The following is a 55,532-nucleotide window of genomic DNA, read 5'->3' as shown; positions in this document are numbered from 1 at the left end:
CCCACGGGTGGGGAGATCACAAGCTGCACGATCCCCGCTCCCTCAAAGACATTGTACAGAGGGAGACCTCAGGTCTGAAGTGGTGAGCAGGCGCCCAGCCAATCTCCCCACCCGAGGGGGAGATGCCCGGCAGGGCAGAGGGGGGCTGGCGGTCACCAGCGTTCAATGCTGGCCGACAACAACCGACAGCCAACGGTGTCGCCAAGGATGACCGCACCCACCCACACCATTGACGCCTTTCACCGCGGCCGCTTTCACGTCATGCAGCCGAAGGGCGGCGGGCATCGCTCGGGCGTCGATGCCATGCTGCTCGCCTCGCTGGTCGCCTCCGACAGGCCGGTGAGCGTCGCCGATCTCGGCTCGGGCGCCGGTGCGGCGGGCCTTGCGGTCGCCTCGCGGCTGGAGCGGGCAAAGGTCCTGCTGATCGAGAAATCGCCGCTGATGGCGGACTATGCCCGCAAAACGCTGGAGCTTCCCGAAAACGCCTTCATGGCCGGTCGCGTCGAGGTGCTGGAGGCCGACGTGACGCTGACCGGCAAGCCCCGGCAAGCCGCCGGTCTCGTCGACGAGATCCACGACCACGTGATCATGAACCCGCCGTTCAACGATGCCAACGACCGCAAGACGCCCGATGCCCTGAAGGCCGAGGCGCACGCGATGACGGAAGACTTGTTCGAGGCCTGGATCCGCACTGCAGGTGCGATCATGAAGCCCGGCGGGCAGTTGTCGCTGATCGCCCGGCCGCAATCGATCGCCGAGATCATCGAGGCCTGCGGCAGGCGTTTCGGCGGGCTGGAAATCACCGCCCTCCATCCCCGCCCGGACGAAAGCGCCACGCGCATCCTCGTCACCGCCGTCAAGGGTTCGCGCGCCCGGCTGACATTCCGGGCGCCGCTTTTCGTGCATGGCGCGGATGGCCATGCCTTCTCGGCGTTCGTGGACGACCTGAACAATGGCCGGGCCGCGTATGCCCGCCTCAGCCCGAAACGAAATCGATCAGCAGCTTGACGTTGAGGCCGGCAATGACGACGGCGATCAGCCAGGCGATGCCGGAGAGCCAGATCGGCGCCACGAGCTCGCCCATCTTGGCCTTGCTGGCGGTGAACATGACGAGCGGAAAGACCGCGAAGGAAAGCTGAAGGCTGAGCACGACCTGGGTGAGGATCAGCAGTTCCGCCGTGCCCGCATCGCCGTACCATATGGTCACGAACGCGGCCGGAATGATGGCGATCCCGCGGGTGATCAGGCGGCGGACCCATGGCGGCAGCTTCATCTTGAGGAAGCCCTCCATGACGATCTGACCGGCGAGCGTCGCCGTCACCGTCGAGTTCAGGCCGCAGCAGAGCAGAGCGATCCCGAAAAGCGTCGGTGCGATGGCAAGGCCGAGAAGCGGCGCCAGCAGCGAATGCGCTTCGCCGAGCTCGGCTACCTCGGTCCGCCCGGTACTGTTGAAGGCCGCTGCCGCAAGGATCAGGATCGAGGCGTTGATCAGCAGCGCGAAGCAGAGCGCGACGGTGGAGTCGATCGTCGCATAGGTCAGCGCTTCTTTCTTTTCCGGCAGGGTGTGGCCATAGTTGCGGGTCTGCACGATGCCGGAATGCAGGTAGAGGTTATGCGGCATGACGGTCGCGCCGAGAATGCCGAGCGCCAGATAGAGCATCTCCGGATTGGTGACGATCTCGGTCGTCGGGAAGAAACCGCGGATGACGCCGCCCCATTGCGGATCGGCAAGGAAGATCTGGATTGCGAAGCAGACGGCGATGACGCCGAGCAGGGTGATGATGAAGGCTTCGACCCAGCGGAAGCCCATCTTCTGCAGGTAAAGGATGATGAAGACGTCGAGAGCCGTGATCAGCACGCCGAGCTCCAGGGGGATGCCGAAGATCAGGTTGAGACCGATCGCGGTGCCGATTACTTCGGCGATATCCGTGGCGATGATGGCGATTTCGGCAAGCGCCCAGAGCGGGATGGAAACCCATTTCGGGAACGCGTCGCGGCAAGCCTGCGCCAGGTCTCTGCCCGATGCGATGGCAAGACGCGCGCAGAGCGACTGCAGGACGATCGCCATCAGGTTGGACAGCAGTGCGACCGCGAGCAGCGCGTAACCGAATTTCGAGCCGCCGGCGAGCGAGGTCGCCCAGTTGCCGGGATCCATGTAGCCGACCGCGACCAGGTAACCCGGGCCCGCGAATGCGGCGAGCCGTCGCCATCGCGATCCGGAGTGCGAGATGTTGATGCTGCGATGGACGTCGGAGAGCGATGCCTCTCCGCGCTTGTTCCGCCAGCCGCTGTCCTGCTTCGAACCCAAAACGTCCATCTTTACCTATCTCCGTTCGCGAGAGCGATAATGCCTAGCTGGAATGATAATGCAAGTCATTCGCAACTGGAAAATGAAAACCCTGCTTTAAGTGGGGCAGCCATTGCGTTTGAAAATCCGTCACATACATGCTTTGGCAGAGCCGAACGCGACAGAAGGAAAAGAAATGGCTGGGTTTTTGCAGAGGTTGACGCCGAAAAGGTTCCGTAAGAAGGGGCTGACGATACCCGTCGTCCGGCTTCACGGTGCGATCATGGCCGGCGGCAGCCAGTTCAAGCCGAGCCTCAACCTCGCCGGCGTTGCGCCGATGCTCGAAAAGGCTTTCTCGAAGAAGGACGCGCCGGTCGTTGCTATCTCGCTCAATTCGCCGGGTGGCTCCCCTGTCCAGTCGCGCCTGATCTTCCAGCGCATCCGTTCGCTGGCGGAAGAAAAGGACAAGAAAGTCCTGGTCTTCGTCGAGGATGTCGCGGCCTCGGGCGGTTACATGATCGCGCTCGCCGGCGACGAGATCTTTGCCGACCCGACCTCGATCGTCGGGTCGATCGGCGTCGTTTCCGGTGGTTTCGGCTTCCCGGAACTGCTGCGCAAGATCGGCGTCGAGCGCCGCGTCTATACCGCCGGTGAAAACAAGGTGATCCTCGATCCCTTCCAGCCGGAAAAGGAAGGCGACATCGAATACCTGAAGGCCCTGCAGCTTGAAATCCACAATGTGTTCATCGAGATGGTCAAGATGCGCCGCGGCGAGCGGCTGGCCGATGACGCGACCATCTTTTCAGGCCTGTTCTGGAGCGGGTTGCGCGGCCTCGATCTCGGCCTGATCGACAGTCTTGGCGACATGCGCGAAGTCCTCAAGCGCCGTTATGGCAAGGATACGAAGCTGGAACTGATCGGCAGCGCCCGCACCCTGTTCGGCCGCCGCGTACCCGGCGTCGTTTTCGGTGAGGGGAAGGCCGGAGAAATCGCCGCAGGCGCGGTCACGGGACTTGCCGCGAGCCTGGAAGAAAAGGCAATGTGGAGCCGCTACGGCCTGTGAGGTCGCAAGAATAGCGCGAGAGGGGAAATGGCGCAGCTTATATTTCTGATCATCGTCATCGGCGGCGGCTGGATGCTCTACAAGAAGTTCATCAAGGACGCCCAACGACTGTCATCGCGCACCCGCCGGGAGGAAAAGGAGCGCCAGACCGGCGCAATCGGCACGCTGGAACGGGACCCGGCGACCGGGGAATACCGGGTGAAGCGGGACGAGGAGTAGAACTCATGCCCGATGAGAAGACGTCTGCCGTCGGGGAGGCCGATGCCGACGAAAGACGTGCGGCACTGGAAAGGATTCGCGCTTTCACGTGGGATTTGCCGGAAGGCTGGAAATTCGATCGCGAGGAAGCCAATAGCCGTGAGACGAATAGCGATTAAACCCGTTCCTTCACCCGCGATGCCCAATCGGAGCCCGCATAGCTTACGCAGAGAATGGAGACGGTCAGGTTTTGATCGTTCACGGTGAAGCAGACGACGGCTTTTTCTGAGGCCGGGATGGCGCGTAGACCGGGTAGAATGTCATCCCGGATGGTCCCGATTTTGGGGAAGTCTGTAAGGCGGGAGATGAACAGCGTGATCTCGTCTACCTTGGATTTGCCAATGGCAGTGCCGGCATAGGACGAAATGAAATCGGTAATGTCAAAGATATCGAGTTCGACGAGCGGGTGCTTGATGATCGTGTAGCTCATCAGCGGTTCTTATATTTCTCGTCCAGCCTTGCCTTGATGCGGTTAGCCATTTCGTCCCCATCCCAGGGCAACCACTGATCCCGCGGCAGTTCAGCGCGGCGGCGGATCTCGTCCTTCATGCCGATCAGCGGGTCGTCATGAGCGGAACTCTCCTCGTCCCGCAACAAACTATCGATGCCAGCCTCCAGCACCTTCTCGACGGACGGAAACTGGCCGTCCTCGACGAGCTTTTCGGCAAGCCGCAGGGAGCGCTCGGACAGGGTGAAGCTGTTCTTGACGTTCATGGTCTTTCTCCGGAAGAACGGACGAACCTTAACATGGATCCCGCCCTGCGCGCATAGCCGTAAGTTCTGCGAACGCATAAATCCTTGACCCGCGCCCCTGATGCGTGGCACTCGTCCGCATCCTCGAACCGACACAGATATGGCCATGACCGAGCTGCCCGACCACATGTCTCCGACCCGCTCCTTCCAGGGGCTGATCCTCGCGCTCCAGAATTACTGGGCCGACAAGGGTTGCGCGATCCTGCAGCCCTACGACATGGAAGTCGGTGCCGGTACCTTCCATCCGGCGACAACCCTGCGTGCGCTCGGCCCCAAGCCGTGGAAGGCCGCCTATGTGCAGCCGTCGCGTCGTCCGTCCGACGGTCGTTATGGTGAAAACCCCAACCGCCTGCAGCATTATTACCAGTTCCAGGTGATCCTGAAGCCGAACCCGCCGAACCTGCAGGAACTCTATCTCGGTTCGCTTGCGGCGATCGGCCTTGACCCGCTGCTGCACGACGTACGTTTCGTTGAGGACGACTGGGAAAGCCCGACGCTCGGCGCCTGGGGCCTCGGCTGGGAATGCTGGTGCGACGGCATGGAAGTCTCGCAGTTCACCTATTTCCAGCAGGTTTGCGGCATCGAATGCTCGCCGGTCGCCGGCGAGCTGACCTATGGTCTCGAACGCCTCGCCACCTATCTGCAGGGCGTCGACAGCATCTACGAGCTCAATTTCAACGGCCGCGAGGGCGAGGAAAAGATCTCCTATGGCGACGTCTTCCTGCAGGCCGAGCAGGAATATTCCCGCCACAACTTCGAATTCGCCGATACCGCCATGCTGCACCGGCACTTCATCGATGCGGAAAAGGAATGCCAGTCGCTGCTCGCAGCCGGCGCTCCGGGTGCGAACGCCAACCAGATGCTGCACAAATGCGTCTTCCCGGCCTATGACCAGTGCATCAAGGCGTCCCACGTCTTCAACCTGCTGGATGCCCGCGGGGTGATCTCGGTCACCGAACGCCAGAGCTACATCCTGCGTGTGCGCACGCTTGCAAAGGCCTGCGGCGAAGCCTTCTTGATGACCGATGCCGGTGGTGTGAATTTCGGCAAAGCCGCCTGATTTCGGACCTTGCCGCCTGCGGCGAACCGTTCAAACGGCTCCCGTCCATTGCGTGCCCAACTGCCAGACGGGCTTGAGGGTGGGATAGGCCCCGGTCGGAAGCTGCCCTGCATAGATCTGCAGAAACCGGCGTGTGCCGGCCGGTTCCGGCGGCTTCATCATCACGCCGTACTGAAAAAACAGCACGGCAAACGCCAGCACATTGGCGGTTCGCACCAAGGACGCCATGGCAATTCCATCCAGATTGTTTTGGGGTGGGGCCGAATCTTCGGAATCGCCCCTATTCTGCAAGAGAATCTAAGGTATCCACGCGGTCGAAACTTTGCTGTAAATCAAAACTGTTACCGCGAAAAATAATCGATGACTTCAACCACTTTTTTATACCAGGCCTCTACTGTCCCATCGCAACGGCAAGTCGGGAGACTCAGATGTACATTTTGATCGGCATAATTGTTCTCGCTGCACTCTACGTCGTCATGATCTACAACGGCCTCGTCAAAGCCCGGCAGATGGCGGAGGAGGCGTGGTCCGGCATCGACGTTCAGCTGAAGCGCCGCGCCGATCTGATCCCGAACCTCATCGAGACGGTGAAGGGATACGCCGCCCACGAAAAGGACACGTTCGAGGAAGTCGTCAAGCTGCGCAACCAGGCGCAAGCTGTGCCGGCAGGCGATGTCGCCGGTCGTGCCCAGGCGGAAGGCCTGCTCGGCCAGGCGCTCGGAAAGATCATCGCGCTTGCCGAGGCCTATCCGGACCTCAAGGCGAACCAGAACTTTTCCGAACTGCAGGAATCGCTCGAAACCATCGAAAGCGAGATCCAGATGTCGCGGCGGTACTACAACGGCGCTGCGCGCGACCTGAACGTCAAGGTCGAAAGCTTCCCGAACAACCTGGTCGCCGGCCAGTTCGGTTTCTCGAAGCGCGAGTATTTCGAGATCGAGAATGCGGCGGACCGGGCGGTCCCCACCGTCAAGTTCTGAAATCCGTCATTGGACCTTCGTGCCGCAACGGTTTAAGAGCGCGGTCGGCCGCCTTATTGCGGCATTCCATTTGGCGTTAAGAGACGAATATCATGGGCAGAGCCAAACTCACCATCCTGCCGCCGGGCAAGCCGCTTTCCGGACGCGCCATGCCGCCGGGTTCCAAGTCGATCACCAACCGCGCGCTGCTTCTGGCGGGCCTTGCCGAGGGCACCAGCCGGCTAACCGGCGCGCTGAGAAGCGACGATACGCGCTACATGGCCGACGCATTGCGGGCGATGGGCGTGGCGGTCGAACAACCGGACGAGACGACCTTCGTCGTGACGGGCAACGGCAGGCTTCTGCCCCCCTCCGCGCCGCTGTTCCTCGGCAATGCCGGCACCGCGACCCGATTCCTCACCGCCGCTGTCGCTTCTGTCGATGGCACCGTCGTCGTCGATGGTGACGAACACATGCGCAAGCGGCCGATCGGCCCGCTCGTGACTGCCCTGAAGTCACTCGGCATCGATGCCGAGGCGCCGACCGGCTGCCCGCCGGTCACCGTGCGCGGCAACGGCCATTTCGCATCGGGCCGCGTAGAAATCGACGCCGGTCTTTCCAGCCAATACGTCTCTGCGCTGCTGATGGCGGGGCCGCTTGTCAGCCGAGGCGCCAACGCCCCGTTGACGGTTGCGCTGGCCGGCGCGGAAATCGGCGCCCGCGGTTATGTGGACCTGACGCTCGCCGCCATGCAGGCCTTCGGCGCCAAGGTCGAGCAGATCGACGCCGCGACCTGGAAGGTCGAACCGACCGGTTACAAGGCCGCAGATTTTGTGATCGAGCCGGATGCCTCTGCTGCCACCTATCTCTGGGCTGCCGAAGTACTGACCGGCGGTGCCATCGATCTCGGCGTGCCTGCCACAGCCTTCACCCAGCCGGATGCCAAGGCCTACGAAGTGATCGCGCAGTTCCCGCACCTGCCGGCCGAAATCGATGGCTCGCAGATGCAGGATGCGGTGCCGACGCTCGCGGTGCTCGCCGCCTTCAACGAAACGCCGGTGCGTTTCACCGGCATCGCCAACCTGCGTGTTAAGGAATGCGACCGGGTGAGGGCACTCTCGCTCGGCCTCAATGCCATTCGCGAAGGCCTTGCGACCGAAGAGGGCGACGACCTGATCGTCGCCTCCGACCCGTCGCTTGCCGGCCAGACCTTATCCGCCGAAATCAACACGTTTGCCGACCACCGCATCGCCATGAGCTTCGCGCTGGCGGGGCTGATGATCGGCGGCATCACCATTCTCGATCCGGATTGCGTCGCCAAGACCTTCCCCAGCTACTGGGACGTCTTGGCCTCGCTCGGGGTTGAATACACGGACATAGTTTAAACGGAAAACCCGGATCGGCCCGTGCCGAAGAGGAGAAATGTCGTGATGCGGTGGTTCTCCGGCTTTGGTCTGGCTCTGCTTCTCTGCTTGTCGGCGGCGCTGCCCGCCGCGGCAGAGGAATATATCCGCTCCTATCATTCCGACATCCAGGTCGCCGACAACGGCGACCTGACGGTGACAGAGACGATCATTGCCAATGCGGAAGGCGACAAGATCAAGCGCGGCCTGTTTCGCGATTTCCCGCTGACGATGCAGGACGTCAACGGCCGCACCGTGCGCGTCGGTTTCGAGGTCGTTTCCGTCACCCGCGACGGCCAGGCCGAGCCCTTCCACACGGAAAGCGTCACCGGCGGCATCCGTATCTATTCCGGCGACAAGGACGTGTTTCTCCGGGATGGCGAGCACACTTTCGTCTTTACCTACAGGACCGACCGGCAGATCCGCTATTTCGGAGACCATGACGAACTCTACTGGAACGTCACCGGCAATGGCTGGGAATTCCGCATCGCCCAGGCCTCGGCGCGGGTGACCTTGCCGGGTGCTGCGCGGATAACCCAGACCGCCGCCTATACCGGCCCGCTCGGATCCACCGCCCGCAATGCCCGCATGCAGGCAAATGGCAATCAGGCGGCCTTTTCGACCACCCAGCCGCTCGGCATGCAGGAAGGCCTGACGATCGTCGCCGGCTTTCCCAAGGGGATCGTCGCTCCCCCTTCGAAAGAACAGGAAAGCGCCTGGTGGTGGCGCGACAATATCGGGACGATCATCTCGATCGTCGGCCTCGTCCTCGTCGTCGGTTATTATGCGCTTTTCTGGGGCCGCGTCGGCCGCGATCCGGATCGCGGCGTCGTCGTGCCGCGCTGGGATGCGCCGGAGGGCCTGTCGCCGGCCCTCGTCAACTACATCGACAACAAGGGCTTTTCCGGCGGCGGCTGGACGGCTTTCGCCGCAAGCGCGCTCGATCTGGCGGTCAAGGGTTACGTAACGCTGGAGGACCTCGCGGAGAAGATCGTCATCCGGCGCACGGACAAATCCGTGCCGCGGGACGTGCCGATCGGCCAGGCCTCGATCCTCGGTTCCATCGGTGCCAAGGGGCAGGCACTGGTGATCGACGAGGCACACGGCACCACTGTCCAGTCGATCGGAGCGAGCTTCCGCCAGGCGATCGAGAAGGAACATCGCGGCAAATATTACAACGGCAACAAGGGCTATGTGATCGGCGGCGTCGTCCTGAGCGTGCTGTCCATCGTGGCTCTGCTGGTGTTCGGCAATCTCGAACCGGACATGATCGCCATGCTGATCATCCCCGCGTTTTTCTCCGTGGTCTTCGGTTTCCTCGCTGTTGGTTTCGGTAAGGGCTTTCGCCGCGGCTCGTCGCTGATTTCGAAAATCGTCTCGGTCGTGATCCTTGGTTTTATCGGCCTGGTGGCCCTGTCGATCGGCTCGGCGGTGCTGGTGGCGATCATGTCGGAAATGACCGGCAACGAGCATTGGCCGATCCTGGTCTCGGTCGGCGGCATCGTGCTCGCCAACGTCATCTTCTTCTTCCTGATAGGTGCGCCCACACCGCTCGGCCGCAAGCTGATGGACGGCATCGAGGGCCTGCGCATCTACCTGACGCTTGCCGAAAAGGACCGCATGAACACGGCCGGCGCCCCCACCATGTCGCCGCAGCATTTCGAAAAGCTGCTGCCCTATGCGGTGGCGCTCGGCGTCGAGAAGCCGTGGAGCAACACATTCGAGACCTGGCTTGCGAGTGCCGTGGCAGGCGCTGCCGCCGGCGCCTATGCGCCCGGCTGGTATAGCGGCAATTACGGCTCCAATTTCGGCGATCGCATCGGCGGCTTCTCCTCCTCGATGGCCTCCACCATCGCCTCGACCATCCCCGCGCCAAAATCCTCCTCGTCCTCCTCGGGCTTCTCCGGCGGCTCGTCCGGTGGCGGGGGAGGTGGCGGCGGCGGAGGCGGCTGGTAAACACTTTCGCCAATCCGGCTGGTGACTTTTGGCGGCGGGCTTGCTAAGGCCACGCCCTGTTGAACAATCATCAAAAAGTTGATTATCGATGCCCGATCTGCTTCTCGAACTCCGCTCGGAGGAAATTCCCGCCCGCATGCAGCGCAAGGCGGCGGGAGACCTGAAAAAGCTCGTCACCGACGCGCTGGTGGAAGCGGGTCTGACCTATGAGGGTGCGCGCGAATACTGGACGCCGCGTCGCCTGACGCTCGATATCCGCGGCCTGACGGCCCGCTCGGCCGACCAGCGCGAGGAGCGCAAGGGCCCGCGCACCGATGCGCCGGAAGGCGCCATCGCCGGCTTTCTGCGCGGCGCAGGTCTGTCGTCGATCTCGGAAGCACAGGTTGTCAACGATCCGAAGAAGGGCGATTTCTACGTCGCCGTCATCTCCAAGCCCGGCCGTCCGGCGGAAGAGATCATTGCCGAGGTGATGCCCGGCATCATCCGCAATTTCCCCTGGCCGAAATCGATGCGCTGGGGTGCCGCTTCCATGCCGAAGGGTGCCCGTTTCGCCGGCATCGACGGCAAGGGCCCGGAAAGCCTGCGCTGGGTGCGCCCGCTGCAGTCGATCGTCTGCGTCTTCGGCCCGGAACATGACGAAACCCAGGTCATCCCCTTCGAGATCGACGGGCTGGTGGCCAGCAACATCACCTACGGCCACCGTTTTCACGCGCCCGACGCCATCACCGTCCGCCGCTTCGACGACTATGTGACCAGCCTTGAAAAGGCAAAGGTCATGCTCGATGCCGACCGCCGCAAGGACGTCATCCTGCACGACGCCCGCGACCTCGCCTTCGCCAACGGCCTCGATCTGGTCGAGGATGAAGGCCTGCTGGAAGAGGTCTCCGGCCTCGTCGAATGGCCGCACGTGCTGATGGGCGAGTTCGAGGAGGATTACCTCGAGATCCCCTCCGAAATCATCCGGCTGACCATCAAGACGAACCAGAAATGTTTCGTCACCCGCCCGCAGACCGGCGGCGAGGGCCTTTCCAATCGTTTCATCCTGATCTCGAACATCGAGGCCAAGGACGGCGGCAAGGAGATCATGCACGGCAACGGCAAGGTCGTGCGCGCCCGCCTCTCCGACGCCAAGCATTTCTGGACCCGCGACCAAGGCGACATGCCCGATCTGGATACGCTGAAGGATTCTGCTGCGAAGTTCGGCCTCGATCTGAAAAAGCCGCTCGACCAGCGCATGGCGAAGCTCGATGCGCTGAACGTGACGTTCCATGCCAAGCTCGGCACGCAGGGTGAGCGCGTCGCACGCATCCGCGCGTTGGCGAAGGAACTGGCAAAGGTCACTGGTGCTGATCCGGCCCTGGTCGATCGCGCTGCGGTGCTGGCCAAGGCGGACCTGCGCACCGAAGCTGTCGGCGAATTCCCGGAACTGCAGGGCCTGATGGGCCGCAAATATGCGATTCTGCAGGGTGAGGATGCCTCCGTTGCCGCTGCGATCGAGGATCACTGGAAGCCGAACGGCCCATCGGATCGATTGCCTGAGGAAAAGGTCGGGCTGACGGTCGCGCTTGCGGATAAGCTCGATACGCTGGTTGGCTTCTGGGCGATCGACGAAAAGCCGACGGGTTCGAAGGATCCGTTCGCGCTGCGCCGGGCTGCGCTCGGCGTTGTGCGTATCCTTCTGGAACGCAAGGTCAGGCTGCCACTCACCCAGGCTTTTATGTGGGCCTATTCTCCGAGCATCTACGGTACTGCTGCGAAAAGTCTCGATGAAGTAGCAGAACGAGCTTATAGCCCCGACCTCCTCTCCTTCTTCCACGACCGTCTCAAAGTCTATCTCCGCGACCAGGGCGCCCGCCACGACCTGATCGACGCCGTCCTCACGCCGGACGCCGACGACCTCCTGCTGATCGCCCGCCGCGTCGAGGCGCTGACGGCGTTCATCACCTCCGAAGACGGCAAGAACCTGCTCGCCGGCACCAAGCGTGCCGTGCAACTCCTTGCCGCCGAGGAGAAGAAGGGCACCGTCGTCGCCGATGGCGTTTCGGAAGAACTGCTGAAGCTCGATGCCGAAAAGGCGCTCTGGGCAGCCATCGTGGTCGCCTCGAAGGAAGCGTCCGACGCGGTGGCCAAGGAAGATTTCCGCTCGGCCATGGAAGCCCTGTCGAAGCTGCGCGCACCCGTCGACAAATTCTTCGAGGACGTGCTGGTCAACGACGAGGACACGGCGATCCGCGCCAACCGCCTGGCACTCCTGAAGGCCATCCGCGAAGCGACCGCGACGGTTGCGGATTTCTCCAAGATCAGCGGCTGACCTGAACAAAAAAACCGCCGGATCTTTCGACCCGGCGGTTCCCCGTCCCCCGACTAACTTTTGACTAGCTCGCGCGGCGCATCTTCTGGGCAACGCGGTTGAGGCTGCCGGCACCGGTATTGTGACCGCTATTCTGGCCTGCACTGATGCGGAAGCTGCTGATCAGGCTCAGCAATTCGTCCGTGTCGGCGGCAAGCGCTTCGGCCGAGGCGGTCGTTTCTTCCGCCATCGCCGCATTGTGCTGGGTGGCCGCGTCGAGCTGGTTCAGCGACGACGAGATCGAGCGCAGCGTCGTGTCCTGTTCTGAGGCCGAATGGGCGATCTTGCCGACGATGTCGCTCGCGGCCTTTACCTGGTTGGAAATCCGCTTCAGGGCTTCGCCCGCCTCGCCGACGAGGCGCACGCCGTTCTGCACCTGCCCGGAAGAACGCGAGATCTGATCCTTGATCTCCTTGGCGGCAGCGGCGGAGCGCTGGGCGAGTTCGCGGACTTCCTGGGCGACGACCGCGAAACCCTTGCCGGATTCACCGGCGCGGGCCGCCTCGACGCCGGCGTTCAGGGCCAGCAGGTTGGTCTGGAAGGCGATGTCGTCGATGACTCCGATGATCTTGGAGATCTCTTCCGACGAATGCTCGATGCCGCCCATCGCGTCGATCGCCTGGGCGACGATCTGGTCGGAACGGTTGGCCTCGGCGCTGACAGAGGTAACGCGCTGGGCGGCCTCATGGGCGCCTTCTGCGGTCTGCCGGACGGCGACGGTGAGTTCGTCGAGAGCCGCGGACGTCTCTTCGAGGTTTGCGGCCTGGCGTTCGGTACGCTGCGACAGTTCGCTGGAGGCGCGGCGGATCTCTTCCTTGGAGCCGCCGATGTCGATGCCCTTGGCATTGACCTTGCTCATCGCGGCTTCGAGATGAGCGAGCGCTTCGTTGAAGTTGTGGCGGAGCGTCTCGTAACGCGGTCCGAGATCGTTGCAGCGGATGGTGAGGTCGCCCTGGGCAAGCGCTTCGAGCGCTTCGCCGATGGTGGACACCACGCGGCTCTGCAGCGCGGCTTCCTTCTGCTGCATATCGAGGTTCTGCTGGCGCTCGCGGTCGAGTTCCGCCTTCTGTTTTTCCTCGCGATCGGCCATGGCGTGGCGTTCGCGGATCTTTTCCTGCAGCGCCTGGGTGGCTTGCGCCATCATGCCCACTTCGTTCGACATTTCCGTATGCGGGATCGCCGCTGTGACGTTTTCGTCGGCGACGGCCTGCAGGGCCGTGTGCACGGCGGCAAGCGGTTTGGTGATGTTGCGGATGACGAGGAAGGCGATGCCGAGTGCAAACAGGAAGGCGATCAAGCCGATGCCGAGCACTTCCAGGATCGTCTTGTTGATCTTGGCGTCGAGGTCGTCGGTGTAAACGCCCGTGCCGACAATGATCTGCCAAGGCTCGAAAGCGCGGGAATAGGCGGCCTTTTCAAAGACCTTGTCGGCCGGCATGCCGGGCTTTTCCCAGTAATAGATGGTGACGCCGCCGCCGGCACGGCCCTTGGCGACCATCTCTTCGCGGAACAGGTTGCCCATCTTGTCCGGCTGACCCTTCTGGTTCACGCCGATCAGTTTGGAATTATAATGGAACTGCGTCACGGTGTCGTAGTTCAGGCCGAAGAGGTAACCGGCCGGCTCGTATTTTATCCCTGCCACGGTTGCGTAAGCCAGTTTCTGGGCGTCCTCGCGCTTCAGCTCACCCGACTTTTCCCGGTCGTAGTAGGATTGCAGGATGGAAATGCCCGATTCCACCTGGGTGCGCAGCATTTCGTAGCGCTCAGCATAGATGGAGGCGATCGATGTGCGGATCTGATAGTAGGTGACGGCGCTAAAAGCCACCATGAGCACTGCCACCATGGCCAATAACTGGTGGGAAATCTTGAGATTCTTCATGTTTCGACTCACTTTCAGGCAGCCGAACTCTCCCGGAGGAGCCGGAGCGGGGCGAAGTTTTGGGGGGAGCGCGTCCTGCGCCGGTCACGTGCTTACATCGCACTATGACGGGAGAGTGATCTCGAACATTTGAATAAAAATTTAATTATCGGGGCCTTGACAGCCCCAAAAGCAAATATTTTGGGCAGTCTGGATTTGATGATGCGCAATTTGCGCGCATTCCGTGAAGGCGTGTTCCAAAAGCACTTTCTGCTATGTAAATATAATGATTTTCTAAAACTAGAACAGGTTGGTGCGCAGCTGGAACATGTCGAGGGCAAGCGGCTGCGGCGCGAGGGATGCTTCGGCAATTCCGACCGATGCCTCGCCGATTGTCTTCACGGCACTGGTCATGGCGTCGGTATCGATGCCGTCAGCCGGTGCTTCCGCGGCGACGATCTGCGTCTGGGTCGAGCCGTTGGTCGTCGGGTGAAGCTCGGCGATCGCCTTTTCCTCGGCCATCCATTTCGGCAGCTTGCTGAGATGGATCACCGGCGAGCCGCCGAGCCAGGCTTCGGTGCGCGCCAGCTTCTTCTCACCGTTGATCTCGATGATTTCCGTCTTCTGGGTGCCTACCGGCAGATCGGGGACCTTGTAGGCCGCTTCGTCCGATTCCGGTGCCACGGCGACCGGGCAGCCTGCGCAGGTCTTGGTGACGATACTGACGCCTGGCTGATGTGTGCCGTTGATCACCGTGATCGACGACGCGAAAGCGGAACCGCTTGCAAACACCAGAGCTGTAGCCAGAACGAGACGCATGACCGGGAATCCTTCTTGAGGTCCCGCATGATTACCGCCGCTTCGTTTCCATCCCGTCTGGATAATCGGTAAATTTTGAATGAACCGGCGTTTCCGGCACTCAGTTCTTTTCGCGCGCGACCGCCTGCCAGCCGATATCGCGGCGGCAGAAGCCGTTTTCCCATTCGACCTGGCCCACGAGTTCATAGGCGCGCGCCTGCGCATCCGCGACGCTCCCGGCGGTTGCCGTAACGTTCAGCACGCGGCCGCCGGTCGCGACGAGTTGGCCGTCCTTGAGAGCCGTCCCGGCGTGGAAGATCTTCCCGCCGACAGCATCCTCCGGCAGGTGGGCGATCGGGGTACCCTTGTCGTAGGCGCCCGGATAACCCTTGGAGGCCATCACCACGGTCAGCGCCACGTCGTCGCTCCACTCAGTGGAGACCTGGTCGAGGGTCTCGGTCGCTGCCGCATGCAGCAGGTCGAGCAGGTCGCTCTTCAGCCGCATCATCAGCACCTGGCATTCCGGATCTCCGAAGCGGACATTGTATTCGATCAGTTCCGGACCCTTGGCGGTAATCATCAACCCGGCGAAGAACACGCCAGTGAAGGGATGTCCGCTTTCGGCCATGCCGCGGATCGTCGGCTCGATGATCTCCTTCATGGTGCGCGCGACCATGTCGGGTGTCATTACCGGGGCAGGCGAATAGGCGCCCATCCCGCCGGTATTCGGGCCCGTATCGCCGTCGCCGACCCGCTTGTGGTCCTGGGCTGTCGCCAGCGCCAGCGCCGTCTTGCCGTCGGACAGGCAGAAGAAGCTCGCTTCCTCGCCATCCAGATAGGCTTCGACCACCACCTCGGCGCCGGCCGACCCGAAGGCGCCGTCGAAGCAGTCGTCGATCGCCGCAAGCGCCTCGTCGAGAACCATGGCGACGGTGACGCCCTTGCCGGCGGCAAGCCCGTCTGCCTTCACGACGATCGGCGCGCCCTGTTGCCTCACATAGGCCTTGGCCTCGGCCGCGTCGGTGAAGCGGCGATAGGCGCCGGTCGGGATGTCGTAGCGAGCGCAGAGGTCCTTGGTGAAACCCTTCGAGCCTTCGAGCTGGGCGGCGGCGGCAGACGGACCGAAGGTCGCAATGCCCTTGGCGCGGAGATGGTCCGCAAGCCCGGCCACGAGAGGCGCTTCCGGCCCGACGACGACAAGATCGATTGCGTTGTCGAGGCAGAAGGCCGCGACGGCGGCATGGTCGTCGATGTCGAGCGACACGAGTTCGGCATGATCGGCGATGCCGGGATTGCCGGGGGCGGCGTAGAGTTTGCCGAGTTTCGGAGACTGGGCGAGTTTCCAGGCGAGTGCGTGCTCGCGTCCACCCGAACCGATCAAGAGAACCTTCATGTCCTGCCCTCGCCTGCGCTGAAAACCTTGGCCTTGCGCGGCGGTTAAGGGGAGGGGAGGCAAAGGTCAAGGGCCAAGGCTTGGGTGGCCTCCCATCTTGTGGCCATCATGGCGTTTCGATGGGAGGCCGCTGCGTTCGATAAAGGTCAGAATTCACCGCGCCGATTTTTAGCGCCACGTCGTATGTCCAGTGTCGTCTGGAAGATCACCCTGTTCCGATAAGCAAGGAAAGGCACCGGTTCGTTCCGAAGGGACGCATCGTTCAGCTTCTGTTCGAGATAGGAAATGGCAGCCTCGAGCTCTTCATTGGCGACCGCCGTATCAAATGCCAGAATCCTGGCGGCGTTTTTGGGCATTCGTCTCTCCATTCGGCCGCATCATGCGGCGGCATGGGTTTTAGTTGCCTCTGGCCGGGGGCGAGAGTGCGTTGTTTTTTTCCACAGGGCCTTGGTTAGCGATCGGTCACCGCCTGTTTCGTTCCGGCACGGCTGGCTCCAAGCAAATTGTGGAACCGCCATTCGCCACGTTGCCTTGCCACAAACTTCGACTATGGTCGCGCCTCCCATTTGAACGAGGACGCCCATGGCCGCCGATCTCCGTTTCCTTGCCGCCGCGATTGCCGCGGAAATCAATGCCCGTCCCGAACAGGCCGCCGCCGCGATCGGGCTGATCGACGAGGGCGCCACCGTGCCGTTCATCGCGCGCTACCGCAAGGAAGTGACCGGGGGCCTGGACGACACGCAGCTTCGCAACCTGTCGGAGCGCCTGGTCTATCTGCGCGAGCTCGAAGCACGCCGTTCGACCATCGCTGATTCGATCAATTCGCAGGGCAAGATGACCGACGAGCTTGCCGCAAAGATCGGCAGGGCGACGACCAAGGCCGAGCTCGAAGACCTTTATCTCCCCTACAAGCCGAAGCGCCGCACCCGCGCCGAGATCGCCCGCGAGCGCGGCCTCGGACCCCTGGCCGAAGCGATCTGGGCCGACCGCAGCGCCGATCCGGCGAAATTGGCCGAGGCCTATATCAGGGATGAAGTCGCCGACGTGAAGACGGCGCTCGAAGGCGCCCGCGATATCGTCGCCGAAACGATCTCCGAAAACGCCGACCTGCTCGGCAAGCTGCGTCAGCATATGCGCAATGGCGCGACGCTGAAGGCCAAGGTTGTCGACGGCAAGCAGGAGGCCGGCGCAAAATTCTCCGACTACTTCGATCATTCCGAGCGCTGGTCGACGGCCCCCGGCCACCGTGCGCTTGCCATGCTGCGCGGCTGGAACGAGGAGTTCCTGACGCTGACGATCGAGGTGGATCAGGACGATCCGTCGCCGGTCAAACCCGCCCAGCGCATCATCGCTCTTGCCTTCGACATCCGTGACCGGGGCGCCGCCGACCGCTGGCTGATGGAAGCCGCCGGCTGGACCTGGCGGGTCAAGCTCTCGGTCTCGCTGTCGCTGGACCTGATGCGCGAACTGCGTGAGCGCGCCGAGGAGGAGGCGATCCACGTCTTCGCCCGCAATCTCAAGGATCTGCTGCTCGCCGCCCCCGCCGGGTCCCGCCCCACGATGGGGCTCGATCCGGGCATCCGCACCGGCGTCAAGGTGGCGATCGTCGATGCCACCGGCAAGTTGCTGGAAACCACCACCGTCTATCCGTTCCCGCCGAAAAACGATATCCGCGGTACCCAGGCCGAGCTCGCCGCGCTCCTCCGCAAGCACAATGTCGAGCTGATCGCCATCGGCAACGGCACCGGCAGCCGCGAGACGGAAAAGCTGGTCGCCGACATGCTGGCGAACATGCCGGCGCTTGCCTCGGGAGCGAAGCCGACCAAGGTCATCGTTTCGGAAGCCGGCGCTTCGGTCTATTCGGCATCGGAAACAGCCGCTCTCGAATTCCCCGGCCTCGACGTATCGTTGCGCGGCGCCGTCTCCATCGCCCGCCGCCTCCAGGATCCGCTGGCGGAACTGGTCAAGATCGAACCGAAGTCGATCGGCGTCGGCCAATACCAGCACGATGTCGACCAGGGAAAACTCTCCCGCTCCCTGGATGCGGTGGTCGAAGACGCGGTGAACGCGGTCGGGGTTGATCTCAACATGGCGTCTGCGCCGCTGCTTGCCCGCGTTTCCGGCCTCAGCCGCTCGATTGCCGAGGCGATCGTCGCCCATCGCGACCAGAACGGCGCTTTTTCGAGCCGCAAGGACCTCCTGAAGGTCGCCCGCCTCGGCAACCGCACCTTCGAGCAGGCCGCCGGCTTCCTGCGCATCCCGAACGGCAAGGAGCCGCTCGACGCCTCCGCCGTCCACCCGGAAGCCTATGGCGTCGCCAAGAAGATCGTCGCCGCCTGTGGCCGTGACCTGCGCTCGCTGATGGGGGACAGCGCCGCGCTCAAGGCGCTCGACCCGAAAAGGTTCATTGACGAGACCTTCGGCCTGCCGACCGTCAAGGACATCATCGCCGAACTGGAAAAGCCCGGCCGCGACCCGCGCCCGAGCTTCAAGACGGCCACCTTTGCCGAAGGCGTGGACGAGATCACCGACCTGAAGCCGGGCATGATGCTCGAAGGCACCGTCACCAATGTCGCCGCCTTCGGCGCTTTCGTCGATATCGGCGTGCACCAGGACGGGCTGGTCCATGTCTCGCAGCTCGCGGACCGCTTCATCAAGGATCCGCATGAGGTGGTAAAGGCCGGCGACGTGGTCAAGGTCCGCGTCGTCGAGGTCGATGTGAAGCGCAAGAGGATAGCGTTAACCATGCGCAAGGACGGCGGCGAGGCGGCACCCGCTCCGCGCGGCGACCGCGACGTCCGGCCGGTCAACCCGAAAATGATGAAAACCGAAAAGCCTTCATCTCAAGGTGCTTTCGGTGCGGCACTCGCAGAAGCTTTAAAAAGGAAGTAAATTTCGCAGGCTTCCGAAAATCTCAATCACAGCGTGCGGGCCGTCAGCCAAGGGTTTGACGGCCTGTTTTTTTATGTCATTTTCATGGCCGCAATGTGCTTGAAAGTCGCAGAGAAGCGACTAGATTTTGGATTAGTAAGGCATCCTTAGTATTATTGGAGGTGGGTCCGTGGCCTCGTCCCTTCACAGTCTTCTCAGCAAAATCATCAAGACCGGAACTTTGATTGTACGCGGCTCGGACGGCGAGCAGCGTTATGGCGGCGGCGGTGGGCGCTCCGTTTCGATACGCTTTACCGACGAAGCCGCCGAACGCGAACTGGTGGCCGATCCTCCCTTGAAGCTCGGAGAGCTTTACATGGATGGCCGTCTCGTCATCGATGACGGCGACATCTACGAGTTCCTGGCGCTTATCAAGGACAATACCCTCAGTGAAGGCCTGACCTTCGGCATGATCTGGCGCGGCATTGTCCGCGTGCTGGTTTCCCAGTTCCGCAACCGCGTGCCGATTAATCATAACCGGCGCAACGTCGCTCATCATTACGATCTCGACGAAAGGCTGTTCTCGCTCTTCCTCGACGAAGACTGGCAATATTCCTGCGCCTATTTCAATCCGCCGGGCATTTCGCTCGACGAGGCCCAGATCGCCAAGAAGCGCCATATCGTCGCCAAGCTCCTGGCCGAGCCCGGACAGAAGGCGCTGGAGATCGGCTCCGGCTGGGGCGGCATGGCCATGTATCTGTCGGAGTCTTCCGGCGTCGACGTGACCGGCATCACACTATCGACCGCACAGCTCAAGATTTCGAGCGAGCGTGCCGCCAAGCGCGGGCTCGCCAACAGTGTCCGCTTCGAACTGCAGGACTATTATTACCTGCCGCCGGACAAGCGCTACGACCGCGTCGTTTCCGTCGGCATGTTCGAGCATGTCGGCCGGCTGAACTATCAAAAGTTCTTCGACAAGGTGAACGACGTGCTCGCCGATGACGGCGTCATGGTGCTGCATTCGATCGGCCAGCCCTATCCGGCCCTGATCAACAATCCCTGGATCGAGAAATATATCTTCCCGGGGGGGTATATCCCGGCAATCTCGGAAGTGATGCCGTCGATCGAGAAGGCGGGGCTGCTGGTCTCCGATATCGAGATCCTGCCGATGCATTATGCCCACACATTGCGCCACTGGCGCGAGCGCTTCATCGCCAACAAGGACAAGGCGATAGCGCTTTACGACGAGCGTTTCGTGCGCATGTGGGAGTTCTATCTGGCCGGTTCGGAAATGGCCTTCACCCACGAAAGCTTCTTCATCTTCCAGATGCAGATCGTCAAGAAACGCACGGCCGTTCCGGACAACCGCGATTACATCTACGAGCGCGAGGCTGAACTCCGGGCCTTCGAAAAAAGCCGCATCCCGCTCGACAAGGTCGCGGTGTGATCTTCCGCTTGGTTAACAAGCTGGCAATGGAAATGGGATAATAGAACAGAAATCCCCCGTGGGATCTCTGTTCTGTTTTGCGTTTTCGGGATCCGTTGCCATGTCCTTGCCTCTTCGGGCTGCTCTTTTCATTTCCGTTTTTTCGATTGTTTCTTCCGGCAGCGCCAAGGCCCAGGAAGGTTTCTGGTCAGGCGACTGGTACCTGACGCTCGGCGGCGCCGGCTTCGTCGCACCGAAATTCGAGGGCGACAATGGTCGCAGCCTGCAGTTCTCGCCGATCATCTCGCTCGGCCGCCAGAACAGCAAACAGGCACGTTTCTCCTCTCGCAACGACAGCATCTCCTTTGCGTTGATCGATCAGGGCTCGATCCGCGCCGGCGTGGCGGCCAAGCTGATCATGCCGCGCGACGATGATACGTCCGACGACCTGAGGGGCCTGAAGAAGGTCAAGCTGGGCGGCGAACTCGGCGGCTTCATCGATATCTATCCGACCGACTGGATTCGCGCCCGTGCCGAAATCCGCCAGGGCATCCGCAGCCATGATGGCGTCGTCGCCGATGTCTCGGTCGATGCTTTCACCGATCTTCAGCCGGATCTCAGGCTTTCCGGCGGTCCGCGCGCGACCTGGGCAAGCAACGGCTACAACGACGCCTATTACAAGGTGACTCCGAGCCAGTCGGCGGCATCGGGTCTTTCCGCCTACGATCCGGGCAGCGGCCTGCATTCGGTGGGCGTCGGTGCGGCGCTGACCTGGAAGGCGACCGAGAAACTCGAACTCACCTCGTTTGCCGAATACAAGCGGCTGACCGGCGATGTCGCCGACAGCAGCCTGGTGCGCGAGCGCGGCTCCAAAAACCAGCTGATGTTCGGCGTTTCGGCCAGCTACAAATTCGGCTTCTCGCTTCCCTAAGGCGTGGATCTTCCACGGCCTAAGGCGTGGCTCTCCCACGCCGGAAGGCGACAAAGCGCCCGCTTGACCGTGGTGTTCGGCCGGCGCTAGAACCGGCCATGACGAACGCCGACGATTTCAGCGGCCGCGTGGCCGACGCTCCATCCGACAATTGGGTCTACCGCGTCCTGCCGCGGCCGGCCTGGCCCTATGCGCAGCTTGCAAGGTGGGATCGGCCGATCGGCTGGCAGCTTCTGATGTGGCCGTGTTTCTGGTCCGCGGCGATGGCGGCGAACGCCGCCAGGGAGGAGGGCGCGTTTTCCCTGGGCCTCCTCATTTTCCACCTCGTGCTGTTCTTCCTGGGGGCGGTCGCCATGCGCGGTGCCGGCTGCACCTATAACGATCTGGTCGACCATGACATCGACATGGAAGTGGCGCGCACACGCTCGCGGCCGCTGCCCTCCGGTCGCGTCTCCCGCTTCGAGGCCAAGGTCTTCATCGCCGTGCAGGCGCTGGTCGGCCTCCTCGTGCTTCTCCAGTTCAACGCCTTCACCATTCTGCTCGGTATTTTGTCCCTCGCCGTGGTGGCGATCTATCCGTTCGCCAAGCGGTTTACCGATTGGCCGCAATTTTTCCTCGGTCTCGCCTTCTCCTGGGGCGCGCTGATGGGCTGGGCCGCAACGTTCGGCAGCCTCTCATTCGCGGCCCTCTGGCTCTACCTCGCCGCCATCGCCTGGACGATCGGATACGACACGATCTATGCCCATCAGGACAAGGAGGACGACGAACTGATCGGGGTACGCTCGACCGCGCGTCTGTTCGGCGACAATACCAAGCCCTGGCTGATCGGCCTTTACGGCCTGACGCTCGTCTTCCTGCTGCTCGCTTTCGGATCGGCCGGCGTCGGGTTCCTTGCCTATCTCGGCCTTTTCGCCGCGGCACTGATGTTCGGCTGGCAGGTTCTGGTCCTCGATATCGACAATGCCGACCAGTGCCTGAGGCTTTTCAAGTCCAACAACCGCGTCGGCGCGATCCTGTTTGCCGGTCTCCTCCTGTCGCTCGCCCTTTAACGGAAAAAGCCCGACCGGTTGACGGTCGGGCTCCCTCCAATGTTATCGCGAGAGGTGGTGGACAAAGGGACAAGCAAAGCCCTACCGACGCGCGATAATCTCCTTGCCTTCGATCTTCATCGTCACGCCGAGGCTACCGGTGGTGCGGCGGACCAGGAAGCGCGGACGGCGCGCCGCGAAATAGGAATGACGGCGGCGCTGCCTGACGGCATTGGTGCGCACGTCGCCGATATGGTTTTCCAGCGGCCGGGCGATGCCGTCGGCTTCCACCATCAGCATTGGAATGCGATAGGCGTCCGACCAGCTCCGCCAGTCGGCGGCGATGTCGCAGAGGTCGTGGGCGACGAGCAGCGGGATGCACAGATCCGGGTCGTCGTGATGCAGTTCGAGCGTGACCGTCACTTCGCCGTCGCCGTGGTCTATGGCGCGGGCCGCAACCCCTTTGAAGGCGCGGGCGGGCAGGGCGAAGGAGAGCGGCAGGCCGCTTGCGGGGAGGATTTTACGCAGCACGGCGCCGCGTTCGTCGATGGTGATGGAGACATCTCCTGATGTCTCGCGCAGCGCATAGGTAACCTGCTGCGGGAAACGAGACGGATCGAGCCTGAATGTCGACCCTGCCCAGACGGGCTTCAGAACAGTGTTGGTCATCGATATGCTACCCTTGTTTTACCTGAGAGCCGTTGCCGGTTTCTCTGCGGGACTTTTGTCCTCTGATAGCCAAAGCATAGGGCGGGCCATGTTCGAGACTGCTTAAAAATAGCGGTTAAAGAAGCCTTGCCTGCCTGGATGGTTAGCGAAAGGGCACGCTTTTGGGTTTCCGGAAGGTGAATCGCGGCATTCCTGTGCGGGCCTGGGACAACCCCGGCATGGCGCTGGAACGCCTAGAAAAGCCCCGGGCAAGGCTAGTTCGCAATGATTGCGACAGCATCATTCCGACTCGTGGGGCCTTTCCGTGGTATCGACCTATCTCACCTTCGATCTTGTCAATCGCGACATGCAGAAAAGCCTCAAGACGATCGCCGGGCAGACGATGGTCGTCAACGATGCGAAGTACTACCAGGAAAATATCGGCAAGATAAAAACGGTCGATGAGTTCCTCGACAACTATCGTCTCTATTCCTATGCGATGCAGGCCCACGGCCTGGACGACATGATCTATGCCAAGGCGTTCATGAAGCAGGTGCTGGAAAGCGATCTCAGCGACGACAACAGCTTCGCGAACCGCCTGACCGACGATCGATATCAGAATATCGCTGCAGCCTTCAATTTCGGCGTTTCCAACGGAGAAGGGGCCGCCGCCCAGTCCAATGGGCAGATGGAGGAACTCTTCGATACCTATGACCAGACGATCGCCGCCCAGAACGATACGCTCGAGGCCGACACCCGCTATTTCAAGGTGATGCTGGGCGAGGCCGGCCATATCACCAATGTCGATCAGCTGCTGGCCAATCCGAGGCTCCGCGACTATCTGTTCACTGCCTATGGCATCGATACGAAATACTACAATTACAATGCGATCCGCGGCGTGCTGGTGAGCGATCCGGCCGACCCGACCAGCTTCTACAATACCGCCTACGGCAATACCCTCAACCAGTATAATGCGGTGAAAACCGAGGACAGCGAGCTTGCCGAGCGGCTGAGCCTCAGTACAGGCATTCCTGCTCTGCAGGACTCGATCACGCTTGGCCAGCAGAAGAAGACCGATCTCGAAACACAGATCGCCGCCAAGCAGGCTGAATTGCCCGGCAGCAACGATCCCGCGGCAATCCAGTCCCAGATCGACGCCATGCAGGTGGAGTTGACAAAAACGGTAGAGGCGATCCAGAGGGACCAGACCACCCTCGCCACATCGCAGACACGCTATACCGAGCTGGATGGCAGGCTGGTGCCGCTCGCCCAAACGGCCGAGCGGCGCGCTGAGCTTGCAAAACTTATCGCCGCCGGAGCGTCCGATGCGCCCTATCTCGGCTTGATGAAATCGCTTGCCGAGGATTTCAAGTTCAATGCGGACGGCTCGGTGCCGGCAGGCGGCGCGGTCACTCCCGAAAAGCTGCTGGAGATTGTCGGCGGTTTCTTCAACAAGCAGACCCGTCTCACGCATGCCGAGGCGATGTTCAACCAGGAACTCTTCGAGCAGGAGCTCAAGACGGCGGACAATGTCAGCGACTTCATAGACGACCCGCGACTTCTCAAATATATCAGGGTCGCCTTCAATCTCGACAAGGCCACGGTCGTGAAATCGACGATCGAACAGATCCTGACGAGCGACCTCTCCGATCCGGACAGCTATGCGAACCGCTTTGGGGATACCAATCCGGAATATCTGGAGCTGGCGAAGGCCTTCAATTTCAATACCGATGGCACCGTCGCCGCCGGCCAGGCCCAGGACGAATTGCAGACCAGCTCCACCCGCAGCAACTATATGAGCCGCTGGGACGACAAGCAGGAAGCGGATCTCGAGAAGGCCATCAAGTTCTACAAGCTCGACCTGACGGCCGTGAAGACGCTTGACGATTTCATGAGCAAGGAGGCCGAAGACTCCTTGGTTTTCGCGCTGGAAGCGGTCGGGCTAGATCCGGCGACCGTTTCGAAACTGACGATCAAAAATGCCCTGAAAAGCGACCTTTCCGATCCGAACAGCTATATCTACAAGCTGAACGATGAGCGCTTCGTCTCGCTTGCCAAGTTCTTCAACTTCGACACCAAAGGGGGCGTCACGCGGCAGGTGCTGCTCCAGTCAAATGCCACGATCACCAATGTCGCCAAGGACTATATCCTGCGCCAAAGCCGGTTCATGGAAGGTGACGAACTCAAGGCGGCCAGGGCGAAAGCCCAGACCGAGGCGAAATATTATACCGACGCGATGCAGCGTATCGGCAGCCGCGACGAGCTGCTCGCCGACCGCAAGACGCTGGACATCCTGCTGATCTCCAAGGGGATAGACCCTTCCACAGTCACCAACGACTTCTTGAAGGAGGCTTTCAACTCGGATCCCGCCGATCCCAATAGCTTCGTGAATACCCAGACGGACAAGCGGTTTGCGCAGATCGTCGGAACATTCAATTTCGATTCCAAGGGCGAGATCGACCGCAGCTCGGCAGGCGAGGCCCAGAACGGCGGCGAGGTTGTCGCGACCCAGGATCTTTACGTCCGCCAGATGCTCGAAACCCAGCAGGGCGAGGAAAATCCGGGTGTTCGGTTGGCGCTGTATTTCGAGCGCATGTCCGACAGCATCACCGATCCTTACGTGATCCTCGGCGACGAGGCGCTGATGGAATTCTTCCGCGTCACCTACAGCCTGCCCGCCGAAATCGGCAATATGGATGTCGACCGGCAGGCCAAGATAGTGGAGAGCAAGCTCGATCTCGAAGATCTTGCCGATCCGGAAAAGGTGAGGAAACTGGTGCAGCGCTTCACGATCATGTACGATCTGGAGAACAGCGTGAACACGGCATCGGCGGTCAGCATCATGAGCGGCGGCGGCGGTTCGGCCGGCATCAGCTCGGATACCCTGTGGGCATTGTCCCAGATCAGGATGAGCTGAGAGCGAACCGGTCTCCTCAGGCGTCGTCGTTCTTGTCGGCCGTTTCAAAGCGCGGATCGGCGTTCGATTCGATCCAGTCGAGATCTGCCCGCATTGCCTCTCGGCTCGCCTTTTCCATCCTCCGGTAGCGGGACAACAGTTCCTGGCCGAATTCGGTCAGGCCCGCACCCCCGCCGCTTTTCCCGCCATGGCGGGTAAAGATCGACGGCTCCTTGAACATCCGGTTGATTTCGTCGCCCAGCAGCCATGCCCGCCGGTAGGACATGCCGATCGAGGCGCCTGCCGCCCGGATCGAGCCATGCTGGGCGATCAGTTCCAGAAGCTGCGCCTTGCCGGGACCGAGCCGCACGCCGTTGTCGAGGTCGATCCGGATCGTGGTCTTTGACGGCTGGCTCATGCAATGGCCACTACCTTGCCGGGGTTCATGATGCCCGCCGGATCGAACGCCTGTTTGATGCGCCGCATCAGGTCCATCTCGATCGGCGAGCGGATCTGGGCAAGCTCGTCGCGCTTCAACTGGCCGATGCCGTGTTCGGCCGAAATCGACCCGCCGGCGGCGAGCACGATGCCGTGGACGATCGCGTTGATTTCCCGCCAGCGGCCGATGAAGGCCGCCTTGTCGGCGGCCATGTCGGCGCTGATCGGCTGCGAGATATTGTAGTGGATGTTGCCGTCGCCGAGATGGCCGAAGGCGCAGACCCGGGCGCCCGGCATGGCTGCCAGCACCGCCTGCTCGGCTTCTGCCATGAAGCTCGGGATTTTCGAGACGGGCACCGACACGTCGTGCTTGATCGACCCTCCCTCCGGCTTCTGGGCGTCGGACATGCTTTCGCGCATGTGCCAGAGTGCCTTCTGCTGGGCGACAGAGGAGGCGATCACGGCGTCGCGGATCAGGCCCGCCTCGAAACCCTGTTCGAGCAGCGACTGCACCATGGAACTGGCGGTCTCGGCGGAATCCGAAGTCGAGATGTCGATCAGCGCGTACCACGGATGCGGCTCGGAGAGCGGATCGCGCACGCCGTCTATATGCCGGGTCACGAACTCGATGCCGATGCGCGGCATCAGCTCGAAACCGGTGAGCGCCGTGCCGCAGAGGTTCGAGGCCCGCTCGAAGAGTTTCAGTGCATCCTCAGGCGAATTGATGCCTGCAAGTGCCACCTGGTGCCCGACGGGCTGCGGAAAGAGTTTCAGCACAGCCCCAGTGATGATCCCGAGCGTGCCTTCCGCGCCGATGAACAGGTCGCGCAGGTCGTAGCCGGTATTGTCCTTCTTGAGCTGGCGCAGGCCATTCCAGATCTCGCCTGTCGGCAGCACCACTTCGAGCCCGAGGCAGAGCTGACGGGTATTGCCATAGGCGAGCACGGCGGTGCCGCCGGCATTGGTGGAAAGGTTGCCACCGATGCGGCAGGACCCTTCCGAGCCGAGCGACAGCGGAAACAGCCGGTCGACGGCTTCCGCCGCCTTCTGGACGTCGGCGAGGATGGCGCCGGCATCGGCGACCAGCACGTTTGCGACCGGATCGACGTCTCGGATGCGGTTCATCCGTTCGAGCGACACGATCAAGTCGCTGCCGCCGGTGCGCGGGGTCTGTCCCCCAACGAGGCCGGTATTGCCGGTCTGCGGCACGATCGGCGTGCCGGTCTCGCTTGCAAGCTTCAGGATCGCGGAGACTTCCTCGACCGAACCCGGCTTCAGGAGCATAGGCGAAGAACCTTTGTAGAGCCCGCGGCCCTCGACGAGATGCGGCGCAAGATCGTTCGCGCCGCGCAGGACGTGGTTCTCGCCGACGATCGCCGCGAAGCGGTCGAGAAGTTCTGGTTTCGGCCCTGGAATGTCCATCAGCGTCTCCTCGTCTTTTGCCCCCGGCTTATTCCCGCGGGGCGGCCGCCCTCGCCAGCCGGTCGTTGATGGCCTCGCCGAGCCCATGGTCGGGAATGGGCGTGACGGCGATGCTGGCGGCGCCGGTGGCGTCGGCGCGTTTCAGGTAATCGAACAGGTTTGCCGCCGCCTGCGCAAGGTCGCCGGACGGGCTCAGGTCAAAAACCGCTGCGGCGAGCTCCATTCCCTTCACCGGAGCGGAACCGAGCCGGATCAACGCCTCGCCGGTCTCGACATGGTCGGCATTGAGCCTCACCGCGGCACCCGGCGCATAATGAGAGGCAAGCATGCCGGGAGCCTCGATGATCGCCGCCGGTCCCTCCGGTCGGATCACCGCAAGGCCGGTTGCCGTCTCGATCTCTTCGGCGGCTACCCCGCCCGGTCTCAGCAGCCGGATCACGCCGTTCTCGACGCGAACGATGGTCGATTCGACACCGACAGGAGCCGCGCCGCCGTCGATGATCAATGCCAGCTTGTCGCCCAGGTCGTCGGCCACGTGGCGCGCGCTGGTCGGGCTCACCTTGCCGGACGTATTGGCGCTGGGGGCCGCGAGCGGCTTGCCGAAGGCACGGATGAGTTCCGAAGCGAAGCCCTTGGGAAGCCGGATGCCGACCGTATCGAGCCCGGCCGTCGCCAGCGGATGAATGCCGCTTTCGGGCTTCAGGGGAAGGATCAGGGTGAGGGGCCCCGGCCAGAAGGCTCTAGCAAGCTTTCGCGAGATGGGATCGAAGTCGGCATAACGCTCGGCCATGTCGAGATCCGACATGTGGCAGATCAGCGGGTTGAAGCGCGGCCGGCCCTTGGTCTCGTAGATGCGGGTGATGGCGGTGGGATTGGTGGCATCCGCCGCAAGTCCGTAGACCGTCTCGGTCGGGATCGCCACGGGAAGACCGTCCGCAAGGACGGTGCAGGCTTGGGCAAGCGCGCCGTCGTGATCCCGGGTGATGTCGATGATTTGAGCCGTCATATCCGCCCGTCAATAACGCGGACCCGGGCGTCTTCAAAGCTTTTTGATGATCTCGCGGAGCATTTCGTTGGAAGTGCCAAGCATCAGGACGTTCTTGACCGCTTCCATCGGATCGTTGGTCTGGAACAGAAGGCCGTTCTTGCGGATCGTGCGGTTGATCTTCAGCGGCTGATCGGCCTCGCGTTCGACCGCAACGGCAAAGTACATGCGGGAATAGGCCGGGCTGATATGCTCGAAAAACGTTTCCTCCTCGCCGATCTTGGAGAAGAAGTTGGCGATATAGAACGACCAGCTCACGGGGATGCCGCGTGGAAGAAACGTTCTTGCCGCGGTGACATGGCAATAGCCGAGATGCGGCCGCTCATCGAGCGTGTGGTGAAAGATGATCTTTGGAAACTGGATCGAGCGATGGAAGGAGTTGATCCGGTTGTGGCTCGTTTCCCCGGCTGCCTCGAGCCTTTTGCCGGTGCGCTCTGCGACCTCTTCATGGGTGAGATAACGGCGCTCTTCCGGCAGCCAGACCGGATTGTAGCGGGCGATGCGCCCCGTCCGGAGGAATTCGGAATGGGCGGCAGTCTTCATCACCACCGGCGCCGGAGGCGTTGGCGGAGGAGCTTTATAATAACGAATCTTTCCCTTGGCCTGCACGGTGGCATCGCTCCCATTCGAGCCGGGATTTTATGGCTTATCCCTTAATGACTGGTTTCGCTTTCGCGGGGCTGGAGTGTTGCATTCTGGGCCGTTTCGCCGCTGTCGCCAACGCGGTTGCCGATGTCGCAATGTCGCCTATGCGACACGCTCGCTCGATGATTATATCCGCCTCGATCTTGAGGTGTCGCCTGACTAGGGAAGGCGGAGAATTGGGAAGCCGGCAGGGGTCTTTAGAAACCCTAATCCGGCGCTGCCCCCGCAACGGTGGTGGAGCAACAAGGCACGGCATGAGCCACTGGGAAAGAGCCGTAACGGCCGCCCGGGAAGGCGCCGAGCCGGTCCCCCCAAGGGACAAGCTCCTGAGCCCGGAAACCAGCCTCGGGATCAAAAATGACGACCGGACGCGGCGGGCGTTCGGGACAGGGTGTTGGGTAGGCCTTGAGGCCGACCGGCATTTCCATGTCCTTCCGCTGTCCACATTGACAAGGAAGGTAATATGGAAATTCGCAATCAGGCCCTGCGGCAGCTCAAGAACCGCCGCGAAGGCTTCAGCCTCGAACAGCCCTTCTACACCGATCCCGCCTATTACAAGCTCGATCTGGAAATGATCTGGTATCGCGACTGGCTGTTCGTCGGACATGATTGCGAGCTGCCGAAGGCCGGAGCCTATTTCACCCTGCAGATCGGCGATTATCCCATCGTCGTCGTGCGCGGCCGCGACAATCAGATCCGGGCGCTGCACAATACCTGCCGCCACCGCGGCAGCCGCGTCTGCACCAAGGAGCATGGCTCGGCGGTCAGGCTCGTCTGTCCCTACCATCAGTGGACCTACGAGCTGGACGGCTCGCTTCTGGTCGGCCGCCAGATGGGACAGGATTTCGACAAGACCCAGTTCAGCATGAAGAAGGTCCATTGCGAGAGCGTCGCCGGCTATATCTTCATCTGCCTTGCCAACGAAGCACCGGATTTCGCCCCCGTTCGCGCCGCGATCGAACCCTATATGGCCCCGCACCGCCTGTCGGAAGCCAAGGTCGCCCACCAGTCGACGATCATCGAGAAGGGCAACTGGAAGCTCGTCTGGGAAAACAACCGCGAGTGCTACCACTGCGCGGCCAACCACCCGGAACTCTGCCGTACCTATCCGGAATCGCCGACAGCGACCGGCGTCCAGGGCGCCAAGGACGATCCGGTCATCGCCGCCCATTGGCAGCGTTGCGAGGAGGCGGGTTTGCCGAGCGAGTTCCGGATGGACGAGACCGGCCAGTTCCGCGTCGCGCGCATGCCGCTGATCGAGGATGCCGAGAGTTATACGATGAGCGGCCGCAACGCCGTACAGCGCAAACTCTCCGACGACGTGACGATCAACTCGATCGGCACCATGCTGCTCTTCCATTATCCCAGCACCTGGAACCACATTCTCGGCGACCATGCGATCTCGTTCCGCGTCACTCCGCTCGGCCCGGAGGAAACGGCGGTCACCACAAAGTGGCTGGTCCACAAGGATGCGGTCGAGGGCGTCGATTACAATCTCGAAGAACTGACCCATGTCTGGAACATGACCAACGACCAGGACCGCCAGATCGTCGAGGAGAACGCCTTCGGCATTCGCTCGCCCGCCTATGAGCCGGGTCCCTACTCGGCGCTCCACGAGGGCGGCGTCATGCAGTTCGTCGAATGGTATTCGAACTTCATGGTCAACCGGCTGCAGGGCGACCAGGCGCAACTTTCGATCGTCGCCTGATCGCCAAGTCGTGATCCGTGCCGGGCGCTCTGCCAGGAACGGAATCTCACATCCGGCGTTGTTTTCTCATTGAAAATCAGAATGAGGAAACGCCCGGGATGAATGCTCTTCGTTTGCGCTTGACGGCAGCGGCAGTTGCCGTCGCCACCATGTTTGCCGGTGTCGTCCCGGCGCAGGCTGTCCAAATGCCGGCGCCGCCGTCCGGCATTTCGGCCGCCGGCGATATCACCAATGTCCAGTACCGTCGCGACTTCCGGCGTGACCGTTATGGCTGGTATCGTGGCCACCGGGGTTATCGTGACCGCCGGTCGGGCTACCGTTATCACAACGGGTTCTGGTTCCCGCTCGCCGCCTTCGGCGCCGGTGCCATCATCGGTGGTGCCATACAGGCCGACCGCGGCGGTTATTCGAGCCGCCACGTCGCCTGGTGTGAAAGCCGTTATCGCAGCTATCGGGCCTGGGACGATACCTACGCACCACGCGCCGGCGTGAGGGCACGCTGCATCTCGCCCTACAGATAAGCAGGCGTTGGCCATCTCTCCGCCAAGCCCGGTCGCGGCATTTGCCGACGGCCGGTCTTGCTTCGTCGCGGCGCACGTTAATTGCGCGTTCAGGATGAACTTCCTAAGGTCGCGGCAAAATTGAAATCCACTGCATACTGAAACAATTGGCTGTCAAAACTTGAAACATGGACAAGGGATCTGGGGACTTAACATGACTCTTTTGAAGAAGATCGCGGTTGCGGGCATTTCCGCTGCCGTTCTCGCCGGCGCTCTGATGCCGGCTCAGGCTATGCCGCTGCCGTCCGCTCCGGCCGCCGGGATCGAAACCGGCACCAGCACCGACGTGACCCCGGTGCAGTACCGTCGCCATGGCGGCGGCTGGTATGGCGGGCATCGCGGTTATCGCGACTACCGTCCGGGTTACCGCCGCCACAACGGCTACTGGTTCCCACTGGCGGCATTCGGTGCCGGCGCCCTGATCGGCGGCGCCATCGCCGCCCAACCGCGTTATGCCGAGCCCGCTCCGGCCTATGGTGGCGGCGACGATATCAATCCGCGCCACTACGAATGGTGTGCCGATCGCTACCGTTCCTACGACGCCTATTCGAACTCGTTCCAGCCGAACTACGGCCCGCGCCAGACCTGCTATTCGCCCTATTTCTAAGAGCGCCCGGTAGGCACTATCCGACCCGTCCGGTATCGACCCCGGGAGGGTTTCGTTTGTCGGGCGGTCAGAGAATGCCGGTGCGCTTCAACAGCCACCAGGCGGCAAGCACCGAAACGCCGATCAAGCCGAAGGCATAGGCCGTCCCGCCGGAACCTCCCTCGAAGGGCAGCGACGAGGTGTTCATTCCGAAAAAACCGGTCACCAAGGTCGGCGGCAGCAGGAAGGCGGTCATCAGCGACAGGATGTAGAGGTGACGGTTAGTCTCGGAGGAGAGCTTCGAGTCGATTTCCTCATGCAGCAGTCGCGCCCGCTCCTGCAGGGCGTAGACGTCGTGGTCCGCTGCCTCCAGCCGGCCGATCAACCGCGAGGCGGCATCGTCGAAACCGGGGGGCATCTCGTCGTCGTCGGTCGCCGCCGCGCGCCGCAGCAGCGTCAGCACCGTCCTCAGGTGCCGGTGCAACCTGACCACCGTCCGCCTGATCGGCGCGAGGCGGCGACGTTCATCGCGCGGCGTGTTGTCGTAGACGAAGTCCTCGATGATGTTCATTTCTTCGGTGAGCTCCATCACCAGCGTGATCAGCGTGCGCTGGAATTCGGCAACCAGTGTCTCGAAGACGTCGATCGGCTTGTTGTAACGCGAGGCGTTCTTTTCTATCGCCGCCCGCACCCGGTCGATCGAGCGTAGGGGCTGCAGGCGCGTGGTGATGATGATCCTGTCCGAGACGAAGAAATGCAGCCAGCCGATATTGCGTGTCTCGCTGTCGAATTCCCGCTGGAAATCGACAAGCGTGCCGTAGACGAGCTGTTCGTCGAGCGTCACGGCGGCGTGCGTGTCGTGGGTGGTGAGTGCGGCGAGAGCCGGCGGTGTCAGGCCCGGAAAGCTCTCCAGGAAGGCGTTGACGCGGCTGTCGGCGAGGTTGAGATGCAGCCACAGGAAGCCATCGCCGACATCGAGATCGCTGCGCGCCGCATCGAGCGGCAACCGGGTGCAGGGCGCCGATCCCGGATGGAAGCGATAGGCCCAGACGAGGCCTGGGACAGCGGGGTTCATGAGGGACATGGGCGAGGAATCCGGAAGCATAGGCATCACTCCATAGACCCCTTCTGTAACGCTCGTTTCAACAAGATTCTCCAAAGCAGAAAAAGTAGCTTAGGCTTGTCATCTTGCAGCGCCAGATAGCGGCTCAACTCGGCTGGAAACTCATATGCTGCCAGAAGATGAATACCGCAAGCAATCCGAAGCTGTCGCCGCCGCCGGCCGAAACGATCCGGACCCTCTGGCATGGCCGGATGCAGTGCTTGCCGGTTAGCCGAATGCCGGAGGCTACCGACGAACGTTGACAAGTTCGTTTACGTTTACGTAAAAAGCATATGAGGAATGCCGACGGAGCAGAATCGGTTACATTGGGGATGGCGCAGTTGCGCCCACGAGGAGGAGGAGCATCATGTACAAGGCACCGGTCGAGGAGATCGCCTTCACCCTGAACCACGTGGCCGGTCTTGCGGACGCCCTGGAGATCGGCAGGTTCGGCGACTTGAGCGCCGATCTGGTCGAGGCGATCCTGGAAGAAGCGGGACGGTTTGCCGGCAACGAAATGGCGCCGCTCGGCGAGATCGGGGACACGCAAGGTGCCCGCCTGACCGACGGCAAGGTGAAGACGCCGGACGGCTGGCCGGAACTCTATCGTCATTGGCGTGAGGGCGGCTGGAACGGGCTGACCGCGCCGGAAGCCTATGGCGGCCAGAACCTGCCGCATATGCTGAACGTCGCCGCGCTCGAAATGTGGAATTCCGCCTCCATGGCCTTCGCGCTCGCCCCGACGCTGACCATGGGCGCCATCGAGGCGCTGGTCGCCCACGGCAGCGATGCGCTGAAGGAAAAATACCTCGCCAAAATGGTCTCCGGCGAATGGACCGGCACCATGAACCTGACCGAGCCGCATGCCGGCTCCGATCTCGGCGTGTTGAAGGCCCGTGCCGAGCGCAGCGACGATGGCACCTACCGCATTTTCGGCCAGAAGATCTTCATCACCTGGGGCGAACACGACGCCGCCGACAACATCATCCATCTCGTCCTGGCGCGGCTTCCCGATGCGCCTGCCGGCACCCGCGGCATCTCGCTTTTCCTGGTCCCGAAATTCCTGGTGGGCGACGATGGTTCGCTGGAGGCGCGCAACGACGTCTTCTGCCATTCGATCGAACACAAGCTCGGCATCCACGGCTCGCCGACCTGCACGATGATCTATGGCGACGGCAAGTTCTCTCCCGGCAACGAGGAGGACAAGGGCGCGGTCGGCTGGCTGATCGGCGAGGAGAACAAGGGCCTCGCCTGCATGTTCACGATGATGAACAATGCCCGCCTGGCGGTCGGCATGCAGGGCGTGGCGATTGCCGAAGCCGCAACCCAGAAGGCGGTCGCCTTTGCCAGGGAACGCACCCAGGGCAAGGCGCCCGGCTGGTCGGGGACCGGCATGAGCCCGATCATCGACCACCCGGACATCGCCCGCACCCTGATCACCATGAAGGCCTTGACGCAAGGGGCGCGCGCCATCTGCTACGCCTGCGCCCACGCGACCGATATGTCGCATCACACCGAAGGCGACGAGGCCCGCCACTGGACCGAACGGGCGGCGCTTCTGACACCGATCGCCAAATCCTTCGCGACAGACGCCGGTGTCGACGTCGCGTCGCTCGGCATCCAGGTGCATGGCGGCATGGGCTTCATCGAGGAAACGGGCGCTGCCCGTTACCTGCGTGACGCCCGCATCGCGCCGATCTACGAGGGCACCAACGGCATCCAGGCGATCGACCTCGTAACCCGCAAGCTGCCGCTCTCCGCCGGCGACCAGGTGCGCGGCTTCATCGGAGAGCTGAAGGAGATCGCCGACAAGGTCTCGGCCTCCAACGATGCGGCATTCGGCGAGACGGGCGACCGCCTGCGCGCCGCCATCGCCGCGCTCGAAACCGCCACAGGCTGGCTGCTGGAAACGCAAGCCGCCGGCAGGATCGCCGATGCGCTTGCCGGCGCGACGCCCTATCAGCGCCTGTTCGGCCTGGTGCTGACCGGCTGCTACCTAGCCAAGGGCGCGCTTGTCGTCATCGACAATGGCGGCCCGGAAAAGCGGGTCGCGCTCTGCCGCTTCATGGCCGAAAACCTGCTGGCTGAAACATCGGCCCTGAAGGACCGGGTCATCTCGGGCGCCGCGAGCCTTGAAGCTGCCCGCGCCATCCTGGCCTGAAGGAGATATCCGTGAGCGACAACCACATCCTCGTCGAACGTCCGGAAGCCCAGCCGGGCGTCATGGTGATCCGCTTCAACCGGCCGGAAAAGAAGAACGCCTTCACCTCGGCGATGTATAACCGCATGACCGCGGCGCTCGAAGAGGCCAACGGCGACGACGCCGTGCGCGCAGTCGCCTTCCTCGGCACCGAAGGCTGCTTTTCCGCCGGCAACGACATGGGCGATTTCCTCACCTATGCGATGTCCGGGTCCAAGGATGCGCCTGCCGCCGCCGTTTTCATCAAGGCTTTGGCGCTTGCCGAAAAGCCGCTGGTATCCGGTGTCGACGGCCTCGCGATCGGCATCGGCACCACGTTGAACATGCATTGCGACCTGACGGTCGCGTCCGCCCGCAGCGTCTTCAAGACGCCCTTCGTCGATCTGGCGCTGGTGCCGGAAGCCGCTTCCAGCCTGCTGGCGCCGAAAATCATCGGTCACCAGCGCGCCTTTGCCATGCTGGTGGCGGGTGAGGGATTTTCTGCGCAGGCGGCGCTCGATGCCGGACTGATCTGGAGGATCGTGGAGCCGCAGGCGGTCGAAGCCGAGACTCTGGCGCTTGCCGCGAGCCTTGCGTCGAAACCGCCCCAGGCCCTGAGGATCGCCCGCGACCTGGTGCGCGGACCGCGCGACGCGGTGCTTGCCCGCATGGATGAGGAACTGCTGCATTTCTCCGCCCAGCTCAAAAGTGCAGAGGCGCGTGCCGCCTTCGAGGCCTTCATGCGACGTTAACGGTGTCCTGCGGGAAACTCTGCTCCCGTCTTCTTTTGACGCAGCTTCAGCGCTAGATTGCCCCCATAACCTGGGAGGAAAGAATGTCCTATCGTTTCTGGTCGTGCGTACTCGTATCGCTTCTGGCAATAGCGCCGGCGCAGGCCGAGACGCTGGCATTCCCATTGCAGAGCCAGCCGCTGCAACTCGCCCAGAGCCCCTCCGTCACCATCGGCCCGAACGGCGTCATCATCCGCCGCGACGATGATCGTGACCGCTATCGTGACGGGGACCGGGATCGCGACCGTGACCGCGATAGAGATCGCCCCCGCCCGCAGCGTTATGTCTGCGTCGTCTCCCCGCCGCCGAGCATGGATCGCCGTCGTCCCTATGTCTGCAACGCCGAACCGGGCCGCGTCGGCGGCCGTTGCCGCTGCTCCGGCGTCGTCGGCAGCGGCACGCTCGATCTGGATCGCTAAGAGGCCCGGCGGTCACCCGCCAGGCCGTTATCCAACGGTCAGCCGATCGGGTTGATATCCCCCACGAAGCGTATCAGGTCGGCCATGGTGAAGTGGCCGGCCGTGGCGCCCGGCAGTTCCGGCTTCCAGTTGGAGCGCAGCCACAGGAACGATTCGTGGTCCCCGTGCACGAGGCCGAGGAACGTCTCGGCGACGATCGTCGAGGCCATCGGCCCCAGGCGTTCGCCCTGATGGTAGTGCTGCGCCTCCTTGAGCACGTAGTACCAGAGCGGCGTCTTGATATGCAGCCCGTGCCGTTCCGCAACTTTGCCGTCCTGGCCCTTGGCGATCTGCTCCGGCGTCATGGGCGCAAGGCCCATCGCCCGACAGACATCCTGGCCGGACGGCAGGCCGATCTGTACGCCGCGCCGCAGGTTGCGGAAGGCAAGATTGGCTTCGCGCCTTTCTGTCTCGGTCGGATCCTCCCGAAGGCCGGGGAGTTCATGAAGCGAAGGCGTGATGAATGGATCCAGCCGCCGGGAGAAGTTGAAGGAAAAATCGGCACCGTCAGTTCCTTCTATATCGAAGAACCGCCGCCAGTCGATCGCCCAGTTCGACGGAAGAGCGACCTGCGGATTGAGCGGGAAGTCCGAAGGGTCGGGATCCAGTTCACCGACGATCTTGCCCGACTTGCCGGTGAAGAAGAAGAGCAAGGGAAGCGTACCGTTGGCAATTGCGCCGGGGCCGGGATGAAAGACGTGATTGTGACTGTACGTCTCGCGCACCATCGAATGGCCGAGACGATAGGCCGCCGCCGCAAACTCCGCGGGCATATAGGGCGTTTCGACGAACCGGTAGTAACGGCGGCCGGCATCCTTGATCTTGCGGACATGCCCCGGCTCGGTCAGCCTTTCGACGAAGTCGAACAGCACGATCCACTGATAGTGCCAGGTGACGATGCGCCGCGCCTCCTTGAAAAGCGCGGCTCCATCCAAACCGGGTTGCTTCTCCCTGACCCAGTCGACGACGGCATTGTGGAACTTGATCATCAGCAGGTGGGTCTGCGCGACGAGAAGATTTTCGTCGTTTCGCTCGTCGAAGATCAACGCGTGGCCGACCTGGTTGCGCGGCAGGTCGTTCGGCAGGGACGGGATTTTTTTGCCCGGCACGTTGTCGACGGATTCCGCAGCATGCCCGACAAGCAGCTTCGGTGTGATCCTGAAGCTCACCGGATCGCGCTGGTAGAGATAGGGATGGATACCGGGCCCATCTCCGTAGAGTGAATCGAGATCGAGTGCCGGGCTTCTGAAATTCCTGGTCGCCAGGGGATCAGCCTTCTGCTGATCGAGCGGCGTCGTGTCGAGCGTGATGTCGTGATCGACGAATTGGCCGAAATAGGTAAAGCCTGCCGGGATGTTTTTGTTGTCACCCGCGGGATCGGGGTCTTTACCCGGATCCCCCGGCTCCTTCATCGCGCGGGCGAGTTCGATCAGGATATCGTCGTCGACATTGAGCGGATCCAGTTTCGGAAACATCCGTCCGAATTTGCCGGGATCTCCATGCCCGGTCAGAGACTGAAGCGTCTCCCAGTGCATGCCTCGGACGCCGTGTCCATGCATGGCGAATTCTGTCATGATTGCCCTCCTTCGAAGACCATCGCCACTCGTTATCCGCGGCTGATGGTTGCATCGAAAGGATGACATTTTAACTTATTGATGCAAACAAATCGCCTGCAACCAAGAATTGCTTCCCGCGTGCGAAGCGCCGTTACTTCTGCAGCAGCACCACCGCTTCCACATGCGGCGACCACAGGAACTGGTCGATCGGGGTGACGGCCTTGATCTGGTATCCGCCATCGACAAGAATCCGAAGGTCGCGGGCGAGCGTCAGCGGGTTGCAGCTGACCGCCACGACCGTCTTCACGCCAGACCGGACAAGTTCCTTCATCTGGACTTCGGCGCCGGCGCGCGGCGGATCGAACACGACGGCGTCGTAGTTCTTCAGTTCGGACACCATCATCGGCCGGCGGAAGAGGTCGCGCTTCTCCACCGATACCGGCTTCAGCCCTTGCGTGTTGCGGGCGGCGTGATCGAGCGCCTTGACCGACTTCTCGTCGCCTTCCACCGCATGCACCTTGGCGATGCGGGCGAGCCGGAGGGAAAATGTGCCGGAGCCGGCAAACAGGTCGATAATGCGCTTGGCCTTGCCGACATGCGACAGCACCAGTTCGGCCATCGCGTCTTCCGCCGGTTTCGTCGCCTGGGTAAAGGCGCCGGGCGGCGGCGAGACCTTGACGCCGCCGAAATCCACCAGCGGCTTCTGCAGTTCGATGACGATTTCGCCGTTGGCGGAAACCCGCGCAATGCTTTTCAGCGCCAGCACCGTCTCGGTGACCAGGCGCCGCTGCTTGTCGTCGAGCGGCTTCAGCCCTTCCGCGGCAAGGTCGAGGCCTGCAAGCGTTTCGAGAACCGCGATCCGGAACGTTTCCGAGCCGGTCGCCAGTGCCTTGCCCACCGCGCGGATAGCCTCGAGCCGGGCAACGATGCCCGGCGAGGCGATCGGACATTCGACGATCGAGACGATGTGGTTGGTCTCGGCGCGGTTGAAGCCGAGCAGCAATTCCTTCTCGGTCTTGCGGGCGGAAAACACCACCCGACGACGCTCGCCGGGATGGGCGATGACCAGTTCGCCCACTTCAGGCGTCAGGCCCTTGGATTTCAGCGCCTCGACGACGAGGTTGCGCTTGAAGGCGTGGTAGGGTGCATCGGCTAGATGCTGCAGCGAACAGCCGCCGCAGGCGTCGCTGTCGGGCCCGAAGTGGCGGCAGGGCGGCGCAACCCGGTCCGGCGACGGGTTGGAAGTCGACATGACCGTGCCGTGATCGCCGTTGCGGGCAATCGCCAGCGTTTCGCCCGGAAGAGCGTAGGGCACATAGACCGGGCCGTCTTCGCCATTGGCGATGCCGTGGCCCTGCGCCCCGAGCCGGTTGATCGTGACGGTGACTGTGCTCATGACGGTTCCCCGGGCTTCACGCCTGCGAGCAGGTATTCCTGGTTGCCGTCGCCGCCGGCGATCGGGGAGGGGATCAGCCCAAGGCTCGCCCAGCCCATTTCTTCGACGAGCCAGCGCTCAAGTTCGGCCGCGACCTGGGGGGCCGTCTCCGGCTCCTTCAACAGTCCGGCCTTGCTGATCGCATCCCGTCCCGCCTCGAATTGCGGCTTGACCAGCAGCACGCAATGCGCGCCGGGCTCGGCAAGATCGAGGGCCGGCGCCAGCGCCAGCTTCAGGGAAATGAACGAGACGTCGGAAACGATGAAGGTGATCTCACGGTCGTCGTAATCCTCGGCGGTCAGATAGCGGGCGTTGAGGCCTTCGATATTGGTGACGCGCGGCTCGGCGAGCAGCCGCGGATGCATCTGCCCGTGGCCGACGTCGATCGAGGTGACATGCTCTGCGCCGCGCATGATCAGCACCTCGGTAAAGCCGCCGGTCGAGGCGCCGATATCGAGACAGTCATGGCCTGCCGGGTCGAGCTTGAAGTGATCGAGCGCCGCGACGAGCTTCAGCGCCGCGCGCGACACGTAGTCCTGCGCCGGGTCGTCGATGGTGAGCTGCGCGTCGGGCGGGAAGGTGAGGCTCGGTTTGGTGACGACGCGGCCGTTGACGGTGACGGTGCCGCGGGCGATCGCGTCGCGCGCACGGGCTCGGCTCGCGACGAGATTGAGCGAGACGAGAAGCTGGTCGAGGCGTTGGTTTTCGGGATTTGAGGACATGGGTGCAGTCAATGCCTGCCTATCGCCTTGCTTGCAAGGGGCTTGATCCATGAAAACTCATGGCCGCGTTCAATCATATTTTAATCATGTTAGGATTCTCTCCGGGCTGGAGGAGACGTCCAATACTGTTTCAACTGAGAGCGGAAGCCCCTGATGTCGCTTAAAAACCTATCCCTGAACAAGAAGCTGATCATCACCTTTGCGGCGTTGATGTCGGTTTGTCTGCTGGCGTCCGCCGGCGTCTATTGGCAGGCCTTGAAGTCGAGCCGGTCTTCCGCTCAGCAGGTCGTCTCCCAGACCATCCTGATGCATGTGGACGCGGCGCTCGAAGCCATGCTGGAACAAGCCGTCAATCAGCGCGGCTTCCTGCTCTTCAAGAGCGACAGCACCTATGCGGACGTCTTCAACCACCGCGAGAAGATGATTACTGCGATCGACGCCGCCAAGAAGGCCGCCGCCGGCATGCCGGATATGCTGGCTTCGCTCGATGCGATGCGGGCCGCAGCCGATGTCTTCCACACCCAGCTCACCGTTCCGCAGCTCGATGCGCGCAAGAACACCAGCAAGCCGATCGACGAAGTCATCGAGATCGGCCGCAACCAGTCCAAGGGTCAGCTCGACGTCTTCCGCGAGGCTGCCGCCAAGATCAAGAAGCAGGCTTTCGACCTCTCCACCGCCATGGTCAAAGCCCAGACCAGCGCACACACCGACCTGTTGCTGACGCTTCTCTTCGGCGGCGGCATTGCCGGCCTCATCGCGGTCGCCCTCGTGCTTGCCCTGTCGCGCGCCATCGTCAAGCCGATCGTCGGCATGACCGACGCCATGACCAGCCTTGCAGGCGGCAATCATGACGTCCAGGTTCCGGCCCTCGAACGCGGCGACGAAGTCGGTCGTATGGCCAAGGCCGTTACGGTCTTCAAGGATGCCGCCATCGAAAAGCAGCGTCTGGCCCGCGATGCCGACATGCTGCGCGACACCAGCGAGCGCGAACGCCTCGACAACGACGCCCAGAAGGCACGGGAAGCCGCCAATCTCGAATTCGCGATCGACGCGCTTGCCACGGGGCTTGCGAGCCTTGCCGATGGCGATGTCGCCTACCGCATCGAAAAACCCTTCTCCGGCAATCTCGACCGGCTGCGCACCGACTTCAACCAGGCACTCGGCCGGCTGCAGGCAGCCCTCCAGGCGGTCGGCGAGAACGCGTCGGCTATCAGCTCCGGCGCGGGCGAAATCCGCTCCGCTGCCGACGATCTCGGCCGTCGCACCGAACAGCAGGCCGCAGCCGTCGAAGAGACGGCCGCCGCACTCGAACAGGTGACGACGACGGTGAAGGAATCGGCCCGTCGTGCGGAAGACGTCGGCCAGCGCGTCGAGCGTACCCGCATCGGTGCCGAGAAATCGGGTGAAGTGGTCCGCCGGGCGGTCTCCGCCATGGAACAGATCTCGAAGTCGTCCGGTGAGATCAGCAATATCATCTCGGTCATCGACGACATCGCCTTCCAGACCAACCTGCTCGCGCTCAATGCGGGCGTCGAGGCGGCCCGTGCCGGCGAAGCGGGCAAGGGTTTCGCGGTCGTCGCACAGGAAGTCCGCGAGCTCGCTCAGCGTTCCGCCAATGCGGCAAAGGAGATCAAGGCGTTGATCACCACTTCCAGCCAGCAGGTGGATGCGGGCGTCGCGCTGGTCGGCGAGACCGGCCAGGCGCTGGAGGCGATCGTCGGTGAAGTGCAGCAGATCAACCAGCACCTCTCCGCCATCGTCATCTCCACCCGCGAGCAGTCGACCGGCCTCCAGGAGATCAACACCTCGGTCAACGCAATGGACCAGGGCACGCAGCAGAACGCCGCCATGGTCGAAGAGCAGAATGCGGCAAGCCACAAGCTTGCCCAGGAAGCCCAGGCGCTGGATGCCCTGCTGAGGCAGTTCAACTTCGGCGGTACGCCGGCGGCTCGGGTCTCTCGTCCGGTCGCGGCCCCGTCCGCAGCCCGTCCGGTGGCATCGCCGGCAAACGCCCTGCGTTCCACCGTCGCCCGCGCCTTTTCCGGCAAGGCGGCGAGCGCTGCGGCCGTGAAGGAAGAGTGGTCGGAATTCTGATCCTTCCATATGGCTCGATCTGAAAGGCAGGCCGGAAGACCATCCGGCCTGCCTTCTCTGTTTCAGCATTTGCGTCTATCTTCCGGCGGCCGGAAAGCCGGCAGCGAACCGGAGGGACGGAAATGCGGTGGACCTTGCTGATCGGCGGGCTTTTGCTTGTCTCGAACCCGGCATTCGCCAACGATTCCATGGCGGAGCTGAAGACGGGCGGGCTGATCTACGTCCAGACCTCCGATGTCACCATGGCCGAGGAGCAACTCTACATTTCCCGCGAGGAAGTGCTGGTCGACTACGTCTTCAAGAACACCAGCGACAAGGACGTCGAAAGCGTCATCGCCTTCCCGATGCCGGATATCACCGGCAGCATGGACAGCAATATCGCGCTAGACGATACCGACGCCGATAATTTCCTCGGCTTCTCGGTCGTGCAGGACAGCCGGCAGATCAAGCCGGAACTGCAGCAGCGGGTGCTGGCGGCCGGCATCGACCGCACCGACGAACTCGTTGCGCGCAACATTCCGCTCCTGCCCTACAGCGACAGGACGCTCGCCGCGCTCAAGGCCCTGCCCGAGGACGTGAAGACGGCCTGGATCGCCGAGGGGCTGGTGTTCGTCAACCGTTACGACGCCGGCAAAGGCTGGCAGGAGGATCTGACGCCTGCCTGGACGCTGCGATCGGTCTATTGGTGGAAGACCAAATTCCCGGCAGGCAAGCCCGTCCGCGTCAGCCACCGCTACAAGCCGAGCGTCGGCGGCACCGTCGCCATGACCTTCATCGACCAGGGCAAGGCGGCGACGAACTACAAGGATTATGCCGAGCGCTACTGCATCGACGCAGCCTTCATGAAGACGGCCGCAAAGCTCGAAGCCGCGGCTGGGAAAAGCGGCCCGAACTATACGGAGCAATGGGTGTCGTACGTCCTCACCACGGGCGCCAACTGGGGCGGCTCGATCGGCAAGTTCAAGCTGACGATCGACAAGGGCAGGGCACAGGACTACGTCAGCTTCTGCGGCAACGGCGTGAAGAAGGTCGGCCCGACGACCTTCGAGATGACGGCTGACGATTTCTACCCGGAAAAGGATCTGAATATCTTGTTCCTGACGGCCGCCGATCAGTAACGGCGGCACAAATCCCTATTCAATGATATTGGATGATCGTGATCGCGGCGGCGCTTGCCGGTCGTGTTGGAAAGCACGAGGTTTCCGCTGGTGAATAGGCCTGAGAATTCCGGAAACATGCGATGCCACGTCGCTCCGCGGATGGCTATGATCTTGTCGCGATCGCTCTGCACTGGCTGATCCTCGGCTTTGTCATGACCCGCCAATCGGCGCCATCGATCGGGTTCATTACTTCATTCGACGTAGGAAGATACTGCTTCGGGGCCTTGACGTGGAAACGGGTTGCCGGGGTGCGAGGCGCATGCAAGTGAAGCTGTTGATTCCAAGGGGGATTTTAAGAAAAGCGGTTCGATTTGGAATCCCTCTAACAACTAACGCTTTTGAAGTATGGGCTTTTGTCATGCTTGCGCCATCCAAAAAATATGACACTCTGGCCAAAGTATAGTTTGGGGGGAGTGTAATGGTGCAGTTAGTATATCCCATTGATCCGGATACTCTTCTGGCAGATGTTGACGCTGCTCGCTCTATGGCCAGGAATTATGCTGAAGCTTATCAGTCGGCCTCGCCCTATCCGCACATCTGCATCGACAATTTTCTGCCCGAGCAGGTTCTCGAAAACGTTCTGACCGACCTCAGGAACCGTCCCGAAAAGGAGACGGCTTTCGGGAGGGCGCAGGAGAACAAGAAGGTCTCCTATGTTCCGGAGCGGCTTCCGACCTACACCAAGAACCTGTTCTACGCGCTGAATTCGCGCCCCTTTATCCTGTTCCTGGAGGAAATGACCGGTATCGAGGGATTGATCCCCGACCCGTTCTTTTTCGGCGCCGGCGTCCATGAGACGGCCAATGGCGGGCACCTCGATATCCACGCGGATTTCAACCTTCATTCCAAGATGAGGGTCGAGCGCCGTCTCAACACGCTGATCTATCTCAACAAGGGCTGGCAGGAGGAGTGGGGCGGCTCGTTCGAAATCTGGGACAAGGAGATGAAGGGCAAGGTGCACAGCTTTACGCCGCTGTTCAACCGCATGGTCACCTTCTCGACCACGTCGGACTCATTCCACGGCAACCCCAGCGTCGTGAACCATCCGGACGGCAAGTCGAGGGATTCGATCGCTCTCTACTATTACACGGCGACCTGGGACGAATCCCGCAAGTCGCATTCGACGCTCTTCAAGCCGCGTCCGAACTCGACGGATAAGAAGGACTATGCCGAAATCCGCCGCGACATGCTGCGGGAGTTCACGCCGCCGATGCTCTATCGCAAGATCATCGGCCCCCTGAGCCGCCTCGGCTTCTAGCTTGGGAGAGCCCGGCGGTCGGGCTCAGCCGGCAAAACCGACCCCGATCCGCGGCTGGCCGAGCGTCCGGAAGACGGTCGAAACGATGCCGGCGCGGTCGAGACCGGCCTTGGCATACATCGCGTCCGGGCTTGCCTGCTGCATCCAGATGTCCGGCAGCACCAGCGAGCGGATCTTCAGCCCGTTGTCGAGCAGGCCCTCGGTCGAGAGGAACTGCAGCACATGGCTGCCGAAGCCGCCGACAGCGCCTTCCTCGATGGTGATCAGCACTTCGTGATGGCGGGCAAGCTGGCGGATCAGATCCTCGTCCAGCGGCTTGGCGAAACGCGCATCCGCAACTGTCGTGGAAAGCCCCGCGGCATCGAGATCCTCGGCTGCAAGCACACATTCCTTCAGGCGTGTGCCGAAGGAGAGCAAGGCCACCTTTGCGCCCTGCTTGACCACCCGTCCCTTGCCGATCTGGAGGATCTGGCCGCGTTCCGGCAGCTCGACGCCAACGCCTTCGCCGCGCGGATAACGGAAGGAGATCGGACCGTCGTCATAGGCAGCAGCCGTGCGCACCATGTGCTTCAACTCCGCCTCGTCGGCGGCGGCCATCACCACCATGCCCGGCAGGGTGGCGAGGAAGGTCGTATCGAACGATCCCGCATGGGTCGGCCCGTCGGCGCCGACGAGGCCAGCGCGGTCGATCGGGAAACGCACCGGCAATCCCTGGATCGCCACGTCGTGGACGACCTGGTCGTAACCGCGCTGCAGGAAGGTCGAGTAGAGAGCGCAGAACGGTTTGTAGCCCTCCGCCGCAAGGCCCGCCGCAAAGGTCACCGCATGCTGTTCGGCAATGCCGACATCGAAGGTACGCGTCGGGAAGACATCAGCCAGCTTGTCGATGCCCGTGCCGTTCGGCATCGCGGCGGTGACGCCGACAATCTTCTGGTCGAATGTGGCTTCCTGAACCAGCGCCTCGCCGAAGACGCTCGTATAGCTCGGTGCGTTCGGTTTCGATTTCGCCTGCGCGCCGGTGATGACGTCGAACTTGTTCACGCCGTGATATTTGTCGGCGGCAGCTTCGGCAGGCGCGTAGCCCTTGCCCTTCTGCGTCACCACATGGATCAGCACCGGGCCGCGGGCATTGTCGCGCACATTGCGCAGCACCGGCAGGAGATGGTCGAAGGAATGACCGTCGATCGGGCCGATATGGTAGAAACCCATCTCCTCGAACATCGTGCCGCCGGTGACGTAACCGCGCGCATGCTCGACGGCGCGGGTAATCGCCCGGTCGACATTCTTGCCGAGATAGGCCGTCAGCTTCTTGCCGAGATCGCGGAAGCCCATATAGGTGCGGCCGGAGGCGAGCCGCGCCAGGTAGGCGCTCATCGCGCCGGTCGGCGGGGCGATCGACATGTCGTTGTCGTTGAGGATGACGATCAGCCGGGCATCGAGCGCGCCGGCATTGTTCAGCGCCTCATAGGCCATACCGGCCGACATCGCGCCGTCGCCGATGACGGCGATCACATTGCGCTTCGAGCCGGAAAGGTCGGCGGCAACCGCCATGCCGAGGCCGGCGGAAATCGACGTGGAGGAATGTGCGGCGCCGAACGGATCGTATTCGCTCTCGGCCCGGCGTGTGAAGCCGGAAAGCCCGTCTTCCTGGCGCAGCGTGCGGATGCGGTCGCGCCGGCCGGTCAGGATCTTGTGCGGATAACACTGGTGGCCGACATCGAAGATCAGCCGGTCGTCCGGCGTGTTGAAGACCTTGTGGATGGCGATCGTCAGTTCCACGACGCCGAGGCCGGCACCCAGATGGCCGCCGGTCCGCGACACCGCATCGATCATCTCGTCGCGCAATTCGCGGGCAAGCTGCGTCAGGTCGCGATCTTCGATCTCGCGAAGATCGGCAGGAAGCTTGACCTTGTCGAGCAGGGGCGTGGCGGGGATTGATGTCACGGATGGTGGCCTTTTCTGCTCATTTCCGGAAGCGTATTCCTCCCCAAGATGAGAAGAAAACAGGCTTTTTCAAGTTGCATGACCTCGGGTTCTACCCGATTTCAGGCGGTGGGCAAGGGGACAAACTCCTCCTCGTCCCCAGGCACGATGTCGAAACGGCCTGTGCGCCACTCCTCTTTCGCCTTTTCGATACGCTCCTTGGAAGAGGAAACGAAGTTCCACCAGATGAAACGCTTGGAGTTCAGCGCCGCTCCGCCGAACAGCATCACGTGGCAGCCCGCCGCACCGGCTTCGAGCGTGATATCGTCGCCCGGTCGAAAGACGAGAAGCTGGTCGGCCGCGAACCGGTCGCCGGAAACGACCAGTTCGCCGGAGAGAATGTAGATCGCCCGTTCCTCATGCGCCGCGGCAAACGGGAAGCGCTTGCCCGCCGCGAGGCGGAGATCGACATAGAGCGTGTCGGTAAAGGTCGAGACCGGCGAGCCGAGGCCCTCGAAAGCGCCGATCACCACCCGGCCGTTCGCGCCGTCCGCGTCGATGACCGGCATGTTTTCCTTGCCCGTATGGGAGAAGGCCGGATTGATCTCCTCCTTGTCGTCCGGCAGGGCCAGCCACGTTTGCAGCCCGGAGACCGACATCGGATGGCCACGCAGGTTTTCAGGCGTGCGCTCCGAATGCACGATGCCCCGGCCGGCGGTCATCAGGTTGATGTCTCCCGGCCGGATGACCAGTTCGGTGCCGAGACTGTCGCGATGCTTGATCTCGCCGTCGAACAGGTAGGTGACGGTGGAAAGCCCGATATGCGGATGCGGCTTGACGTCCAGCGCCTCGTCGGCGCGCAGCAGCGCCGGGCCCATCCGGTCGAAAAAGATGAACGGCCCCACCAGCCGCCGCTGCCGTGTCGGCAAAGCCCGCCGCACGGAAAACCCGCCGATATCGCTGGTGCGCGGAATGATCAGGTTCTCGATCGCATCGCAGGCGAAGGCATCGCCCGCGACCGGGTCTATTCCGGGAAAGAAGGACATGGGTACTCGCTACAGTGTTTCCTGTTCGTCCGGATACTGCGCCAGGAATGTTTCGAGTTCAATGAGGAGGGGTGGGAGGTGGCGGGTAATGATCGCCCATGTGGCCTCGTCGAGGATATCACGCATTCGGGTGAGCGACCTTTTAGTAGGCAAAAGCGCGATCCCGTTCTACTTCTCGCGACAACCGCTCTTTGCGTATCGGCTGAGCCACGATGTCGACCTGAGGGGCCCCCGTAATATGTGCGATTAAGGTCCTTAGGTCCTCGACCGCGCTGAAATAGCCGAAGCCCGACTGGACCACCGGTTCTGCAAACTCGACGAGAACGTCGAGGTCTGAACCTTCCTGGTTATCGCCCCTGGCCACAGAGCCAAAAATCGACACATGCTCCGCGCCCGCGGCGCGCAGCTCGTTCTCATGCTCTCTCAGCTTGGCGATGACGAGGTCCTTGTCCATGTGGGACAATATAGTGGAGTGCTCGGATTTGGTCGAGAGCCTCAGGGACACCGGCTCAGGCTCACCTCATCCCCCGCCGCTGCTCCAAGCTCCATGCAGCCACCCGCATGACACAGTTTCCACCCGGTCGGCGTCATGCCTGAAGCTGCAAGCGAGACCCGTTCCTGCGGCGGCAGTTTCGGCGTCCACACCCACCAGCCGTCCTTCAGCACAGCATCCGCCCCCGGCTCCATGCCCGCGCCGGAACCTTTCAACTCCGCTTGCCGAAGCTCCAGGCCGGTGGGCGTCACGGCCCAGGTCTCGCGCCATTCCGTCTTCTGCACGGAATGGGTCCAGGAGAGCGTGAACACAGAGACGGCGAGTGCCGTCACCTTGCCGCCCGCCAGGATGCAGAGGCTCATCGCTCGGGCCTCAAGGCGACGCGACCGCCGGCGGTGAGACTTTGCGCGTCGTCCACCAGTGCCAGCCGATCCAGAGAACGGTGATCACCCAGCCGATCTCGTCGGTCCAGGGGAGCGCCAGCACCAGCAGCACGCCGGCGGTGAAGGCGAGCACCCGCTCCCAGATGGCAAGCCGCGCAAACAGGAAGCCGACGACCGCCGCGCCCCAGAGCACGATGCCGAAGCAGGCCTTGACGAAGACGTAAGTGACCTCGCCCCAATAACCGACATAGGCCGAGAGCGGGCCGGGGTCTTGCAGCATCAGCGCCGGCGTATAGACGGCCATGAACGGCACGACGTAACCGGCGATCGCAAGCTTGGTCGCCTCCCAGCCGATCTTCTGCCCCGAGACTTTCGCCATCGGTGCGGCGGCGAAGGCGGCGAGCGCCACCGGCGGCGTGAGGTCGGCCATGATGCCGAAATAGAAGACGAACATGTGGCTGACGATCAGCGGCACGCCGAGTTCGAGCAGGGCAGGGCCGGCAAGCGAGGAGGTGATGATGTAGTTGGGGATGGTCGGAATGCCCATGCCGAGCACGAGGCAGGTGATCATCGTCAGGATAAGCGAGATGAACAGGTTGTCCCGGCCGATATCGATGATCGTGCCGATCAGCGTCGAGGCGATGCCCGTCAAGGTCAGCGTGCCGATGACGATGCCGACGATGGCGCAGGCAATGCCGACCGGCAGCGCGTTCTTGGCGCCTTCCGCAAGCGAATCGACGCAGATCAGCAGCGTCTCGCGGCCACCCTTGAAGAACAGGCAGGCGATGATCAGCAGGCACAGCAGCAGAGCGAGGAAGGTGACGCCGAATTCGAAGAAGCTCGCCGATGCGAGCCCGACCGCGATCCAGAACACGACGCGGAAGGCCATCGGCCCGATCGCCGCGGCGATCGGCGTCGACAGGATCAGCACCACGGTCAGCGCCAGGCCCATCGTGCCGGCAAAGATCGGCGTGTAACCGGCAAACAGCAGGTAGACGAGGGCGGCCAGCGGCAGGATCAGCGGCCAATGCTGCTTGATGGCCCCCAAGGCACTCGGCAACTCGCTTGCGTTCATGCCGCGCAGGCCCGCCTTGCCGGCTTCCAGATGCACCTGCCAGAAGCAGGCGCCGAAATAGAGCACGGCCGGAATGAGCGCGGCCTTCACCACTTCCGCGTAAGGAATGTTGAGCGTCTCGGCCATGATGAAGGCGACGGCCCCCATGACCGGCGGCATGATCTGCCCGCCCATCGATGAGGTTGCCTCGACGCCGCCGGCAAAGGCCGGCTTGAAGCCGAAGCGTTTCATCAGCGGAATGGTGAACTGGCCGGATGCGACGACGTTTGCAACCCCCGAGCCGGAAATTGTTCCCATCAGCGCCGAGGAGAGCACGCAGACCTGCGCCGGCCCGCCGCGCCAGTGGCCGACAAGCCCGAGCGCCACGTCGTTGAAGAGCGCAATCATGCCCGCCCGTTCGAGGAAGGCGGCGAAGACCACGAAGATGAAGATATAGGCCGCCGAGACATAGACCGGCGTTCCGTAGATGCCTTCCGTCCCATATGCGAAATAGTCGATGATCTGGTCGAAGAAATAGCCGCGCGTCTGCAAGGCGCCCGGCGCGTACTGTCCGAAGAAGCAATAGGCGAGGAAGACCCCGCACATGATCGTCAGCGGCAGGCCCATCAGCTGGCGGGCGCCTTCGAAGACGACGACGATCAGCACCACGCCGCAGATGATGTCGGGCGTTGTCAGAAAACCGCTGCGCAGCAGAAGCGGCGCATATTCGATCCAGTTATAGAGCCCGGTCGCGAAACCCGCGAGGCCAAGCAGCCAGAACCAGGCCTTGCCCGCCGGCGTCTTGGCGCGTAGCTGCGCGAGCAGGCCAAAACCGAGCAGCAGCAGGAAAGCCACGTGCATGGCCCGGATCACCTGGCTCGGCAGGATCGCATAGGCCGCGGTGATCAGCTGGAAGGCCGAAAAGGCGATTGCAATGGCAAAGGTGATCTTCGCACCGACGCCTTCACCCCAGCCGGGCGGCAGCCCCTCGATCGGCTCTTCGGCTGTCTGCGGGGCCATCGGATGATGCATTGCGGTTTCGGACATGGATTTCTTTCGGGATTCAATTGCCGATTGGCTTGCTCCCTCTTCTCCCCAGCGGGGAGAAGTGCCGAGCGGATGCGAGGCGATGAGGGGGCTGAGGAGCGTAGCGACGAAGGCTCGAAGCGAAGAGCAAGAGTTTGGCTCCGCTCCCCCTCATCCGACCCTTCGGGCCACCTTCTCCCCGCTGGGGAGAAGGAAGGGCGCCGTGCATCACTTCACCAAACCAACTTCCTTGTAGTACCGCTCGGCGCCCGGATGCAGCGGAACCGGCATGCCTTCCAGCGCCTTCTTCACGTCGATCGCCTTGGCGGCCGCATGGGCTGCGGAAAGCTTCGGCAGGTTGGAGAACAAGAGCTTGGTCATCTGGTAGACGGTTTCGTCCGAAACACCGGAATGGGTGATCAGGAAGTTGCCGACGGCGGCGGTCTCCACATCGGCGGTCTGGCCCTCATAGGTACCGGCCGGGATTTTGACGGAGACATAGGGCGCCCCGATCTTGGCGACTTCGGCCGCCGGGATCGCCACGACATTGATCTTCAGCGAGGTTGCAAGGTCGCGGATCGAGGCAACGCCGAGGCCGGCCGATTGCAGCGTCGCATCGAGCTGGCGATTCTTGATCAGCTCGACGGATTCGGCAAACGGCAGGTATTCGGTCTTGCCGAGGTCCTTGTAGGACAGCCCGGCGGCGGTGAAGATGGCGCGGGCGTTGAGTTCCGTGCCGGAGGCGGGCGCCCCGACCGACAGGCTCTTGCCCTTGAGGTCGGCGAGCGTCTTCACGCCGGATTCGGCGCTGGCGACCACCTGGATATAGTTCGGATAGATGGCGGCGATGCCGCGCAGCTTGTCGAGCTTGGCCGGGAAGCCCGCTTCCTTATTGCCCTTCCAGGCTTCCTGGACCGAATCCCCGAGCGAAAAGGCGATTTCGCCGCGCCCTGCCTGCAGCAGGTTGAGGTTTTCGACGGAAGCCTTGGTCGCCTGCACCTGGGTGCGGCTGTCCTTGATCCCCTGTCCGTAGATTTCCGCAAGTGCCACGCCGAGCGGATAATACACGCCGGACGTGCCGCCCGTCAGTACGTTGATGAATTCCGCAGCCTTCGCGCCGGCGGCGGAAAATGCCGTCGAAACGGTGAGTGCCGCCACGAACATGAGATTGATTTTACTAGGCTTCGCGCCGAAGTTCATAATGGTCTCCTCCCAAAGTAACCACTTAGATGGCGGCTATCATGGGGAGGCGGTCCCGGTGCGTCAATCGGTTTATGACGCAATCCTTGCGAAGGTTGTAAGACTTTGGTTTGAGGCTGCGGCGGTCACTCGCCGTCGAGCGGTTCGACGCCCTGCGGCTTGCCGGCGCGGTCGAGACGGATCTTTTCGATGCGGTTTTCAGCGGCCGTCAGCAGTTTTTCGCAATGTTTTTTCAGCGCTTCGCCGCGTTCGTAGATGGCGATGGACTCGTCGAGCGCCACGTCGCCGCGTTCCAGCCGCGCCACGATGCTTTCAAGTTCGGCGACGGCCTTCTCGAAGGAATAGCCGCTCACATCGAGGCTCTCGGTGTTTTCGGTCATCGTCTATCCCTTCATCAGTCTGCAGATATGCATTCCCGCCGATTCGGCGAGCCCTTCCAGATCATATCCGCCCTCGAGCAGGCTGACGATACGGTTGCCGGCATATTTGCCGGCGATCTCCATCAGCCGCCCGGTCGCCCAGTCGAAATCGTCGCCGACGAGATTGATCTGCGCCAGCGGATCGCGGTGATGTGCGTCGAAGCCGGCCGAGATGATGATGAAATCCGGCCGGAAATTATCGAGCGCCGGCAGCACGCGGCTCTTGAAGGCCTCGCGAAAATATTCGCTGCCGGTATCGGGCGAAAGCGGCGCGTTGACGACATTGTTCTTGGTGCCGGTCTCGTCCTTGGCGCCGGTGCCGGGATAAAGCGGCATCTGGTGCGTCGAGCAGAACAGCACCGACGGATCGTCCCAGAAGATGTCCTGGGTGCCGTTGCCGTGATGTACGTCCCAGTCGACGATCGCGACACGCTCGATACCATATTTCTGCTGGGCATGGCGGGCGGCGATCGCGGCATTGTTGAAAAGGCAGAAACCCATCGCCTTGTCTTTCTCGGCATGATGGCCGGGCGGCCGTGCCGCCACGAAGGCATTGTCGACCTTGCCGGTCGCCACGTCGTCGACGGCCGCCATCGCGCCGCCGATGCCCGTCAGTGCCGCCTGAAAGCTCTTCGGCCCCACATAGGTGTCGGCCTCGATCTGCCGGATCGTGTCTTCCTCGGGGATTGCGCGCATGACAGTGCGCAGGTGCTCTTCCGGATGGGCGAGCAGAACCGCGTCCTCATTGGCCTGGGGAGCGTCCTTCCGGTCGAGCCTGGCGAAATTCGGATGCTCCAGCGCAATCGCCAGCGAGCGCAGCCGGTCGGCTCGTTCGGGATGTCCTTCGGGCGTGCGATGTTCGAGGAAGATCTTGTGTTCGTAAAGGCGCGTGGTCATGCGGCGGCCTCGTCAGGGGTCAGTCCGGTCTGGACCTTTCCGACATGGCGCAGAAAGCTGACTTTTTCAAGCCGCAACCCCTTGCTCTTGTGCTTGTTTAGCTTGAAAGAATGGTCTTACATGATTGGGTGCAGCCCAGAGGGTATCGTGGCCAGAGAGTCAGTCAAGTCTCAAGAATTCCGGGTTCCTTTCCGCGATGTCGACATGAACGGAGAGATGTTCCGGTCGTCCTATGTCGTGCGGGCGGAAGAAGCCGTCACGGAATTCTGGCGTCGCCGCAAGCCGCAAAAGGACGATCCGTTCTTCAGGATCGGCAAGATCACCTGCACGTTCCACTCGGCCTTGAAGCTGGGCGATGTCGTCCACACCCATATCGGCGTCAGCAAGATCGGCGGAAAGTCGGCAGGTTTCCTCGTCCATATGCTGCGGGGCGAAGAGGCCGTGGCGGAAGCCGAGATCGTCTGGATGACCTGCGACCCCGAAAGCAGGGAGCCGGTGCCGCTTCCCGAAGACCTGCGCGACTGGCTCTATCAGTTCCTGGATTGATTGGACGCGGCGATCAGGCCCGTTGCGGCAGCAGCGGGTAACCGACCATCACGGCGCGGCCTGCAAGTGCCGCAATCATTGCCTTCAGCACATCGCCCGGTATGAAGGAGAGGTCGCCGATGAAGGCGGTCGCAAGCCCGGTGCCCGTGACATAGGCAAGGTAGAGGATGCCGAGCGCATGATCGACAACCACGCCGCCGAGCAGGGCCGCGAGGAAAAAGCCGGTGATCTGCACGAGGCCGTTTTGCGAGCGGTCGACGAACCGCTCGGAACAATAGCCGGTGACGACGGCCGCGAAGAACCAGCCGACGAGATAACCGGCGGTCGGCGAGGCGAAAGTGGCAAGGCCGCCGCGTCCGCCTGACAGCACCGGCAGGCCGATGGCGACAAGCAGCAGAACCAGAAGCACCGCGAACCCGCCGCGCTTGGCGCCGAGGATGACGCCCGCCAGCATGACGCCCAGCGACTGCGCCGTAATCGGCACCGGAATGAAGCCCAGCATGATCGGCGGCACGAGACCGAGCGCCACGATAATGGCGGCAAAAAGGGCGGCCAGAACGAGATCACGGGTGGTCATGCTATGCGAATCCCCGGTTGTCATATGAGGTTATTTCTGCGCCCGGATGCCACGTGCGTCAATGGCGGCGGCAATCTCGTCGGCGTTTTTGAGCGTCAGGATGATCAGCGGCACCGCCAGCGTCAGCGGCCGGACCTTCAGTCCGCGGGCGGAGTGCGCATCCCGGATGGCCTGGTAACGGCTGAGGATTTCCGGCACGAAACGGATGACGAGGCCGATGGAAAGCCCGATGTCCGCGGCCTTCACGAGCCCCAGGCGCTCCAGCGGCATCGCAAGCCGGGTGATCTCGTCGATGAAATCGCCGGTGCTCGTGGTCGCCGTCACGGCTGCTGCGAGGAGGGCGAGCGCCGTCAGCCGGGTGACGACGACCAGTGCATCGTGCTGCCCGTTGAGCACCAGTGTGAAGAGCGCCACGACCGCGATGGTCAGCAGGATCGGCCGCAACCGCAGCCAGGATTGGCGCCATCCGAGCCGGAGCGAGGCGTAGACGATGCAGCCGAACATGGCCGCGACGACAAGAACAACCGGCGAATGGATCACGAAAAGAAAGAGGCTGGCCATGGCGAGGCCGAGAAGCTTTGCCCGCGGCGAAAGCCGGTGCAGAAACGTGTCGCCTTCCACATAGAGCGTCTTCATACGGCCAGCTCGCGGTAGCGGGCGATGACCTCCGCCGGCGCACCGTCATGGGCGAGGCGGCCTTCGTGGAAGAGCAGAACCCGGTCGAAATCGGCGATCAGGCCGAGGTCATGGCTGATGACGATGACATTCTCGTCGAGCCCTTGGATGGTCCGCTCCACGAGGTCGCGGTTCCGGAGATCAAGCTGATTGGTCGGCTCGTCCATGATCAGTATGTCCGGGCGGGTCACCAGAA

Annotated in this window: 52 protein-coding genes and 1 riboswitch (1 of these 53 only partly in view); of the genes, 24 read left to right on the top strand and 28 right to left on the bottom strand. The window is 62.5% G+C overall.

Annotated elements, in window-relative coordinates:
* The first annotated feature begins 207 nt into the window (after positions 1 to 207).
* Positions 208 to 1,008, top strand: coding sequence for a tRNA1(Val) (adenine(37)-N6)-methyltransferase (locus ACZ9EJ_RS14590; protein WP_046641132.1), 801 nt, complete (start codon positions 208 to 210; stop codon positions 1,006 to 1,008).
* On the opposite strand, the gene ACZ9EJ_RS14585 is transcribed toward ACZ9EJ_RS14590, so the two are convergent.
* Positions 977 to 2,317, bottom strand: a complete 1,341-nt coding sequence (locus ACZ9EJ_RS14585) for an Nramp family divalent metal transporter (RefSeq protein WP_046632827.1) — start codon at positions 2,315 to 2,317, stop codon at positions 977 to 979. The genes ACZ9EJ_RS14590 and ACZ9EJ_RS14585 overlap by 32 nt on opposite strands.
* A 166-nt stretch (positions 2,318 to 2,483) precedes the next feature.
* On the opposite strand from ACZ9EJ_RS14585, the gene ACZ9EJ_RS14580 reads away from it, so the two are divergent.
* Genes ACZ9EJ_RS14580 through ACZ9EJ_RS14570 form a run of 3 tightly spaced genes read left to right on the top strand, consistent with a single transcriptional unit; the run spans position 2,484 to position 3,727 of the window.
* Positions 2,484 to 3,350, top strand: coding sequence for a S49 family peptidase (locus ACZ9EJ_RS14580; protein WP_046632825.1), 867 nt, complete (start codon positions 2,484 to 2,486; stop codon positions 3,348 to 3,350).
* 27 nt (positions 3,351 to 3,377) lie between these two features.
* The gene (locus ACZ9EJ_RS14575; protein ID WP_046632823.1) at positions 3,378 to 3,569 is read left to right on the top strand and encodes a hypothetical protein; all 192 of its coding nucleotides are present in this window, start codon (positions 3,378 to 3,380) and stop codon (positions 3,567 to 3,569) included.
* Positions 3,570 to 3,574: 5 nt separating this feature from the next.
* A complete protein-coding gene (locus ACZ9EJ_RS14570) occupies positions 3,575 to 3,727 on the top strand; it encodes a hypothetical protein (RefSeq protein ID WP_251089434.1) in 153 nt (50 codons plus the stop codon).
* Here the strand turns inward: ACZ9EJ_RS14570 and ACZ9EJ_RS14565 are convergent.
* Positions 3,724 to 4,038, bottom strand: coding sequence for a type II toxin-antitoxin system RelE/ParE family toxin (locus ACZ9EJ_RS14565; protein WP_046641101.1), 315 nt, complete (start codon positions 4,036 to 4,038; stop codon positions 3,724 to 3,726). The two genes, ACZ9EJ_RS14570 and ACZ9EJ_RS14565, sit on opposite strands and share 4 nt — an antisense overlap.
* A complete protein-coding gene (locus tag ACZ9EJ_RS14560) occupies positions 4,038 to 4,322 on the bottom strand; it encodes a hypothetical protein (protein WP_046632820.1) in 285 nt (94 codons plus the stop codon). Before ACZ9EJ_RS14560 ends, ACZ9EJ_RS14565 begins: the two co-directional genes overlap by 1 nt.
* Positions 4,323 to 4,467: 145 nt before the next feature.
* On the opposite strand from ACZ9EJ_RS14560, the gene ACZ9EJ_RS14555 reads away from it, so the two are divergent.
* Positions 4,468 to 5,421 (top strand): glycine--tRNA ligase subunit alpha, encoded by a 954-nt coding sequence (locus ACZ9EJ_RS14555; protein WP_046641131.1) that lies wholly within the window; start codon positions 4,468 to 4,470, stop codon positions 5,419 to 5,421.
* Positions 5,422 to 5,451: 30 nt separating this feature from the next.
* Here ACZ9EJ_RS14555 and ACZ9EJ_RS14550 read toward each other — a convergent pair whose 3' ends face one another.
* Complete coding sequence (locus ACZ9EJ_RS14550; RefSeq protein ID WP_007772448.1) at positions 5,452 to 5,649, bottom strand: hypothetical protein; 198 nt, start codon at positions 5,647 to 5,649, stop codon at positions 5,452 to 5,454.
* A gap of 200 nt (positions 5,650 to 5,849) precedes the next feature.
* On the opposite strand from ACZ9EJ_RS14550, the gene ACZ9EJ_RS14545 reads away from it, so the two are divergent.
* The 4 genes from ACZ9EJ_RS14545 (at position 5,850) to glyS (ending at position 12,050) form a co-directional block, all read left to right on the top strand.
* Entirely contained in the window at positions 5,850 to 6,401 is a 552-nt protein-coding gene (locus ACZ9EJ_RS14545; protein WP_046632817.1) for a LemA family protein, read from the top strand.
* A gap of 89 nt (positions 6,402 to 6,490) precedes the next feature.
* Positions 6,491 to 7,765, top strand: a complete 1,275-nt coding sequence (locus tag ACZ9EJ_RS14540; RefSeq protein WP_251089486.1) for a 3-phosphoshikimate 1-carboxyvinyltransferase — start codon at positions 6,491 to 6,493, stop codon at positions 7,763 to 7,765.
* Positions 7,766 to 7,810: 45 nt separating this feature from the next.
* The gene (locus ACZ9EJ_RS14535) at positions 7,811 to 9,739 is read left to right on the top strand and encodes a DUF2207 domain-containing protein (RefSeq protein WP_046641099.1); all 1,929 of its coding nucleotides are present in this window, start codon (positions 7,811 to 7,813) and stop codon (positions 9,737 to 9,739) included.
* A gap of 88 nt (positions 9,740 to 9,827) precedes the next feature.
* On the top strand, positions 9,828 to 12,050 hold the full coding sequence (gene glyS / locus ACZ9EJ_RS14530; RefSeq protein WP_046641098.1) for a glycine--tRNA ligase subunit beta: 2,223 nt from the start codon (positions 9,828 to 9,830) through the stop codon (positions 12,048 to 12,050).
* A 64-nt stretch (positions 12,051 to 12,114) separates the two neighbouring features.
* Here glyS and ACZ9EJ_RS14525 read toward each other — a convergent pair whose 3' ends face one another.
* From ACZ9EJ_RS14525 to ACZ9EJ_RS14510, 4 genes are all read right to left on the bottom strand, one after another.
* Complete coding sequence (locus ACZ9EJ_RS14525) at positions 12,115 to 13,968, bottom strand: methyl-accepting chemotaxis protein (RefSeq protein WP_046641097.1); 1,854 nt, start codon at positions 13,966 to 13,968, stop codon at positions 12,115 to 12,117.
* Positions 13,969 to 14,247: 279 nt separating this feature from the next.
* Positions 14,248 to 14,766, bottom strand: a complete 519-nt coding sequence (locus ACZ9EJ_RS14520; protein ID WP_046641096.1) for a plant virulence effector HPE1-like domain-containing protein — start codon at positions 14,764 to 14,766, stop codon at positions 14,248 to 14,250.
* A 100-nt stretch (positions 14,767 to 14,866) separates the two neighbouring features.
* A complete protein-coding gene (purD, locus tag ACZ9EJ_RS14515) occupies positions 14,867 to 16,138 on the bottom strand; it encodes a phosphoribosylamine--glycine ligase (RefSeq protein ID WP_046641095.1) in 1,272 nt (423 codons plus the stop codon).
* A gap of 146 nt (positions 16,139 to 16,284) precedes the next feature.
* Complete coding sequence (locus ACZ9EJ_RS14510) at positions 16,285 to 16,494, bottom strand: hypothetical protein (RefSeq protein ID WP_046603414.1); 210 nt, start codon at positions 16,492 to 16,494, stop codon at positions 16,285 to 16,287.
* A gap of 226 nt (positions 16,495 to 16,720) precedes the next feature.
* Here ACZ9EJ_RS14510 and ACZ9EJ_RS14505 point away from each other — a divergent pair, with 226 nt between their 5' ends.
* The 4 genes from ACZ9EJ_RS14505 (at position 16,721) to ubiA (ending at position 22,415) form a co-directional block, all read left to right on the top strand.
* Entirely contained in the window at positions 16,721 to 19,030 is a 2,310-nt protein-coding gene (locus ACZ9EJ_RS14505; RefSeq protein ID WP_046641094.1) for a Tex family protein, read from the top strand.
* Between the two features lie 169 nt (positions 19,031 to 19,199).
* Positions 19,200 to 20,456: an SAM-dependent methyltransferase gene (locus ACZ9EJ_RS14500; protein ID WP_046641093.1), complete on the top strand. Its 1,257-nt coding sequence runs from the start codon at positions 19,200 to 19,202 to the stop codon at positions 20,454 to 20,456.
* Positions 20,457 to 20,556: 100 nt separating this feature from the next.
* Entirely contained in the window at positions 20,557 to 21,366 is an 810-nt protein-coding gene (locus ACZ9EJ_RS14495; RefSeq protein WP_046641092.1) for a MipA/OmpV family protein, read from the top strand.
* Between the two features lie 98 nt (positions 21,367 to 21,464).
* A complete protein-coding gene (gene ubiA / locus ACZ9EJ_RS14490; protein ID WP_046641091.1) occupies positions 21,465 to 22,415 on the top strand; it encodes a 4-hydroxybenzoate octaprenyltransferase in 951 nt (316 codons plus the stop codon).
* A gap of 81 nt (positions 22,416 to 22,496) precedes the next feature.
* Here the strand turns inward: ubiA and ACZ9EJ_RS14485 are convergent, their stop codons facing one another.
* Positions 22,497 to 23,063, bottom strand: a complete 567-nt coding sequence (locus ACZ9EJ_RS14485; protein WP_037084360.1) for a DUF6101 family protein — start codon at positions 23,061 to 23,063, stop codon at positions 22,497 to 22,499.
* A 304-nt stretch (positions 23,064 to 23,367) separates the two neighbouring features.
* Here ACZ9EJ_RS14485 and ACZ9EJ_RS14480 point away from each other — a divergent pair, with 304 nt between their 5' ends.
* A complete protein-coding gene (locus tag ACZ9EJ_RS14480; protein WP_046641130.1) occupies positions 23,368 to 25,959 on the top strand; it encodes a DUF1217 domain-containing protein in 2,592 nt (863 codons plus the stop codon).
* A gap of 16 nt (positions 25,960 to 25,975) precedes the next feature.
* Here ACZ9EJ_RS14480 and ACZ9EJ_RS14475 read toward each other — a convergent pair whose 3' ends face one another.
* From ACZ9EJ_RS14475 to ACZ9EJ_RS14460, 4 genes are read right to left on the bottom strand one after another with little or no spacing between them, the layout of a single operon-like run.
* Positions 25,976 to 26,356, bottom strand: a complete 381-nt coding sequence (locus ACZ9EJ_RS14475; protein ID WP_046641090.1) for a winged helix-turn-helix domain-containing protein — start codon at positions 26,354 to 26,356, stop codon at positions 25,976 to 25,978.
* Positions 26,353 to 27,798, bottom strand: a complete 1,446-nt coding sequence (locus tag ACZ9EJ_RS14470; protein ID WP_046641089.1) for an FAD-binding oxidoreductase — start codon at positions 27,796 to 27,798, stop codon at positions 26,353 to 26,355. The genes ACZ9EJ_RS14475 and ACZ9EJ_RS14470 overlap by 4 nt, the downstream gene beginning before the upstream one ends.
* A 28-nt stretch (positions 27,799 to 27,826) precedes the next feature.
* Positions 27,827 to 28,804: an L-threonylcarbamoyladenylate synthase gene (locus ACZ9EJ_RS14465; RefSeq protein WP_046641088.1), complete on the bottom strand. Its 978-nt coding sequence runs from the start codon at positions 28,802 to 28,804 to the stop codon at positions 27,827 to 27,829.
* Between the two features lie 33 nt (positions 28,805 to 28,837).
* Positions 28,838 to 29,452 carry a DUF6656 family protein gene (locus ACZ9EJ_RS14460; protein ID WP_476099310.1) on the bottom strand — a complete coding sequence of 205 codons (615 nt, stop codon included), beginning with the start codon at positions 29,450 to 29,452 and terminating at the stop codon, positions 28,838 to 28,840.
* Positions 29,453 to 29,617: 165 nt separating this feature from the next.
* A riboswitch (cobalamin riboswitch) is annotated at positions 29,618 to 29,850 on the top strand.
* Between the two features lie 101 nt (positions 29,851 to 29,951).
* Between ACZ9EJ_RS14460 and ACZ9EJ_RS14455 the strand changes: the two genes are divergently transcribed.
* The 3 genes from ACZ9EJ_RS14455 (at position 29,952) to ACZ9EJ_RS14445 (ending at position 32,363) form a co-directional block, all read left to right on the top strand.
* Complete coding sequence (locus ACZ9EJ_RS14455; RefSeq protein WP_046632793.1) at positions 29,952 to 31,196, top strand: aromatic ring-hydroxylating oxygenase subunit alpha; 1,245 nt, start codon at positions 29,952 to 29,954, stop codon at positions 31,194 to 31,196.
* 98 nt (positions 31,197 to 31,294) lie between these two features.
* Positions 31,295 to 31,717: a BA14K family protein gene (locus tag ACZ9EJ_RS14450; RefSeq protein WP_046632791.1), complete on the top strand. Its 423-nt coding sequence runs from the start codon at positions 31,295 to 31,297 to the stop codon at positions 31,715 to 31,717.
* A 193-nt stretch (positions 31,718 to 31,910) separates the two neighbouring features.
* Positions 31,911 to 32,363, top strand: coding sequence for a BA14K family protein (locus ACZ9EJ_RS14445; protein WP_046641087.1), 453 nt, complete (start codon positions 31,911 to 31,913; stop codon positions 32,361 to 32,363).
* Between the two features lie 67 nt (positions 32,364 to 32,430).
* On the opposite strand, the gene ACZ9EJ_RS14440 is transcribed toward ACZ9EJ_RS14445, so the two are convergent.
* A complete protein-coding gene (locus tag ACZ9EJ_RS14440) occupies positions 32,431 to 33,426 on the bottom strand; it encodes a transporter (RefSeq protein WP_046641129.1) in 996 nt (331 codons plus the stop codon).
* Between the two features lie 385 nt (positions 33,427 to 33,811).
* On the opposite strand from ACZ9EJ_RS14440, the gene ACZ9EJ_RS14435 reads away from it, so the two are divergent.
* From ACZ9EJ_RS14435 to ACZ9EJ_RS14425, 3 genes are all read left to right on the top strand, one after another.
* A complete protein-coding gene (locus tag ACZ9EJ_RS14435) occupies positions 33,812 to 35,605 on the top strand; it encodes an acyl-CoA dehydrogenase (protein WP_046641086.1) in 1,794 nt (597 codons plus the stop codon).
* A gap of 11 nt (positions 35,606 to 35,616) precedes the next feature.
* On the top strand, positions 35,617 to 36,375 hold the full coding sequence (locus tag ACZ9EJ_RS14430) for a crotonase/enoyl-CoA hydratase family protein (protein WP_080955775.1): 759 nt from the start codon (positions 35,617 to 35,619) through the stop codon (positions 36,373 to 36,375).
* Between the two features lie 83 nt (positions 36,376 to 36,458).
* The gene (locus ACZ9EJ_RS14425; RefSeq protein WP_046641085.1) at positions 36,459 to 36,833 is read left to right on the top strand and encodes a hypothetical protein; all 375 of its coding nucleotides are present in this window, start codon (positions 36,459 to 36,461) and stop codon (positions 36,831 to 36,833) included.
* A gap of 38 nt (positions 36,834 to 36,871) precedes the next feature.
* On the opposite strand, the gene ACZ9EJ_RS14420 is transcribed toward ACZ9EJ_RS14425, so the two are convergent.
* The 3 genes from ACZ9EJ_RS14420 to ACZ9EJ_RS14410 form a co-directional block, all read right to left on the bottom strand.
* Complete coding sequence (locus tag ACZ9EJ_RS14420) at positions 36,872 to 38,446, bottom strand: peroxidase family protein (protein ID WP_046641084.1); 1,575 nt, start codon at positions 38,444 to 38,446, stop codon at positions 36,872 to 36,874.
* Positions 38,447 to 38,579: 133 nt separating this feature from the next.
* Positions 38,580 to 39,824, bottom strand: coding sequence for a class I SAM-dependent RNA methyltransferase (locus ACZ9EJ_RS14415; protein WP_046641083.1), 1,245 nt, complete (start codon positions 39,822 to 39,824; stop codon positions 38,580 to 38,582).
* Entirely contained in the window at positions 39,821 to 40,585 is a 765-nt protein-coding gene (locus ACZ9EJ_RS14410) for a TlyA family RNA methyltransferase (protein WP_046632782.1), read from the bottom strand. Before ACZ9EJ_RS14410 ends, ACZ9EJ_RS14415 begins: the two co-directional genes overlap by 4 nt.
* Positions 40,586 to 40,738: 153 nt before the next feature.
* Between ACZ9EJ_RS14410 and ACZ9EJ_RS14405 the strand changes: the two genes are divergently transcribed.
* From ACZ9EJ_RS14405 to ACZ9EJ_RS14395, 3 genes are all read left to right on the top strand, one after another.
* Entirely contained in the window at positions 40,739 to 42,679 is a 1,941-nt protein-coding gene (locus tag ACZ9EJ_RS14405) for a methyl-accepting chemotaxis protein (protein WP_046641082.1), read from the top strand.
* A 122-nt stretch (positions 42,680 to 42,801) separates the two neighbouring features.
* A complete protein-coding gene (locus ACZ9EJ_RS14400; protein ID WP_046641081.1) occupies positions 42,802 to 43,797 on the top strand; it encodes a DUF4424 domain-containing protein in 996 nt (331 codons plus the stop codon).
* Between the two features lie 526 nt (positions 43,798 to 44,323).
* Positions 44,324 to 45,097 (top strand): 2OG-Fe(II) oxygenase, encoded by a 774-nt coding sequence (locus ACZ9EJ_RS14395; RefSeq protein ID WP_251089428.1) that lies wholly within the window; start codon positions 44,324 to 44,326, stop codon positions 45,095 to 45,097.
* Between the two features lie 24 nt (positions 45,098 to 45,121).
* Here ACZ9EJ_RS14395 and dxs read toward each other — a convergent pair whose 3' ends face one another.
* The 8 genes from dxs to ACZ9EJ_RS14355 all read right to left on the bottom strand — a co-directional run bounded on the left by dxs (position 45,122) and on the right by ACZ9EJ_RS14355 (position 53,538).
* The gene (gene dxs, locus ACZ9EJ_RS14390; protein ID WP_046632775.1) at positions 45,122 to 47,041 is read right to left on the bottom strand and encodes a 1-deoxy-D-xylulose-5-phosphate synthase; all 1,920 of its coding nucleotides are present in this window, start codon (positions 47,039 to 47,041) and stop codon (positions 45,122 to 45,124) included.
* Between the two features lie 101 nt (positions 47,042 to 47,142).
* The gene (locus tag ACZ9EJ_RS14385; protein ID WP_046641078.1) at positions 47,143 to 48,066 is read right to left on the bottom strand and encodes a pirin family protein; all 924 of its coding nucleotides are present in this window, start codon (positions 48,064 to 48,066) and stop codon (positions 47,143 to 47,145) included.
* A 142-nt stretch (positions 48,067 to 48,208) separates the two neighbouring features.
* The gene (locus tag ACZ9EJ_RS14380) at positions 48,209 to 48,520 is read right to left on the bottom strand and encodes a nucleotidyltransferase family protein (protein WP_046641127.1); all 312 of its coding nucleotides are present in this window, start codon (positions 48,518 to 48,520) and stop codon (positions 48,209 to 48,211) included.
* Between the two features lie 41 nt (positions 48,521 to 48,561).
* Positions 48,562 to 48,921, bottom strand: a complete 360-nt coding sequence (locus tag ACZ9EJ_RS14375; RefSeq protein WP_046641077.1) for a DUF1850 domain-containing protein — start codon at positions 48,919 to 48,921, stop codon at positions 48,562 to 48,564.
* A gap of 10 nt (positions 48,922 to 48,931) precedes the next feature.
* A complete protein-coding gene (locus ACZ9EJ_RS14370; RefSeq protein WP_046641076.1) occupies positions 48,932 to 51,043 on the bottom strand; it encodes a TRAP transporter permease in 2,112 nt (703 codons plus the stop codon).
* A 207-nt stretch (positions 51,044 to 51,250) separates the two neighbouring features.
* Positions 51,251 to 52,186: a TAXI family TRAP transporter solute-binding subunit gene (locus ACZ9EJ_RS14365; protein ID WP_251089485.1), complete on the bottom strand. Its 936-nt coding sequence runs from the start codon at positions 52,184 to 52,186 to the stop codon at positions 51,251 to 51,253.
* A gap of 161 nt (positions 52,187 to 52,347) precedes the next feature.
* Positions 52,348 to 52,602 carry an exodeoxyribonuclease VII small subunit gene (locus tag ACZ9EJ_RS14360; protein WP_038540522.1) on the bottom strand — a complete coding sequence of 85 codons (255 nt, stop codon included), beginning with the start codon at positions 52,600 to 52,602 and terminating at the stop codon, positions 52,348 to 52,350.
* A 3-nt stretch (positions 52,603 to 52,605) separates the two neighbouring features.
* A complete protein-coding gene (locus tag ACZ9EJ_RS14355; protein WP_046632762.1) occupies positions 52,606 to 53,538 on the bottom strand; it encodes a histone deacetylase family protein in 933 nt (310 codons plus the stop codon).
* Between the two features lie 147 nt (positions 53,539 to 53,685).
* Here ACZ9EJ_RS14355 and ACZ9EJ_RS14350 point away from each other — a divergent pair, with 147 nt between their 5' ends.
* Complete coding sequence (locus ACZ9EJ_RS14350; protein WP_255742870.1) at positions 53,686 to 54,084, top strand: acyl-CoA thioesterase; 399 nt, start codon at positions 53,686 to 53,688, stop codon at positions 54,082 to 54,084.
* A 13-nt stretch (positions 54,085 to 54,097) separates the two neighbouring features.
* Here ACZ9EJ_RS14350 and ACZ9EJ_RS14345 read toward each other — a convergent pair whose 3' ends face one another.
* The 3 genes in view from ACZ9EJ_RS14345 to ACZ9EJ_RS14335 are tightly spaced (at most 30 nt apart) and all read right to left on the bottom strand, a layout consistent with a single transcriptional unit that may run on beyond the window.
* Entirely contained in the window at positions 54,098 to 54,661 is a 564-nt protein-coding gene (locus tag ACZ9EJ_RS14345; RefSeq protein ID WP_046641126.1) for a biotin transporter BioY, read from the bottom strand.
* A 30-nt stretch (positions 54,662 to 54,691) separates the two neighbouring features.
* Positions 54,692 to 55,297, bottom strand: coding sequence for an energy-coupling factor transporter transmembrane component T family protein (locus tag ACZ9EJ_RS14340; protein WP_046641074.1), 606 nt, complete (start codon positions 55,295 to 55,297; stop codon positions 54,692 to 54,694).
* Positions 55,294 to 55,532: the 3' portion of an energy-coupling factor ABC transporter ATP-binding protein gene (locus ACZ9EJ_RS14335; protein ID WP_046641073.1), read on the bottom strand. It continues 439 nt past the right edge of the window; 239 of the gene's 678 nt are visible here — the last part of the coding sequence; its start codon lies off the right edge, out of view — the gene reads right to left on this strand; the stop codon is at positions 55,294 to 55,296. Before ACZ9EJ_RS14335 ends, ACZ9EJ_RS14340 begins: the two co-directional genes overlap by 4 nt.

This window comes from Neorhizobium sp. USDA 3394, from assembly GCF_056280385.1.
This window is presented reverse-complemented; position numbering and strand designations above follow the sequence as displayed.

Coding starts and splice junctions, on each gene's coding strand:
- ACZ9EJ_RS14590 (WP_046641132.1), top strand. CDS start 208: ATGACCGCACCCACCCACACCATTGACGCCTTTCACCGCGGCCGCTTT.
- ACZ9EJ_RS14585 (WP_046632827.1), bottom strand. CDS start 2,317: ATGGACGTTTTGGGTTCGAAGCAGGACAGCGGCTGGCGGAACAAGCGC.
- ACZ9EJ_RS14580 (WP_046632825.1), top strand. CDS start 2,484: ATGGCTGGGTTTTTGCAGAGGTTGACGCCGAAAAGGTTCCGTAAGAAG.
- ACZ9EJ_RS14575 (WP_046632823.1), top strand. CDS start 3,378: ATGGCGCAGCTTATATTTCTGATCATCGTCATCGGCGGCGGCTGGATG.
- ACZ9EJ_RS14570 (WP_251089434.1), top strand. CDS start 3,575: ATGCCCGATGAGAAGACGTCTGCCGTCGGGGAGGCCGATGCCGACGAA.
- ACZ9EJ_RS14565 (WP_046641101.1), bottom strand. CDS start 4,038: ATGAGCTACACGATCATCAAGCACCCGCTCGTCGAACTCGATATCTTT.
- ACZ9EJ_RS14560 (WP_046632820.1), bottom strand. CDS start 4,322: ATGAACGTCAAGAACAGCTTCACCCTGTCCGAGCGCTCCCTGCGGCTT.
- ACZ9EJ_RS14555 (WP_046641131.1), top strand. CDS start 4,468: ATGACCGAGCTGCCCGACCACATGTCTCCGACCCGCTCCTTCCAGGGG.
- ACZ9EJ_RS14550 (WP_007772448.1), bottom strand. CDS start 5,649: ATGGCGTCCTTGGTGCGAACCGCCAATGTGCTGGCGTTTGCCGTGCTG.
- ACZ9EJ_RS14545 (WP_046632817.1), top strand. CDS start 5,850: ATGTACATTTTGATCGGCATAATTGTTCTCGCTGCACTCTACGTCGTC.
- ACZ9EJ_RS14535 (WP_046641099.1), top strand. CDS start 7,811: ATGCGGTGGTTCTCCGGCTTTGGTCTGGCTCTGCTTCTCTGCTTGTCG.
- glyS (WP_046641098.1), top strand. CDS start 9,828: ATGCCCGATCTGCTTCTCGAACTCCGCTCGGAGGAAATTCCCGCCCGC.
- ACZ9EJ_RS14525 (WP_046641097.1), bottom strand. CDS start 13,968: ATGAAGAATCTCAAGATTTCCCACCAGTTATTGGCCATGGTGGCAGTG.
- ACZ9EJ_RS14520 (WP_046641096.1), bottom strand. CDS start 14,766: ATGCGTCTCGTTCTGGCTACAGCTCTGGTGTTTGCAAGCGGTTCCGCT.
- purD (WP_046641095.1), bottom strand. CDS start 16,138: ATGAAGGTTCTCTTGATCGGTTCGGGTGGACGCGAGCACGCACTCGCC.
- ACZ9EJ_RS14510 (WP_046603414.1), bottom strand. CDS start 16,494: ATGCCCAAAAACGCCGCCAGGATTCTGGCATTTGATACGGCGGTCGCC.
- ACZ9EJ_RS14505 (WP_046641094.1), top strand. CDS start 16,721: ATGGCCGCCGATCTCCGTTTCCTTGCCGCCGCGATTGCCGCGGAAATC.
- ACZ9EJ_RS14495 (WP_046641092.1), top strand. CDS start 20,557: ATGTCCTTGCCTCTTCGGGCTGCTCTTTTCATTTCCGTTTTTTCGATT.
- ubiA (WP_046641091.1), top strand. CDS start 21,465: ATGACGAACGCCGACGATTTCAGCGGCCGCGTGGCCGACGCTCCATCC.
- ACZ9EJ_RS14485 (WP_037084360.1), bottom strand. CDS start 23,063: ATGACCAACACTGTTCTGAAGCCCGTCTGGGCAGGGTCGACATTCAGG.
- ACZ9EJ_RS14475 (WP_046641090.1), bottom strand. CDS start 26,356: ATGAGCCAGCCGTCAAAGACCACGATCCGGATCGACCTCGACAACGGC.
- ACZ9EJ_RS14470 (WP_046641089.1), bottom strand. CDS start 27,798: ATGGACATTCCAGGGCCGAAACCAGAACTTCTCGACCGCTTCGCGGCG.
- ACZ9EJ_RS14465 (WP_046641088.1), bottom strand. CDS start 28,804: ATGACGGCTCAAATCATCGACATCACCCGGGATCACGACGGCGCGCTT.
- ACZ9EJ_RS14455 (WP_046632793.1), top strand. CDS start 29,952: ATGGAAATTCGCAATCAGGCCCTGCGGCAGCTCAAGAACCGCCGCGAA.
- ACZ9EJ_RS14450 (WP_046632791.1), top strand. CDS start 31,295: ATGAATGCTCTTCGTTTGCGCTTGACGGCAGCGGCAGTTGCCGTCGCC.
- ACZ9EJ_RS14445 (WP_046641087.1), top strand. CDS start 31,911: ATGACTCTTTTGAAGAAGATCGCGGTTGCGGGCATTTCCGCTGCCGTT.
- ACZ9EJ_RS14440 (WP_046641129.1), bottom strand. CDS start 33,426: ATGTCCCTCATGAACCCCGCTGTCCCAGGCCTCGTCTGGGCCTATCGC.
- ACZ9EJ_RS14435 (WP_046641086.1), top strand. CDS start 33,812: ATGTACAAGGCACCGGTCGAGGAGATCGCCTTCACCCTGAACCACGTG.
- ACZ9EJ_RS14425 (WP_046641085.1), top strand. CDS start 36,459: ATGTCCTATCGTTTCTGGTCGTGCGTACTCGTATCGCTTCTGGCAATA.
- ACZ9EJ_RS14420 (WP_046641084.1), bottom strand. CDS start 38,446: ATGACAGAATTCGCCATGCATGGACACGGCGTCCGAGGCATGCACTGG.
- ACZ9EJ_RS14415 (WP_046641083.1), bottom strand. CDS start 39,824: ATGAGCACAGTCACCGTCACGATCAACCGGCTCGGGGCGCAGGGCCAC.
- ACZ9EJ_RS14410 (WP_046632782.1), bottom strand. CDS start 40,585: ATGTCCTCAAATCCCGAAAACCAACGCCTCGACCAGCTTCTCGTCTCG.
- ACZ9EJ_RS14405 (WP_046641082.1), top strand. CDS start 40,739: ATGTCGCTTAAAAACCTATCCCTGAACAAGAAGCTGATCATCACCTTT.
- ACZ9EJ_RS14400 (WP_046641081.1), top strand. CDS start 42,802: ATGCGGTGGACCTTGCTGATCGGCGGGCTTTTGCTTGTCTCGAACCCG.
- ACZ9EJ_RS14395 (WP_251089428.1), top strand. CDS start 44,324: ATGGCCAGGAATTATGCTGAAGCTTATCAGTCGGCCTCGCCCTATCCG.
- ACZ9EJ_RS14385 (WP_046641078.1), bottom strand. CDS start 48,066: ATGTCCTTCTTTCCCGGAATAGACCCGGTCGCGGGCGATGCCTTCGCC.
- ACZ9EJ_RS14380 (WP_046641127.1), bottom strand. CDS start 48,520: ATGGACAAGGACCTCGTCATCGCCAAGCTGAGAGAGCATGAGAACGAG.
- ACZ9EJ_RS14375 (WP_046641077.1), bottom strand. CDS start 48,921: ATGAGCCTCTGCATCCTGGCGGGCGGCAAGGTGACGGCACTCGCCGTC.
- ACZ9EJ_RS14370 (WP_046641076.1), bottom strand. CDS start 51,043: ATGTCCGAAACCGCAATGCATCATCCGATGGCCCCGCAGACAGCCGAA.
- ACZ9EJ_RS14365 (WP_251089485.1), bottom strand. CDS start 52,186: ATGTTCGTGGCGGCACTCACCGTTTCGACGGCATTTTCCGCCGCCGGC.
- ACZ9EJ_RS14360 (WP_038540522.1), bottom strand. CDS start 52,602: ATGACCGAAAACACCGAGAGCCTCGATGTGAGCGGCTATTCCTTCGAG.
- ACZ9EJ_RS14355 (WP_046632762.1), bottom strand. CDS start 53,538: ATGACCACGCGCCTTTACGAACACAAGATCTTCCTCGAACATCGCACG.
- ACZ9EJ_RS14345 (WP_046641126.1), bottom strand. CDS start 54,661: ATGACCACCCGTGATCTCGTTCTGGCCGCCCTTTTTGCCGCCATTATC.
- ACZ9EJ_RS14340 (WP_046641074.1), bottom strand. CDS start 55,297: ATGAAGACGCTCTATGTGGAAGGCGACACGTTTCTGCACCGGCTTTCG.